At 73.8% G+C, this 56125-nt stretch carries 52 protein-coding genes, 2 tRNA genes and 5 pseudogenes (1 of these 59 cut by a window edge); 29 read left to right on the top strand and 30 right to left on the bottom strand.

Annotation, left to right across the window (positions count from 1 at the left end; genetic code table 11):
- The 3 genes from ACI79G_RS12995 to ACI79G_RS12985 form a co-directional block, all read right to left on the bottom strand.
- Positions 1 to 338, bottom strand: partial view of a MarR family winged helix-turn-helix transcriptional regulator gene (locus tag ACI79G_RS12995; RefSeq protein ID WP_456881542.1) — the 5' portion only. Its footprint begins 154 nt before the window's first position; the window shows 338 of its 492 coding nt (coding positions 1-338); the start codon lies at positions 336 to 338; its stop codon lies beyond the left edge, outside the window.
- A 45-nt stretch (positions 339 to 383) separates the two neighbouring features.
- Positions 384 to 1700, bottom strand: a complete 1317-nt coding sequence (locus tag ACI79G_RS12990; protein ID WP_456881541.1) for a PP2C family protein-serine/threonine phosphatase — start codon at positions 1698 to 1700, stop codon at positions 384 to 386.
- Between the two features lie 176 nt (positions 1701 to 1876).
- Entirely contained in the window at positions 1877 to 2509 is a 633-nt protein-coding gene (locus ACI79G_RS12985; RefSeq protein WP_456881540.1) for a LysE family translocator, read from the bottom strand.
- A gap of 223 nt (positions 2510 to 2732) precedes the next feature.
- Between ACI79G_RS12985 and ACI79G_RS12980 the strand changes: the two genes are divergently transcribed.
- Positions 2733 to 3233, top strand: coding sequence for an Hsp20/alpha crystallin family protein (locus tag ACI79G_RS12980; protein ID WP_456881539.1), 501 nt, complete (start codon positions 2733 to 2735; stop codon positions 3231 to 3233).
- Positions 3234 to 3420: 187 nt separating this feature from the next.
- Positions 3421 to 4305, top strand: a complete 885-nt coding sequence (locus tag ACI79G_RS12975) for an ornithine cyclodeaminase family protein (RefSeq protein ID WP_456881538.1) — start codon at positions 3421 to 3423, stop codon at positions 4303 to 4305.
- Positions 4306 to 4345: 40 nt separating this feature from the next.
- On the opposite strand, the gene ACI79G_RS12970 is transcribed toward ACI79G_RS12975, so the two are convergent.
- From ACI79G_RS12970 to ACI79G_RS12960, 3 genes are all read right to left on the bottom strand, one after another.
- Entirely contained in the window at positions 4346 to 5308 is a 963-nt protein-coding gene (locus tag ACI79G_RS12970) for a DMT family transporter (protein WP_456881537.1), read from the bottom strand.
- Entirely contained in the window at positions 5305 to 5946 is a 642-nt protein-coding gene (locus tag ACI79G_RS12965) for a TetR/AcrR family transcriptional regulator (RefSeq protein ID WP_456881536.1), read from the bottom strand. The genes ACI79G_RS12970 and ACI79G_RS12965 overlap by 4 nt, the downstream gene beginning before the upstream one ends.
- A gap of 263 nt (positions 5947 to 6209) precedes the next feature.
- Positions 6210 to 7532 (bottom strand): alpha/beta fold hydrolase, encoded by a 1323-nt coding sequence (locus ACI79G_RS12960; protein ID WP_456881535.1) that lies wholly within the window; start codon positions 7530 to 7532, stop codon positions 6210 to 6212.
- A gap of 592 nt (positions 7533 to 8124) precedes the next feature.
- Here ACI79G_RS12960 and ACI79G_RS12955 point away from each other — a divergent pair.
- The 3 genes from ACI79G_RS12955 to ACI79G_RS12945 all read left to right on the top strand — a co-directional run bounded on the left by ACI79G_RS12955 (position 8125) and on the right by ACI79G_RS12945 (position 9297).
- A complete protein-coding gene (locus ACI79G_RS12955) occupies positions 8125 to 8451 on the top strand; it encodes an FmdB family zinc ribbon protein (RefSeq protein ID WP_456881534.1) in 327 nt (108 codons plus the stop codon).
- A gap of 82 nt (positions 8452 to 8533) precedes the next feature.
- Positions 8534 to 9181 carry a Flp pilus assembly protein CpaB gene (gene cpaB, locus ACI79G_RS12950; protein WP_456881533.1) on the top strand — a complete coding sequence of 216 codons (648 nt, stop codon included), beginning with the start codon at positions 8534 to 8536 and terminating at the stop codon, positions 9179 to 9181.
- On the top strand, positions 9178 to 9297 hold the full coding sequence (locus ACI79G_RS12945) for an MscL family protein (protein ID WP_456881532.1): 120 nt from the start codon (positions 9178 to 9180) through the stop codon (positions 9295 to 9297). Before cpaB ends, ACI79G_RS12945 begins: the two co-directional genes overlap by 4 nt.
- Before the next feature lie 160 nt (positions 9298 to 9457).
- Here the strand turns inward: ACI79G_RS12945 and ACI79G_RS12940 are convergent, their stop codons facing one another.
- Positions 9458 to 10153: a YbaK/EbsC family protein gene (locus tag ACI79G_RS12940; RefSeq protein ID WP_456881531.1), complete on the bottom strand. Its 696-nt coding sequence runs from the start codon at positions 10151 to 10153 to the stop codon at positions 9458 to 9460.
- Between the two features lie 88 nt (positions 10154 to 10241).
- Between ACI79G_RS12940 and ACI79G_RS12935 the strand changes: the two genes are divergently transcribed.
- Genes ACI79G_RS12935 through ACI79G_RS12925 form a run of 3 tightly spaced genes read left to right on the top strand, consistent with a single transcriptional unit; the run spans position 10242 to position 11901 of the window.
- Positions 10242 to 10604 carry a VOC family protein gene (locus ACI79G_RS12935; protein WP_456881530.1) on the top strand — a complete coding sequence of 121 codons (363 nt, stop codon included), beginning with the start codon at positions 10242 to 10244 and terminating at the stop codon, positions 10602 to 10604.
- Complete coding sequence (locus ACI79G_RS12930; RefSeq protein ID WP_217636245.1) at positions 10601 to 11020, top strand: PaaI family thioesterase; 420 nt, start codon at positions 10601 to 10603, stop codon at positions 11018 to 11020. The genes ACI79G_RS12935 and ACI79G_RS12930 overlap by 4 nt, the downstream gene beginning before the upstream one ends.
- Positions 11017 to 11901 carry a phosphotransferase family protein gene (locus ACI79G_RS12925; RefSeq protein ID WP_456881529.1) on the top strand — a complete coding sequence of 295 codons (885 nt, stop codon included), beginning with the start codon at positions 11017 to 11019 and terminating at the stop codon, positions 11899 to 11901. The genes ACI79G_RS12930 and ACI79G_RS12925 overlap by 4 nt, the downstream gene beginning before the upstream one ends.
- Here ACI79G_RS12925 and ACI79G_RS12920 read toward each other — a convergent pair.
- From ACI79G_RS12920 to ACI79G_RS12905, 4 genes are read right to left on the bottom strand one after another with little or no spacing between them, the layout of a single operon-like run.
- The gene (locus ACI79G_RS12920) at positions 11871 to 12833 is read right to left on the bottom strand and encodes an MSMEG_6728 family protein (RefSeq protein ID WP_456881528.1); all 963 of its coding nucleotides are present in this window, start codon (positions 12831 to 12833) and stop codon (positions 11871 to 11873) included. The two genes, ACI79G_RS12925 and ACI79G_RS12920, sit on opposite strands and share 31 nt — an antisense overlap.
- A 31-nt stretch (positions 12834 to 12864) precedes the next feature.
- Complete coding sequence (locus tag ACI79G_RS12915) at positions 12865 to 13179, bottom strand: biopolymer transporter Tol (RefSeq protein ID WP_456881527.1); 315 nt, start codon at positions 13177 to 13179, stop codon at positions 12865 to 12867.
- Positions 13176 to 14042 (bottom strand): NAD-dependent protein deacetylase, encoded by an 867-nt coding sequence (locus ACI79G_RS12910; protein ID WP_456881526.1) that lies wholly within the window; start codon positions 14040 to 14042, stop codon positions 13176 to 13178. The genes ACI79G_RS12915 and ACI79G_RS12910 overlap by 4 nt, the downstream gene beginning before the upstream one ends.
- A 40-nt stretch (positions 14043 to 14082) precedes the next feature.
- Complete coding sequence (locus ACI79G_RS12905; protein ID WP_456881525.1) at positions 14083 to 14529, bottom strand: SRPBCC family protein; 447 nt, start codon at positions 14527 to 14529, stop codon at positions 14083 to 14085.
- 220 nt (positions 14530 to 14749) lie between these two features.
- On the opposite strand from ACI79G_RS12905, the gene ACI79G_RS12900 reads away from it, so the two are divergent.
- The 3 genes from ACI79G_RS12900 to ACI79G_RS12890 are packed head-to-tail and all read left to right on the top strand — an operon-like array spanning position 14750 to position 17481.
- On the top strand, positions 14750 to 15247 hold the full coding sequence (locus tag ACI79G_RS12900; RefSeq protein ID WP_456881524.1) for a nucleoside deaminase: 498 nt from the start codon (positions 14750 to 14752) through the stop codon (positions 15245 to 15247).
- Positions 15244 to 16539 carry a cytosine permease gene (gene codB, locus ACI79G_RS12895; protein WP_456881523.1) on the top strand — a complete coding sequence of 432 codons (1296 nt, stop codon included), beginning with the start codon at positions 15244 to 15246 and terminating at the stop codon, positions 16537 to 16539. Before ACI79G_RS12900 ends, codB begins: the two co-directional genes overlap by 4 nt.
- Before the next feature lie 45 nt (positions 16540 to 16584).
- The gene (locus ACI79G_RS12890) at positions 16585 to 17481 is read left to right on the top strand and encodes an alpha/beta fold hydrolase (protein ID WP_456881522.1); all 897 of its coding nucleotides are present in this window, start codon (positions 16585 to 16587) and stop codon (positions 17479 to 17481) included.
- On the opposite strand, the gene ACI79G_RS12885 is transcribed toward ACI79G_RS12890, so the two are convergent.
- Positions 17370 to 17750, bottom strand: a complete 381-nt coding sequence (locus ACI79G_RS12885; protein ID WP_456881521.1) for a hypothetical protein — start codon at positions 17748 to 17750, stop codon at positions 17370 to 17372. The two genes, ACI79G_RS12890 and ACI79G_RS12885, sit on opposite strands and share 112 nt — an antisense overlap.
- Positions 17751 to 17847: 97 nt before the next feature.
- Here ACI79G_RS12885 and ACI79G_RS12880 point away from each other — a divergent pair.
- Positions 17848 to 17920: transfer RNA gene (locus tag ACI79G_RS12880), tRNA-Arg, on the top strand.
- A 22-nt stretch (positions 17921 to 17942) separates the two neighbouring features.
- Here ACI79G_RS12880 and ACI79G_RS12875 read toward each other — a convergent pair.
- The 4 genes and pseudogenes from ACI79G_RS12875 to ACI79G_RS12860 all read right to left on the bottom strand — a co-directional run bounded on the left by ACI79G_RS12875 (position 17943) and on the right by ACI79G_RS12860 (position 24940).
- Entirely contained in the window at positions 17943 to 19049 is a 1107-nt protein-coding gene (locus tag ACI79G_RS12875; protein ID WP_456881520.1) for a tyrosine-type recombinase/integrase, read from the bottom strand.
- A gap of 153 nt (positions 19050 to 19202) precedes the next feature.
- Positions 19203 to 19418, bottom strand: a pseudogene (locus ACI79G_RS12870) (helix-turn-helix domain-containing protein); the annotation flags it as partial.
- A gap of 165 nt (positions 19419 to 19583) precedes the next feature.
- Positions 19584 to 23192 carry a MobF family relaxase gene (gene mobF, locus ACI79G_RS12865; RefSeq protein ID WP_456881519.1) on the bottom strand — a complete coding sequence of 1203 codons (3609 nt, stop codon included), beginning with the start codon at positions 23190 to 23192 and terminating at the stop codon, positions 19584 to 19586.
- A gap of 608 nt (positions 23193 to 23800) precedes the next feature.
- Positions 23801 to 24940, bottom strand: coding sequence for an IS701 family transposase (locus tag ACI79G_RS12860; protein WP_456881518.1), 1140 nt, complete (start codon positions 24938 to 24940; stop codon positions 23801 to 23803).
- Between the two features lie 698 nt (positions 24941 to 25638).
- On the opposite strand from ACI79G_RS12860, the gene ACI79G_RS12855 reads away from it, so the two are divergent.
- Both ACI79G_RS12855 and ACI79G_RS12850 read left to right on the top strand, forming a co-directional pair.
- Positions 25639 to 25947 carry a hypothetical protein gene (locus ACI79G_RS12855; protein WP_456881517.1) on the top strand — a complete coding sequence of 103 codons (309 nt, stop codon included), beginning with the start codon at positions 25639 to 25641 and terminating at the stop codon, positions 25945 to 25947.
- Positions 25948 to 26210: 263 nt separating this feature from the next.
- The gene (locus tag ACI79G_RS12850) at positions 26211 to 27956 is read left to right on the top strand and encodes a GMC oxidoreductase (protein WP_456881516.1); all 1746 of its coding nucleotides are present in this window, start codon (positions 26211 to 26213) and stop codon (positions 27954 to 27956) included.
- A gap of 132 nt (positions 27957 to 28088) precedes the next feature.
- On the opposite strand, the pseudogene ACI79G_RS12845 reads toward ACI79G_RS12850, so the two are convergent.
- From ACI79G_RS12845 to ACI79G_RS12820, 6 genes and pseudogenes are all read right to left on the bottom strand, one after another.
- Positions 28089 to 28541 (bottom strand): annotated as a pseudogene (locus tag ACI79G_RS12845) (leucine zipper domain-containing protein); the annotation flags it as partial.
- A gap of 350 nt (positions 28542 to 28891) precedes the next feature.
- Positions 28892 to 30283, bottom strand: a pseudogene (locus ACI79G_RS12840) (IS30 family transposase).
- 49 nt (positions 30284 to 30332) lie between these two features.
- Positions 30333 to 30587, bottom strand: a pseudogene (locus ACI79G_RS12835) (DDE-type integrase/transposase/recombinase); the annotation flags it as partial.
- A 116-nt stretch (positions 30588 to 30703) separates the two neighbouring features.
- Positions 30704 to 30868, bottom strand: a complete 165-nt coding sequence (locus tag ACI79G_RS12830; RefSeq protein ID WP_456881515.1) for a hypothetical protein — start codon at positions 30866 to 30868, stop codon at positions 30704 to 30706.
- 660 nt (positions 30869 to 31528) lie between these two features.
- Positions 31529 to 31990 carry a hypothetical protein gene (locus tag ACI79G_RS12825; RefSeq protein WP_456881514.1) on the bottom strand — a complete coding sequence of 154 codons (462 nt, stop codon included), beginning with the start codon at positions 31988 to 31990 and terminating at the stop codon, positions 31529 to 31531.
- A 41-nt stretch (positions 31991 to 32031) separates the two neighbouring features.
- A complete protein-coding gene (locus tag ACI79G_RS12820) occupies positions 32032 to 32313 on the bottom strand; it encodes a hypothetical protein (RefSeq protein WP_456881513.1) in 282 nt (93 codons plus the stop codon).
- 1135 nt (positions 32314 to 33448) lie between these two features.
- Between ACI79G_RS12820 and ACI79G_RS12815 the strand changes: the two are divergent.
- From ACI79G_RS12815 to ACI79G_RS12790, 6 genes and pseudogenes are all read left to right on the top strand, one after another.
- Positions 33449 to 33864 (top strand): annotated as a pseudogene (locus ACI79G_RS12815) (transposase); the annotation flags it as partial.
- Between the two features lie 482 nt (positions 33865 to 34346).
- Positions 34347 to 34420, top strand: a tRNA-Arg gene (locus ACI79G_RS12810).
- A 128-nt stretch (positions 34421 to 34548) separates the two neighbouring features.
- Positions 34549 to 34755 (top strand): hypothetical protein, encoded by a 207-nt coding sequence (locus ACI79G_RS12805; RefSeq protein WP_456881512.1) that lies wholly within the window; start codon positions 34549 to 34551, stop codon positions 34753 to 34755.
- A gap of 32 nt (positions 34756 to 34787) precedes the next feature.
- Positions 34788 to 35084 (top strand): hypothetical protein, encoded by a 297-nt coding sequence (locus ACI79G_RS12800; RefSeq protein ID WP_091223675.1) that lies wholly within the window; start codon positions 34788 to 34790, stop codon positions 35082 to 35084.
- A 203-nt stretch (positions 35085 to 35287) separates the two neighbouring features.
- Positions 35288 to 35608, top strand: coding sequence for a GNAT family N-acetyltransferase (locus ACI79G_RS12795; RefSeq protein WP_091223673.1), 321 nt, complete (start codon positions 35288 to 35290; stop codon positions 35606 to 35608).
- Between the two features lie 54 nt (positions 35609 to 35662).
- A complete protein-coding gene (locus tag ACI79G_RS12790; RefSeq protein ID WP_456881511.1) occupies positions 35663 to 37027 on the top strand; it encodes a cryptochrome/photolyase family protein in 1365 nt (454 codons plus the stop codon).
- On the opposite strand, the gene ACI79G_RS12785 is transcribed toward ACI79G_RS12790, so the two are convergent.
- Complete coding sequence (locus ACI79G_RS12785; protein WP_456881510.1) at positions 37028 to 37867, bottom strand: SCO6745 family protein; 840 nt, start codon at positions 37865 to 37867, stop codon at positions 37028 to 37030.
- A 64-nt stretch (positions 37868 to 37931) separates the two neighbouring features.
- Between ACI79G_RS12785 and ACI79G_RS12780 the strand changes: the two genes are divergently transcribed.
- The 3 genes from ACI79G_RS12780 (at position 37932) to ACI79G_RS12770 (ending at position 41237) form a co-directional block, all read left to right on the top strand.
- Positions 37932 to 38741, top strand: a complete 810-nt coding sequence (locus tag ACI79G_RS12780) for an Fpg/Nei family DNA glycosylase (RefSeq protein ID WP_456881509.1) — start codon at positions 37932 to 37934, stop codon at positions 38739 to 38741.
- A gap of 65 nt (positions 38742 to 38806) precedes the next feature.
- Complete coding sequence (locus ACI79G_RS12775) at positions 38807 to 39604, top strand: hypothetical protein (protein WP_456881508.1); 798 nt, start codon at positions 38807 to 38809, stop codon at positions 39602 to 39604.
- A 223-nt stretch (positions 39605 to 39827) separates the two neighbouring features.
- The gene (locus ACI79G_RS12770) at positions 39828 to 41237 is read left to right on the top strand and encodes an FAD-dependent oxidoreductase (protein WP_456881507.1); all 1410 of its coding nucleotides are present in this window, start codon (positions 39828 to 39830) and stop codon (positions 41235 to 41237) included.
- Positions 41238 to 41323: 86 nt separating this feature from the next.
- On the opposite strand, the gene ACI79G_RS12765 is transcribed toward ACI79G_RS12770, so the two are convergent.
- The gene (locus ACI79G_RS12765; protein WP_456881506.1) at positions 41324 to 42439 is read right to left on the bottom strand and encodes an inositol monophosphatase family protein; all 1116 of its coding nucleotides are present in this window, start codon (positions 42437 to 42439) and stop codon (positions 41324 to 41326) included.
- Entirely contained in the window at positions 42432 to 45254 is a 2823-nt protein-coding gene (gene ppc, locus ACI79G_RS12760) for a phosphoenolpyruvate carboxylase (RefSeq protein ID WP_456881505.1), read from the bottom strand. Before ppc ends, ACI79G_RS12765 begins: the two co-directional genes overlap by 8 nt.
- A gap of 212 nt (positions 45255 to 45466) precedes the next feature.
- On the opposite strand from ppc, the gene ACI79G_RS12755 reads away from it, so the two are divergent.
- From ACI79G_RS12755 to ACI79G_RS12745, 3 genes are all read left to right on the top strand, one after another.
- Entirely contained in the window at positions 45467 to 46402 is a 936-nt protein-coding gene (locus ACI79G_RS12755; protein WP_456881504.1) for an SMP-30/gluconolactonase/LRE family protein, read from the top strand.
- Between the two features lie 91 nt (positions 46403 to 46493).
- Entirely contained in the window at positions 46494 to 47201 is a 708-nt protein-coding gene (locus tag ACI79G_RS12750; RefSeq protein ID WP_456881503.1) for a class E sortase, read from the top strand.
- A gap of 9 nt (positions 47202 to 47210) precedes the next feature.
- A complete protein-coding gene (locus ACI79G_RS12745; RefSeq protein ID WP_456881502.1) occupies positions 47211 to 47369 on the top strand; it encodes a hypothetical protein in 159 nt (52 codons plus the stop codon).
- A 90-nt stretch (positions 47370 to 47459) separates the two neighbouring features.
- On the opposite strand, the gene ACI79G_RS12740 is transcribed toward ACI79G_RS12745, so the two are convergent.
- The 3 genes from ACI79G_RS12740 to ACI79G_RS12730 form a co-directional block, all read right to left on the bottom strand.
- On the bottom strand, positions 47460 to 48317 hold the full coding sequence (locus tag ACI79G_RS12740) for a tetratricopeptide repeat protein (RefSeq protein WP_456881501.1): 858 nt from the start codon (positions 48315 to 48317) through the stop codon (positions 47460 to 47462).
- A 194-nt stretch (positions 48318 to 48511) separates the two neighbouring features.
- A complete protein-coding gene (locus ACI79G_RS12735; protein WP_456881500.1) occupies positions 48512 to 49705 on the bottom strand; it encodes an ABC transporter permease in 1194 nt (397 codons plus the stop codon).
- Positions 49702 to 50613 carry an ABC transporter ATP-binding protein gene (locus tag ACI79G_RS12730; protein WP_456881499.1) on the bottom strand — a complete coding sequence of 304 codons (912 nt, stop codon included), beginning with the start codon at positions 50611 to 50613 and terminating at the stop codon, positions 49702 to 49704. Before ACI79G_RS12730 ends, ACI79G_RS12735 begins: the two co-directional genes overlap by 4 nt.
- 87 nt (positions 50614 to 50700) lie before the next feature.
- On the opposite strand from ACI79G_RS12730, the gene ACI79G_RS12725 reads away from it, so the two are divergent.
- Positions 50701 to 51387, top strand: coding sequence for a UdgX family uracil-DNA binding protein (locus ACI79G_RS12725; protein WP_456881498.1), 687 nt, complete (start codon positions 50701 to 50703; stop codon positions 51385 to 51387).
- Between the two features lie 94 nt (positions 51388 to 51481).
- Here ACI79G_RS12725 and ACI79G_RS12720 read toward each other — a convergent pair whose 3' ends face one another.
- A complete protein-coding gene (locus ACI79G_RS12720) occupies positions 51482 to 52843 on the bottom strand; it encodes an MFS transporter (RefSeq protein WP_456881497.1) in 1362 nt (453 codons plus the stop codon).
- 70 nt (positions 52844 to 52913) lie between these two features.
- Entirely contained in the window at positions 52914 to 53570 is a 657-nt protein-coding gene (gene pdxH / locus ACI79G_RS12715) for a pyridoxamine 5'-phosphate oxidase (RefSeq protein WP_456881496.1), read from the bottom strand.
- Positions 53571 to 53774: 204 nt separating this feature from the next.
- Here pdxH and ACI79G_RS12710 point away from each other — a divergent pair, with 204 nt between their 5' ends.
- A complete protein-coding gene (locus tag ACI79G_RS12710; RefSeq protein WP_456881495.1) occupies positions 53775 to 54899 on the top strand; it encodes a citrate synthase 2 in 1125 nt (374 codons plus the stop codon).
- Positions 54900 to 54979: 80 nt separating this feature from the next.
- Positions 54980 to 56092, top strand: coding sequence for a phosphoserine transaminase (gene serC, locus ACI79G_RS12705; RefSeq protein ID WP_456881494.1), 1113 nt, complete (start codon positions 54980 to 54982; stop codon positions 56090 to 56092).
- The last annotated feature ends 33 nt before the right edge of the window (positions 56093 to 56125 follow it).

Here is a 56125-nt window from a genome sequence, read left to right as displayed (position 1 = left end):
ACCGAGCGGACGACGTCCCACCCGGCGTCGGTGAGGACGGCGACGTTCCCCCGGCCGTCCTCGGGAGAGCGCTCGCGGCGCACCCAGCCGCGTTCCTCCAGCCGCGCGACGGTGTGCGAGAGCCGGCTCTGCGACTGGTTGGCGCGGCGGGCCAGGTCGCTCATCCGCCGGCTGCGCCCGGGCGCCTCCGAGAGCATGGCCAGGACGACGTAGGCGGCGTGGCTGAGGCCGGCGTCGCGCTGGAGCTGGGCGTCGAGGACCCGCGGGAGCAGCTCGGCGACGCTCAACCACGTCCGCCAGGTCCGCTGCTGCTCCTCGTCGAGCCACCGCTGCGCCACGCCCGGAACCGTACTGGTGCGCGACACGCCGCGACACGCCGGAGGTCAGCCCTCGACGCGGATGGCGAGGGCGGCGATGTCGTCCTCGCGGTCGTAGCGGACCGGGGCCAGCACGCGGTCGAGGATCGCGTGGACCGGCAGCTCCTCCAGCCCGCCGAGCGTGGCGGCGAGGGCGGCGGTGCCGGCGTCGATGTCCTGGCCGGTGCTGCGGCGCTCGATCAGGCCGTCGGTGTAGAGCAGCAGCGTGCTGCCCGCGGGCAGGTCCGTCACGTGGTCCCGGCGCGGCCGGGTGGGGTCGATGCCGACGAGCATGTCCGGCGGGGTGCGCAGCACGTCGACCGTGCCGCCGGGGCGCAGCAGCAGCGGCGGCGGGTGACCGGCGTTGGTCCAGAGCAGCTGCCGCGACCCGTCGGGCTGCACGGGCTCGATGCGGGCCAGGACGATCGAGGCGATGGCGCCCACCGGCAGCCGGACCATCGCCCGGTCCAGGCGCTGCATCGTGTCGGAAGGGACCTCGCCGCGGTCGACGGCGTAACCGCGCAGCAGGGTGCGCAGCTGGCTCATGTCCGCGGCGGCGGCGATGTCGTGGCCGACGGTGTCGCCGATCGCCAGCACCGTGACGTCGTCCGCGGTGCAGAAGCCGTCGAACCAGTCACCGCCCACCCGGTGGTTGCCGTGCGCAGGCAGGTAGCGGCCGGCCATCTGCAGCCCGTCGGGCTCCGGGAGCTGCGGCAGCATCGCCCGCTGCAGCGTCTCCGCGACGCTGCTGCGCTCCTCCAGCAGCTGCTGGGTGCGCCGCCACTCGCGGGCGGCGACGTCGGCGGCCTGCGCGGCGCGCGCGGTCATGATCCGCAGCTGCAGCTCCGAGGAGCAGGCGCCGGCCAGGTCGGTGAGCACCGCCAGGTCGGTGTCGGTCCAGTGCCGCGGCCGGGAGTCGATGGCGCACAGCGAGCCGATCACCCGGCCGTCGGCGTCCACCAGCGGCATCCCCGCGTAGGCGACGACGTGCAGGTCGGGGATGGCGAGGTTGTGCCGGACCAGGGGGTGGCGCCGCGCGTCCTCGATGACCAGCGGCTCGGACGAGGCGACCACGTGCTGGCAGAACGAGTGGCTCAGCGGGGTGCGCCGCTCGCTCTGGTACGGCTCGGGCAGCCCGGCGGCGCCGGGGAAGACCTGCTCCTCGGCGCTCACCAGCGTCACGAGCGCCACCGGCACCGACAGCTGGTGGCGGACCAGCCGGGCGAACCGCTCGAAGGCCTCGTCGGACGCGGCCGGGAGCAGCGTCCCGGCGGGCAGCGGGACCGAGGCCGACGACTCCCCCGGGGACGACGCGGCGCGGGGACGGGGCGACGGGAGGACCACAGTGCCTCCCGACTGCGCCTGCGCTCGGCCACGATCGGTGGGTCGCGACTCGATCGAGCAGCTCCACCGTAGCGGAGACGACCCCTCCCGCGCTGTGACGCACGCCCCTGAGCAGCGAGGATGCCCGCAGCACCGGCTCACCGGAGCGGGCGCCGCCCCGGGCGGCGCCGTCCCGGTCAGCCGCCGGGCAGCGCGAGCCGCAGGCCGAGACCGAGCAGGGCGACCCCGGTGACGCCCTCGACGGTTCGGCTGACCCCCGGGCGCTGCAGCCACCGGCGGGCGGCTCCTGCACCGAGGACGAGGACGGCGAACCAGACGAGGCTCAGCGCCACGTGGACGAGGGCCAGCAGCACGCCCATCCCGAGGGCCGGCGTGTCGGGCGGGAGGAACTGCGGCAGCACGGACACGTAGAAGGCGCCGACCTTCGGGTTGAGCAGGTTGGTCAGCAGACCGGTGCGGGCCGACCGCCAGGCTCCTCCCGGCGACGGGGACGAGCCGGCGGCCGCCTCGGCAGGATGCCGGGCCAGGCGCCACAGGATCCGCCCGCCGAGCCAGACCAGGTAACCGGCACCGACGAGCCGGAGGACGTCGTAGGCGACGGTGGACGCGGTCAGGAGGGCGGACACCCCGACCGCGGCGGCGGCGCCCCACGCCAGGACGCCGGCGACCACCCCGAGCGCCGTGGCCACCGCATCCCGTCGTCCCCGCGTGATGGCGGCGCGGAGGACCAGGGCGGTGTCGAGGCCAGGGGTGATGGTCAGCGGCAGGGCGACGAGGCCGAAGCCGAGCACGGCTCCCTGGACGCTCACGCCTCGGTCCCCGCGGCGGTGGTCACGGTCCGAGCCTAGGGAGGCGGCGCCTCCGCACCGGCCGTCCCGACCACGTGCGCGGCGAACCCGGATCCGGAACGACGTCGTGCATGACGCCGCGCTCACCGGGAACGACGTGGGGTGGACACGGCCGGCCGCGGCCGGCAGCTGCCACGCAGGTGGACGACCGCTCGAAGAACCGAGGACCGCTCAGGAGGTCGCGATGAGCGTCATGCGTTTCGACCCGTTCGGGGACCCGTTCCGGAGCCTGGACCGGCTGACCAGCCAGATGATGTCCGGCACGCGGACCCCGATGGGCATGCCGATGGACGTGTGGCAGGCCGAGGACGGCTACCACGTGGCACTGGACCTGCCCGGGGTGGACCCGGACAGCGTGGAGATCACCACCGAGCGCAACATGCTCACCATCCGCGCGGAACGCCGCGCCGAGTACGGGCAGGGCGCCAACGTGCTCCTGGCCGAGCGTCCGCAGGGACGGTTCACCCGCCAGCTGCAGGTCGGTGACGCTCTCGACACCGGCCGGGTGTCCGCCACCTACCAGGACGGCGTGCTCCTGCTGACCATCCCGCTGTCGGAGCAGGCCCAGCCGCGGCGGATCGAGGTCCAGCACGGCGGCCGGCAGCAGCAGCTCTCGGTCGGCGGCGAGCAGGGTGGGCAGCAGTCCGAGCAGACCACGAACAGGGGCGAGGAGCAGAACAGCTGAGCTCTGGGCCGGGGCGAGACCGGATCGGCCGGGACCGGCTGACGTGGAGGAAGGGCCGCTGCGCCCGGGTGTGGCAGGGTGCCGCCGTGGTGCCCTCGACGACCGCGACCACCGACCACCACACCGGCGGGGAACCGTTCACGGGCCGGGCGCTCGGGACCGTGGACGTCGCCGGGTTCGTGCTGCGGTGAGGTTCCTCGACGCGGCCGCCGTCGCCGCGCTCGGCCCGGCCGGTGCGGTCCGGGCGATCACCGACGCGCTCCGCGGCGGTCTCGACCCCGCCACCGACACACCCCGCTCGGCGGTCGGCCTCGCACACGGCCAGTTCCTGCTCATGCCGTCCGAGGCCCCGGACGCGGCCGGGGTCAAGGTCGTCACCGTCGCCCCGGGCAACCCGGCCCGCGGCCTGCCCCGCATCCAGGCCGTCTACCTGCTCTTCGACGAGGAGACCCTCGCGCTGCGCGCGGTGCTCGACGGCACGGCGCTGACCACGCTGCGCACCCCGGCCGTGTCGGTCGCCGCCGTCCTCCCGGCCCTGCCCGACCGGCCGCTGCGGGTGGCGGTGGTCGGAGCCGGGCCGCAGGCCACCGGGCACGTCGCCACGCTGGCCGCCGTCCGCCCGTTGGCCCGCGCCACCCACCTGGTCCGCGACCCGTCCCGGACCCCGCTGGACGCGGTGCGGCTCGGCTCCGCGGACGCCGACGAGGCGTTGCGCGCCGCGGACGTCGTCGTCTGCGCGACCTCGGCCCGATCGCCGCTGTTCGACTCGAGCCTGCTGCGCGACGACGCCGTGGTGGTCGCGGTCGGCTCGCACGAGCCCGACGCCCGCGAACTGGACGCGCCGCTCCTGGGCCGGGCCACCGTGGTGGTCGAGGACGTCGCCACCGCGCTGCGCGAGGCCGGGGACGTGGTGCTGGCGATCGCCGAGGGCACGCTGGTCGCCGCCGACCTCGTGCCCGTGCGCGACCTCGTGACCGGCGCGGTGCCCCCGCCGGCCGATCGGCCGCTGGTCTTCAAGAGCGTCGGCATGTCCTGGCAGGACCTGGTCGTCGCAGCAGCGGTGGTCGGCTGACTGCCCGCCCCGCTGGACGTCGATCGCTCCGACGACGGGCCTACGGGACGGGGTCGACCGCGCGTGGCGGCACCGGGGACGGAGTCCTCCCCGTGTCCGGGTGCTGCCGGCTCGGCGCCGCGGTCAGCACCACGAGGCTGGCGAGCAGGACCCCCATGCCCACCCAGCCCAGGGCCGGCAGCCGTTCGTGCAGGACGAGGACGGCGATGACCGCGGCGACGGCCGGCTCGAGCAGGGTGAGCGAGGTGGCGGTGCTCGCGGGGACGGCGGCCAGGCCCCGGCCGAACAGCACGTAGCCGACGAACATCGGCACGAGGGCCAGGTAGGCCACGGCCGCGAAGTCGGGCCAGGACGCGAGGATGGGAGCGCCGGTGAGCAGCAGGACCGGCAGCAGCAGGACGCCGCCGAGCCCGAAGACGGCGCCCATGACGGGGCGGGAGGGCAGTCCGCGGCGCATCGCCCGCGCGGCGCCCCAGGAGTACAGGGCATAGGTCAGGCCGGCCAGCAGGCCCAGCGCGATGCCCAGCACGGGTTGCGCACCGGGAGCGCCGGTCGCCGCCTCCTCCTCCCCTGCGCGGGCGATGGCCAGCGCCAGCACGCCGAGCACCCCCACGGTCGCGCCGAGCGCCCAGCGGCGGGACAGCGGCCGGCGGTCGACGACGCGTTCGATGAGGGCGGCCGCCATCGGCGCCGAGCCGATGGACACGACCGTGCCGACCGCGACCCCGGCCAGGCGCATCGAGGTGTAGAAGGCCAGCGGGTACACCGCCACCGCGCCGGCGGACACCGCCAGGGTCGGCCACTGCGCGGCCAGGCCGGCGCGGTGGGCACGGATCACCCGCAGCGCGGCCGCCGCCTGCAGCAGGCCGCCCACCCCCATCGCCGCCGCGCCGACCGCCAGCGACCCGACGCCGGTTGCCAGCGCCGCCGCGGTGCCCGTCGTGCCCCACAGCAGGGCCGCGGCCAGCACGCACGCGCTGCCGTACGCCTCCCCGCGTCTCACCTCGCGTCCCCGCCGGCGGCGGCGTCCACCAGCTGCAGGGCCAGGTCACGGACCCGGTGCAGCCGACGGGAGTCGCCCTCCAGCCCGGCCCGCGCCATCGCGCCCTCGAGCAGGAACGACAGCTGCTCCGCCAGGTCGGCGACCCGCTCGGCCGGCACCCCGTCCAGCTCGGCGAGGTGGGCGGCCAGCAGCGCCTCGACCTCCTCCTTGTGCCGGCGCACCAGCTGCCGCCCGGGCGCACCGGCGGGCAACTCGGCCGCCGCGTTGAGCAACCCGCACCCGCGGAACCCGTGCTGGTAGGCCAGCTCGGCGTGGTCGACGTAGGCGTCGAGGACCGCGGCGACCCGCTGGCGGGCGTCGGTCGCGCCGGCCAGCCGGCGGCGGTAGAGGTCCAGCCACTCCTCGTGCCGCGCCTCGAGGTAGGCCAGGACCAGGTCGTCCTTGCTGGCGAAGTTGTTGTACAGGCTCATCTTCGCCACGCCCGCCGCGGCGGTGATGGTGTCGATCCCGGTGCCGTTCACCCCGTGGTCGTAGAAGCACTCCGCGGCTGCTGCCAGCAACCGGGCTCGAGCCGAACCGCGGGCCGACTCCGCCGGCCGGCCGATCCCGGCGCCCTCTCGGCGTCCACGTCCGGACACGAGCGACCCCTCCTCCATGTTGGGTAGACCAGTCTACCCAATCGAGAGGGCGGGCGCTTCTCCGCGCTCGGGGCGCCACCCGACCGCTCGCCGACGGCGACCTGTCCTGGCGGGACCTGACGGTCGGGTTCGTCATCGCCTGGCTGTGGTCCGGCAGGCGGTCGGACTGCTCGGCCGGATCCGAGCCGCTCCGCGCCAGGGGCGGAACACGCGTACTCCTGCGCGGCACCTGGCGCGGTGCTCGATGGGTCGTCCGGGGAGGGTCAGGCTCCCGCCAGCGGCGAACCGGTGCGCGCGGCGTCGATGACGTCGGCGATCGCACGCGCCGACTCCTCGGCGCCTCGCTCCTCCTCCAGCAGTCCAGCGTGCGTGGCGTCGGCGACGCGGTGGCTGTTGTTGGTCGACAGCGCGGCCATCCGGTCCTGAGCAGCCGACCAGCTCGGATCCGGGTCTGCGGCGGTGAGGACGACCAGTGGCGTGCTCCCGAGAGCGGTCAGCGCCCGGGCCTGGTAGAGCAGTGCCGGCATGGTGGCGATCTCGTCGCAGGTGTTGCGCCAGCCGCGGGCGCTGGCGACGAACGCCCGGACCTGTCCAGCGGCCGGCTCGGGCAGCGCTGACCAGGAGGACGTGGGCAGCAGCCGGCCGACGCCCAGCCGAGCCAGGCTGGGCGCCAGCGCGACCGCGCCGGGCGGGCCGGCGTGAGCCGAGCCGGTGCCCGCCGACCGGTAGGGGTCGGTCGCGTCGAGCAGGACCATGCCGGCGACCTGCTCGGGGTAGCGGGCGGCGTAGGTCATCGCATGGTTCCCGCCGATGGAGTGCCCGACCAGCACGTACGGTCCGTTCTCGCCGGCCCGGCGCAGCAGCGTGTGCAGATCGGCGGCGGCCTGCACCCCGTCCTGGCGGTGGGGGGCGTCCTCGCTCCAGCCCTGCCCGGCGCGGTCGTAGGCGCACACCCGGGTCGTGCGGCTGACCTCGGGGACGATGCGCGCCCAGTTCGCCGACATCTCACCGAGCCCGCTCTGCAGCACGACGGTGGGACCGCCCGAGCCGGTGCAGGTCAGGTGCAGCCGGTAGCCGCCGACGTCGTAGGACTGCCCCGGCATGGCATGGCTGCGCTGGTCGAGGGCCAGCCCGACGGTCTCGACCATGCCGCCGACGCCGGCCCCGGCCACGATCGCGGCCACGGGGTACAGCAGCCAGCGGCCCCCGCCGGCTGCCAGCGAGCGGCGGACGCGGACGCCCATCCAGATGGCGAGCGACAGGAGCAGCGGAGGCCACACCCAGCCGCTGAGGGTGATGGCGCGGTCGTGGGGGGTGAGGGCCAGGAGCCCGAGCCCCGTCGTGCCCAGCCCTGCGGCCGGGACCCACGCCCAGCTCTGGGGCTGATCGGTCAGCCGGGCCGACAGCACCGCCAGGATCGCCCAGCCGAGGGCGAAACCGAGCAGCGCCGCCCCCGTGATGACGGGCTCGGGTGCTCCGCCGAAGACCACCAGGGTGAGGACGGCGGCGGTGGCCGCGCCGGTCGCCAGCGACCCGGCGATGATCCCGCGGATCGGGCCGGTACGGGCGCGGTCGGTGGTGGACACGGCTACTGCGGCGGCACGGTCGGTGCGGTGGTGCTCATCGTGAGTCCTTCTGCCTGGTGGGTGCCGGCCACGCCCGATGGGGCCAGGGCTGGTGGTCGGTGGCGGCCGCGCCGCCCGGGCCGGTGATCTTGCCAGGCCCGCTGACGACGGAGGGGGAGCCAGCCGGAAGCGCGAGGGCGGTGCGACCGGCGGTGCCGGCTCCCGTCAGGACGTGGAGGTCGCCGTCGGTGCGCCCGCGCCCAGGCACTCGTCCGGGACCTCGCCGGGTGGCGGCACCTCACGCACGCCGCCGGTCATGCATCCAGGACCGACACGATCAGCCAGGTCCCCTGCCCACCCTGAGCACCGGGCCGAACCGTCGAGCACTCCACCACCGCGAGGTCCCGTCGCGGCCGCGGAGCCGCCCTCGGATGACCGCGACCGGGCCCTCGCGCCCGCACCCGGGCACTCGCGCAGCCTGCGTTCACCCTCGCACGCACGCGGAGGTGACACTCGCCGGCAGCACGTGGACGGATGCCGTGGCGACGCGCATCATTGGCAGTCGCCGGGTGAGAGTGCCAACCCGACCCGTCCGACGAGGAGTACCACCACCGTGCCCACGTACCAGTACGCATGCACCAACCCCGACGGGAAGCACCAGTTCGAGGTGGTGCAGAGCTTCACCGACGCCCCGGTGAGCGAGTGCCCCGAGTGCGGCAGCGCGGTGCGCAAGGTCTACGGCTCGGTCGGCGTGGTCTTCAAGGGCTCGGGCTTCTACCGCACCGACAGCCGGTCCGGCTCCTCGTCCGGCGAGTCGAGTTCGTCGTCCAACGGCAACGGCAAGAAGGACGCCGCCCCCGCCGCGTCCACCTCGTCGTCCTCGGGAGCCTCCTCGTCGAGCGGTTCCAGCTCCTCCTCGAGCAGCGCCGCCGCCAGCTGACCCGCGGTCCACAGGCGGACGCCGCGTCCACAACCCGGCGTCTGCCGTCCCCCCGCCGGTCGCGGGCGGCCAGCGTGGGCGCATGGTCCGCTTCCGCCGCCCGCGCCGACCGCTGCACACCACCCGTCAGGTCCTCGCCGCGCTCCTCGCCGCCACCGCCCTCGTCCTGGCCCTGCGCCCTGCCGCGGCACCGGCCAGCGCCCCGGCCGCCGTCCCGGTCGTCGTCGCCGCGGCCGACCTCGCGGCCGGCGCCGTCCTGGCCGCCGGGGACGTCGCCGTCACGCTCTACCCGCCCGAGCTGCGCCCCGCCGGCACGGTCGAGGACCCGACCGCGGTCGTGGGCCAGGTGCTCGCCGGCGGCGTCCGGTCCGGCGAGCCGCTCACCGACGCCGCCCTGGTCGGGGCCGGTCCGACCGCCCGGCTCGGTCCCGGCCAGGTCGCCGCGCCGGTGCGCCCCGCCGACCTCGCGGTCAGCGCGCTGGTGCAGCCCGGTGACCGGGTCGACGTCCTGGCCACGCCACCGGGCGCCGCCCGTGCCGAGGTGGTCGCCGCCGGGGCGCCGGTCCTAGCCACCCCCGGGCCGGAGGACGACGGCCTGCTGCTGCTCGCCGTCGACGCCGACACCGCGGCCCGGCTCGCCGCCGCGGCCACCACCGCGACGCTCACCCTCAGCCTCCCGCCACGCTCGACGCCGGGTGCCGGACCGGTCGCGCCGGGGGTGGGTGGATGACGCCCGAGGGCTTCGGGGACCCTCTGCTGCGCGGCGACCTCGTCGAGCTCGCCGTCGCCGTGGTCATCGGTACCGCCTCCACCGCGGTCGTCGACCGGTTCACCGAGTCGTGGTGACCCCGCTGGTCGACCTGGTGGGCGGCGGTCGTCCACTCCCTCGTCGTGCCGGCGATGGAGGCGCCCGTCGAGCGGCGCGCCCGCGGCGAGGAGCCCAGCCCCGGTCATGCCCCGGCCGGAGGCTCGCCGTGAGCTCGCGAATGGTGAGGAGGGCCCTCGTTCAGTCGCTGCCCCAGTGCGGCGGGCGGTCTTCGAGGTAACGCCGGTCGGCGGCCGACAGCTCCTCGGGGCGCTCGCCCCAGCCGACGTCCCGGTCGTCGGCAGCCCGCTCGGCCGGCGCCGCCGGAGCCGGCCGCGGCGGCTCGGCCACCGGGCGGCCGAGTCCCTCGAGGACCTCCGCGGCGGGCAGCGCGGACAGCGCGGCCCCGGACACCGCCAGCTTGCTGCCCCGGGTGCCCGACCCGACCACGACGAGGTCGGCGGCCGCGACGGTGGGGTCGACCAGCACCGGCCAGGACGGCGGCAGCCCGAGCGGGGTGATGCCCCCGTACTCCATGCCGCTCTCGGCGACGGCGACGTCCTGGGGCGCGAAGGAGACCTTGCGGGCGCCGAGGTGGCGGCGCACCAGGCCGTTGACGTCCGCGCGGGTGGTCGCCGGGACCAGGCACGCGGCCAGCTCGGTCTGCCCGGCACGGCGGGCGGCGACGACCACGCAGTTCACCGAGACCTCCAGCGGCACCCCGTACGCCTCGGTGAAGGCGGCGGTGTCGGCGAGGTCGGGGTCGATCTCGGCGACCCAGGCGGGAGCCGTCAGCGCGTCCAGCGCCGCGGCCACCGGGGCGGCGAGCAGCTCCGGCCGCTCGGGGGCGGGGACCCAGGTCAGCGAGCCGAGCCTGGGGGCGGTCGAGGAGTCCACGGGGCGATCCTGCCCGGTGGCCGGATCGTCGCGGCGAGCGGCCGGATCACCGCTGGTCGGACACTCCCCCGGCCCGCAGGATGGGCCCATGATCGGCCAGTTGCACTCCGTCGTCATCGACGCCCCCGACGCGTACGCCCTCGCGACGTTCTACGCCGACCTGCTGGGGATGGAGGTCAGCAAGGGCTCCCCGGGCGACGACTGGGTCGTCGTCACCGGCCAGGGGTACCGGCTGGCCTTCCAGCAGGCGCCGGACCTCACGCCCCCGGACTGGCCCGATCCGCAGCGCCCGCAGCAGTTCCACCTCGACGTCCGGGTGGCCGACATCGAGGAGGCCGAGCCGAGGGTGCTCGCGCTCGGCGCGTGCCCGCTGCCCGGCGGAGGGGGCGACTTCCGCGTCTACGCCGACCCGGTGGGCCACCCCTTCTGCCTCGTGTGGGACGCCGCGTGAGCGCCGACCTGCCCGCGGTCGACCTCGCCTCGGCCAGCCCGTTCGTCGCCGCCACCGCCTTCGAGGTCGGCGAGGTCAGCGGCACGCGCGTGACCGGGACGGTCCAGGTGGGGCCCGAGCAGCACACCCCGTGGGGCGTCGTCCACGGTGGGCTCTACTGCGCCGTCATCGAGTCCGCGGCCAGCATCGGAGCGAGCGTGGCGGTGGCCGACGGCGGGCAGTTCGCCGTCGGCGTCAACAACAACACCGACTTCATCCGCTCGATGACCGAGGGGCGGCTGCAGGTCGTCGCCGAGCCGGTGCAGCAGGGCCGCACCCAGCAGCTCTGGCAGGTGCTGCTCACCCGGGCCGACGACGGCAAGCTGGTCGCCCGCGGCCAGGTGCGGCTGCAGAACGTGCGCCGGCCCGGCGCGTGACGGCGCCCGCCCGGGCGGTGCGGGCCCTGCTCGCCGCCCGGGCGGTGGCCGCCGAGCACGGGGTCCGCTCGACCGAGCCACGGGTGCTGCAGGACGGCGTCAACGCCGTCGTCCACCTGGCGCCGGCGCCGGTCGTCGCGCGGGTGGCGACCCTGACGCCGCTGCTGCGCCCCAGCCCGCTGCGCTCGTTCGCCCGCGAGGTGGCCGTCGCCGGTGCCCTCGCGGCGGCGGGCGCGCCGGTCGTCCCGCCCAGCGACCTGCTGCCTCCGGGGCCGCACCGGTACGCGGGCCTCGAGCTCTCCTTCTGGCAGCACGTCGAGGTGCTGCCCTCGGTGCCGTCGCCGGGTGAGGCGGCCCGCGCCCTGGTCGAGCTGCACGGCTCCCTCGCGGCGCTGCCGGTGGACGGCACGCCGCTGGACACCCCGCTCGACGACCTCGCCCGCTTCGTCTCGGTGGGCGGGGCGTGGGGAGCCGCTCCGGCGCAGCTGGACCGTCTGCGCGACCGGCTGGCGGAGCTCCGTCCGAGGCTGGACGGCGAGGTGGTGCGGCTGCACGGCGACGCGCACCCGGGCAACCTGCTGGCCACCCCCGGCGGCTGGCGGTGGACCGACCTCGAGGACACCTGCGCCGGCCCCCGCGCCTGGGACCTCGCCTGCCTGCGCAGCACCTCCCGGCTCGACGGCCGGGCCGCGCTGGACGCGGTCGGCGGCCCCTCCGACGCCGAGCTGGCGCCGTGGCTGGAACTGCGCCGGCTGCACGCCGCCGCGTGGACGCTGGTCGTCGCGGCCGGCCGGCCCCGTCCCGGGCCCCGCCCCGAGCCTGCGAGGGGTGGGGAGGACGGGGTCCTCTCTCACGCCAGTGGCAGCGCCGGCTCGCGGTAGGTGGTGCCGGCCAGCGCCGGCGGCAGCACGTCGGGGTCGATGACGACGGAGAACAGCGCGCGCGGGTCCTGCAGGGTGGCCGGCGGGCGGGCCGCGGCGCGCGGCACGACGCGGTCCCAGCGGGCGGGACGGCGGTGCGGCAGCAGCTCACGGCCCTCGAACAGGTAGTCCCCGAGCACCTCGCCCACGAGCAGCCCCGCGCCGTGCTCGATGGGCAGCGCGACCGGGTCGCCGGGGCGCACCTCGTCGAGGAAGGCCGAGAGCTGCCGCAGGTCCTTGGCCGGGCGGCGGCCGGAGATCTCCTTGGACAACGCGCGCAGCTCGGCCGGGGACAGCCCGGTGGCGTCCACGTCGATGCCGGACTGGGTGCCCAGCCCGACGACGCCCGCGGCCAGGCAGGCGCCGAGCTCGTTGTGCGCGCGGGGGCGCACCACCCACACCCGCGTGCCCTCGGGCTCGGGTGCCGGCGGGAGGTCGTCGGGCTCGGGCCAGACGTAGGGCAGGTCCTCGGGCTCGGCGCCGAAGAGGGGACCGAACAGCGGCCGGTAGAAGTCCGGCTCCTTGGCCAGCAGGTTCGACCGGTGCGACAGGTGCAGCGCCTCGTCCCCGACCCAGGTGGGCAGCATCCCGGCGCGCGCCAGCTCCTCCTGCGGGACGCCGACCACGTCGGGCGCGAACTCGGCGATCAGCGTGTGCGTGGTGTCGGCGAACCCACGTTCCCGCCACACCCGGACCATGGCCAGCCCGTACGCCACCAGCGCCGGCGTCCGACCGCGCCACATCCGGACCACCGGGTGCGACGTCCAGCCGTAGTCGGGCAGTTCGAGGGCCCGCAGCACCTGGAGCGTCTCCACCCGCTGCTTGCCCAGGCGGGGCGAGTCCAGGAGCCGGGCGCTCTCCTCGAAGTCGGCGACGGGCAGGAAGGTCTGCATCGCGGCTCCTCCTTCCCGGACCGACGCGGGGTCAACCGCCCGGCGGGTCCAACGCGGCGAGGGCGGCCTCCCAGCGGGCCCGGCGCGCGGCGTCGTCCTGCTCCCACCACGCGGTGCCGCGCTCCCCCAGCCCGGTCTTGGCCAGCTGCACGCGGGCGCGGGCGGCGGCCAGCGCGGCGTCGTCCCCGGTGCGGCCGGCAGACCGCACCGCCGAGCGCGCCACCCCGAGGTGGTGCAGCAGGCGGGCGCGGACGTCGTCGGGCAGCGCGGGGTCGGCCGCCCGCCAGCGCCGGCCGTCGACGACCAGCCACCGGCCGTCCTCGGTGCGGCCGACCTCGCGCGTCACGCAGCGACGCGGCGGACCAGGTCGGGCAGCACCGTGCCGAGCGGGGCGTCCACCCGGACGTCGACCTTCGCGTCACCCCGGGTCGGGCCGAGGTTGACCAGCCCGACGGGGATGCCGAGCTTCTCGGCGCGCAGCACGAACCGGTAGCCGCTCATGACCGTCAGGGAGGAGCCCAGCACCAGCAGGGAGCCGGCCTGCTCGACCATCGCGAAGCAGGTGTCCACCCGGTCGCGCGGCACCGTCTCGCCGAAGAAGACGACGTCGGGCTTGAGCGGACCGCGCCCGCAGGCCAGGCAGTCGACCATGACGAACCCGTCGAGCAGCTCGTCGGGCAGCTCGGCGTCGCCGTCGGGGTTGACCTCGTCGACGTGCGGCCCGAAGTGCGGGTTGACCGCGTGCAGCCGCTCGTGCAGCTCGCCGCGGTCGGCGACGTCCCCGCAGGCCAGGCAGATGGTGCGGTCCAGCCCGCCGTGCAGCTCGACGACGTCCCGCGCGCCGGCGGCCTGGTGCAGCCCGTCGACGTTCTGCGTGACCACCCCGGTCACCAGCCCGGCCCGCTGCAGGTCGGCGACCGCGGCGTGCCCGGCGTTGGGCCGGGCCTCGCGGATCTGCGGCCAGCCCACGAAGCTGCGCGCCCAGTAGCGGTGCCGGCCGCGCGGGTCGCGCAGGAACGTCTGGTACGTCATGGGCGTGTGCCGGCGCAGCGACCCGGTGGCCCCGCGGTAGTCGGGGATGCCGGAGTCGGTGGACAGGCCGGCTCCCGAGAGCACGACGACGTCGCCGTCCGCCACGAGCGCGGCCAGGTCCTCGAGGGTGCCGGGGTCTGCGGCGGCCGGGTCGACGGCGGCGGGGACTGCGGTCACGCCGCCATGGTCCCCCTCGCCGGCAACCCGCGCCGCGACCTCAGGAGGGAGCGACCTCGCGGTCGAGCCGGCCCAGCAGCTCCTCGTACACCCGGCGCAGCCCCTTGGGCGCGAAGGTGCGCTCGAAGAAGCCGCCGATGCCGCCGGCGCCGTTCCAGGTGGTGCGGACCCGGACGGTGGTCAGCCCGGCGTCGGCCGGGTGCAGCGTCCAGGTGGTCACCATCGACGAGCGGGTGTCGGTCTCGACCAGGGTGTCGGGGTCGGGCTGGCCGACCTCGACCAGCTGGTCGCGGACCCGCTTGGAGGTGGCGGCGAAGCGCCAGGCGACGCGGGTGCCCGCGCCCTGGCCGCCGGACTCGACCCGGTAGCCGCTGAACTGCTCGGGGAGCACGCGGGGGCGCGTCCCCTCGTAGTCGGCGAGAGCGGACCGCACCCGGTCCACCGGCGCTCGGACGACCCGTTCCGCGGTGGCGACGACCTGACCCATGGCCCCCATCCTGCCGTCGCCCCCACCGGGGACGTCGTCAGGGCTGCCGGACGGCGCACGGCGGCCGCTCCGCGGGCGGCCGGACCGGGTTCGCCGTCGGCAGCGGGGACGACGGTCCGCGAGGTGCGGCCGCACCGGGCACCGCCGTCCACGCCCCGCGGGTGCGGGGACCCGGGCCCGCCTGCACGATCACACCGCCGTCGTCCTGCGAGGAGGAGCCGTGACCACACCGCCGCTGCCCACCGTCCCGACCGGCCTGACCCCGGAGGAGCGCGACCGGTTCTTCCTCGGTCTGGCCGTGGAACAGGCGCGCATCGGCTGGGAGGAGGGCGGGGTCCCCATCGGTGCGGCGCTGGTCGACGGCGACCGGGTGCTGGCCGTCGGCCGCAACCGCCGCGTGCAGATGGCCAGCGCCATCCGCCACGGGGAGACCGACTGCATCGAGCGGGCCGGCCGGCTGCCGGCGTCGGTGTACCGCCGCAGCGTCCTCTACACGACCCTCTCCCCCTGCCTCATGTGCGCGGGGACGGCGCTGCTCTACGACATCCCGCGCGTCGTCGTCGGCGAGAACCGCAGCTTCCAGGTCTCCGAGGAGCTGCTGCGGTCCCGCGGCGTGCAGGTCGACGTGCTGGACGACCCGGACTGCCTCGCCCTCATGGAGCGGATGCTCGCCGAGCGGCCGGAGCTGTGGCTCGAGGACATCGGGGAGGAGTCGTGACCGCGTCCGGGGCCGCGACGACGGAGGTCGTCGACCCGGACTACCCGGTCACGCCGGTCCCGGCGCACGCGCGGAAGTCGTTCTTCTCGATCGCGGTCGTGCTGCTGGGCTTCACCGTGTTCACCCCGACGATGCTGGCCGGCGCCACGCTGGGGCCGGCGTTCGCCTTCGACGACCTCGTGCTCGTCATCCTCGCCGGCTCGCTCATCCTCGGTGCGTACGTGGCCGTGATGGGCTGGGTCGGCGCGCGGACCGGCCTCACCACCGTCGTCATGGCCCGCTACACGCTGGGCACCCGGGGCGCCAAGCTGGCCTCGATCCTGCTGGGCGGCACGCAGATCGGCTGGTACGGGGTCGTCGTCGGCACCATCGGCGACCTGACCGCCGAGGCGCTGGAGTGGCGCTCCTACGGCGCCCGGGCCGCGGTCATGGTCCTCACCAGCGTGCTGATGTGCGCCACGGCCTACTGGGGCTACCGCGGCATGTACTGGGTCTCGCTGGTCTCCACCCCCCTGATCCTCGTCCTGGCGTTCTGGGTGGTCGGCCGGTCGTTGCAGGAGGTCGGCGGCCTCGAGGGGCTGACGAGCGTCCGGCCGACGGCGTCGATGGCCGTCGCGGTCGCCATCACCACCGTCGTCGGCACGTTCGTGTCCGCCGGCACCCAGGCGCCCAACTGGACCCGGTTCGCCCGGCGCGGCTCGCACGCGGTGTGGGCCTGCGTCATCGGCTTCCTCGTCGGCAACGGGCTCATGGTGTTCTTCGGCGCGATCGGGGCGCTGACCTTCGGTGAGGGCGACTTCGTCCTCGTCCTCTACCAGCTGGGGCTGGTCGGCTGGGGTCTGGTGCTGCTGTTCGGGAACCTCTGGAAGAGCAACGCCGACACCGCCTACGCCTTCGGGGTGGCCGGCGCCGAGCTGTTCGACCGTCCCAGCAAGGGCCCGTTCGTGATCGGCGGCGCGGTGGTCGGCACCGTGCTCGCGCTCACCGGGGTGCAGAACCACCTCGTCGAGTACCTGGGACTGCTCGGCACGTTCATCCCCCCGCTGGGCGGCGTCATCATCGGCGACTTCCTCGCCCGCTGGCGGCGGCGCGGCATCCCCACCGGCACGATCCCGCCCGCGGTGCGGTGGCCGAACCTGCTCGCCTACGCGGTGGCCGCCGCCCTCGCGTGGCTCAGCGGTGAGCTCGGCATCGGCATCCCGCCGGTCATCGGCATCGTGGTCGCCATCGCGCTGTCGACGGGGCTGTCCCGGGTGGGCTCCCGGCCCGCTGCCTCGGTCGACGCGGCGTGAGGAGACTCACCCCGGCCCGGAGTCCGCCCCGGGTACCCAGGGAGGGTGACCGCACCGCTCTCCCTCACCCGCACCGGCACCGGCGAACCGCTGCTGCTGCTCCACGGCATGGGCAGCTCGCAGCGCGACTTCACCGCCGTCGTCGGGTCCCTGGCCGAGCGCTTCGACGTCCTGGACGTCGACCTGCCCGGGGTCGGCCGCTCGCCGGCCCTCGACGAGCGGCCCACGGTCGCCGCGCTCACCGACGCGGTCGAGCGGACCCTCGACGACCAGGGCGTCGGCCGGGTGCACGTGCTCGGCAACTCGCTGGGCGCCCGGGTCGCCCTCGAGCTGGCCGTCCGCGGCCGCGCGCGGTCCGTCGTGGCGATCGCGCCGTCCGGGCTCAACATGCCGCCCGAGCGGGCCCTCCAGGGCGGCGGGATGACCCTGGCTCGGGTGGCCCTGCGCACGATCGCGCCGCTGGTCGACCCGCTGTCCCGCTCCGCACTCGGCCGGGCTGCGCTGCTGGCCCCGCTCAAGGCGCGCCCGTGGAGCACCTCCCCCGCGGAGGCTGTCGGGGCGCGCGAGGGCTTCGCCGACTCCCGCGACTTCTGGCGCACCCTGCTGTGGGGGCTGCTGCTCGACGTCCCGCGGGGTCTGGACCGCATCGACTGCCCGGTCACCCTCGTGCAGGGCGTGGCCGACTGGGTCGCCTCGGGACAGACGGTGCGCTACCTGCCGCTGGTCCCCGGGTCCCGCTTCGTCCCGCTGCTGTGGGCCGGGCACGCACCCCAGTCGGACCGACCGCGGACCATCGTGCGGCTCGTCGAGGAGGCCGCCCGCCGGGCCGGTCAGCCGGCGGACTCCTCCGCGTTCAGGAACGAGCACCGGAACCGGGCGGCTGACATCGCCTCGGTGAACAGCGACTCCCAGGCCGGGTCGGCCGACGAGAAGGCCGTGTAGATCCGCTCCTCGAGCACGACCGGCAGCCCGTCGGGGCCGGGGTAGGACCGCCGCAGCAGCACCCGCGTCTCGCCGTCCACCTCGTCGTGCGCCGGCGTCCAGCGGGCACGGGCCACCGCGTCGGCGAGCCGGACCTGCTGCCGGCCGGACAGGCGCTGCCGGCCGGCGGCAGGTGGGACGGCCGGACGCGCGGACCAGACGCCCAGGGCGTAGAGCAGCAGGCCGACGAGGGCCAGCAGCACCACCAGCTCGAGGAGCAGGACGACCACGGGGACGACGGTAGCCACCTCAGGGCGCCGCGGACGGGGTCCGCCGCACGGCCCGCTAACCTCGACGGGTACGCCCCGGTCGGCCCCGCGCCGACGAGCCCCCGTAGCTCAGGGGATAGAGCATCGGTTTCCTAAACCGTGTGTCGCAGGTTCGAATCCTGCCGGGGGCACCGCAAAGGTGCTGGTCAGCGGCTAGTCCGCGCGCCGGATGCGGGCCACAGGGGCGTCAGACTGGGGTTCGGTCAGCACCTGGTCAGCACGAGCGGCGTCCAAGCGGTCGGCGACCGCGTCCAGCTCGTCGGGAAACAGGTGGCCGTACCGGTCCAGCGTCATCTGCGCCGAGGCGTGGCCCAGCATCGATTGCACGCCCTTCACCGACGCGCCGGAGGCGATGGCGAGGGATGCGGCGGTGTGCCGGAGCTCGTGCGGAGTGAGGCCCGAGAGGCCGGCGTCATCGGCCGCCCGGTCGAACCAGTCGCGGCGAAAGTTCTGGACCCGCAGCGGGGTGCCGGCCCGGGAGGCGAAGACCAGGTCGGTCGGCGCCTTCCCGGTGAGCTGGCGGCCGAGGTCCTCCCGAAGGAAGCGGGGCACCACCACCGACCGGTGCTGATGTGTCTTCGGCGTACCGAAGACCATCTCTCCGTCGACCTCGGTGACCGCCTCGACCACGTCGATGCGCCCTCTGAGCGGCTGCACGCGGCGCACGCGCAGGCCGGTCAGCTCTCCCCAACGCAGACCGGTGTAACCGGCCACCAGGACCATCAGGCGATGCGGGCCGCAGCCGTCGGCGAGGTCGGCGAGCTGCTGGTGGGTGAGGTAGCGGCGATCGGACCTCGGCAGGCGGGGCAGGCCGACACCGGTGGCCGGGTTCCGCGCCAGCCGGTTGTCCTTCACCGCGTCGTCCAGCATCGAGGACAGCAGGTGGTAGGCCTGCCGGGTCCTGGACGCCGACAGTTCCGCGCGCATCGCGGCCACCCAGGCGACGACGTCGGAATGCCTGATCTTGGTCAGCGGGACCGTGTTCCAGGTCGGGAGCACACGGGTGGCCAGCAGTGACCGGTAGGACGACAACGTCTTGGGCTTGAGGTGAACTCGGCCGGCCATCCAGGTCTCGGACCACTGCCCCACCGTCATCTTCGACCGACCGGGGTCGACCCAGGTGTCGTTCCTGATCGCCGACTTCTGCTCCTGCTCCCAGAGGTCGGCATCCCGCTTGCGGTGGAAGTTCCCGTTCGTGTGCTGCTTGCCGGCGGCGTCGCGATAGAAGCCAACCCACTTGTCCCCACGCTTGTATGCCATCGCTCACCCCTCCGGTCTGGTCGCACGCCGGTAGGACGCCTCGGTCCCCGCAGAAGCGCGCCCAGCCTTGCGCGGTCGAGGACGTGGCACGAGAGTCCGCGGCTCGGCACCGACGTCGACCTGCGCCTCTGGAGCCGGATTCCGCTCAGCCGTGCCCTGATCGCGCCGTGCATCGATCCAGGCGCGCAGGTCGTCGCGGCGGTAGAGGACGCGGCGGCCGAGGCGGAAGCTGTGCGGGCCGGTGCCCAGATGGCGCCAGTACCGCAGGGTGGCGACGGGGGCGCGCAGCAGCTGGGCTGCTTCGGCGATGGTGAGCAGCTCGGCCGCGGGCTCGGCGGTGTGATCACGGTCGGGGATCTGGTCGGGCATGGCTGTCTCCGGGGCTCGACGGGTGTGGGCGGGAGTCCACCTGCAGAAGGCGTCATTTCGCGGCCATCGGTGACAGCCCACAGCCAACGTCTCCGGTTGTTCTCCTGTTTTCCTCCGGCACGCGAGCCCAGGTGCTCGAGGCTCTGGGGCTGACAGCGCCCGAGGTCAGCGCCCGATGCCGGGACGGGCGCCGGGTGACGGCGTCCGGTGGAGGGCCGGCTCCGGCGGTCGGACGCTGCGGGTTGGTCGCGGCGAGGACGCCGCGGGAGCCAGCGCTCGACGGGTAGCCCGTTCGGCGTCGCGGTGGAGGCGCCAGGCGTTGCGCTCCTGGGCGAGCCGGTCGGGTGGTTGGGCGACCATGGCCGGGTCGCCCGTCAGCTCGGCGAGGCGCGTGCGGGCGGCGGCCAACGCGTCCTCGGCGGCGCTGACGTCACCGTGGACGCCGGCCAGCTCCACGGCCGGGTCCACACGTTGGCCGTGCGCAGTGAGGCGGGTGAGCCTGTCCTCCTGCCGGCGGCGAGCCTGGTCCAGGGCACGGGACACGCGGACGTGCGCTGCCTGGGCGGCATCGGCCGCCGCGCACAGCCGGGCGCGCTCGGGATGGGCCGCTTCAGACCGGCGGTAGGCGAGCTCGCCTAACGCGGCCTGCAGCCGCGGCGGGTCGTCGGCCGAGGAGGCGACGGCGGCGAGCTGTCGGGTCTCGGTGGGCAGTGTCGGCAGGTACGGCCGCCAGCGGTCCGCCCAGTCGACCAGCTGGTCCTCCGCCCGGTGGACCGCGCCGCGGCGCAACCCGAGCCGGCCCGGGCCGGCGAGGACGACCTGGGCGGCCTGGCGGGCGGGGTCCCGCTGGGCGGCCCACCGGTCGAGCAGCGTGTCGCGGAGGCGGTCGGCCTCGGCGGTGACCAGCGCGCCGATGGCCTGGGCTCGCTGCGTGGCCTGCTGCGCGGCGGTCGCCGCCTGCCGCTGCTGGTCCTGCAGCGCGGCCATCTGGTGGGCGTGGTCGGCGTCGACCGCGGCGATCGAGTGCAGCACCTCGCGGCGCCGCTGCAGGACCTCCAGCTGGTCCTGACAGCGCTGCTCGGCCGTCCAGGCCGCGCGCAGCTCGGTGAGCACGTGGTCCAGCGGTCGGGGCTGGGCGTATCGGGCGGCTTCGCGGGCGGCCAGGTCGGCGGCGTGAGCCGGTCCGAGGTCGGCCCGGTCGCGGGCGAACACCGTCATCCACTGCTGACGGGCATCGGCGAGGTCCGCAGCGACGAGGTGGGCGGTGTTGACGGTGCGGCCGCGGGTCATGCCCACGTAGGCGGCCGCTGCGCCGGTGTGCTCGCCGACCACCACGTGAGACGCGGCGACGGTGTCGCCCTGCACGCCGTGCGCGGTGGCGACGTAGGCCAGCTCGACATGGTGGGCGACGTAGTCCGCAGGGAGCACCCGCTCCTCGCCCCGGGACGGGATGGCACCGGCCGGGGTGACGTCACCGAGGGTGGGGTGCGTGGGGGTGACGGTGAGGGTCCCGTGCAGGTCGACCGCGGTGACCGTCCAGGTGTCGCGATTTGCCACACCCAGGGTCCGGTCGTTGCGGCGGGTGGCGATCCGATCGCCGGCGCCGATCCGCTGTCCGGCCCTGGTGGTGACCACTCGGGCGTCATCGACCCGACCGCCGGCAATCAGTCGGTCCCGGATGGCAGCGCCCAGCTCGGCAGCCTGCTCACGGGTGTCGACCACCACGGCCACCGCTCCCTCGCCGGGAGACGAGGCGGTGGCGAGCGCGGTCAGCGCCTCGAGCCGGGCGGCGGGATCGGAGTGGATCCGGATCCGGCCGCAGGCGTGCAGCGCGTCGAACACCGCCCTCGGGTCGTCACCGCGGCGCATGGCCAGGGTCAGGTCGGCGTACTCGGTGTCGGGCACGGTGCGGCCCGCCTCGCCCGTGCGGACGAACCGGTGCACTACGTCCAGGGTCAGGCAGGCGGCCGGGTCGGCGGCGCGGACGGCGAGGTCGAGCACGCCGCCGCGGCCGACCGCCGCGAGCTGGTGGCGGTCGCCGAGCAGCGCGACTCGAGCCTGGGCCTCGTCGGCGATGGCGAGCAGCGCGCGGGCGGTGTCCTGGTCGAGCATGCCGGCCTCGTCGACGACCAGCAGATCCGCCGGCCGCAGCGCTGCGGCAACCTCCGGCCCGGCGTAGAGCGCGCCGGTGGCCGGATCGACTTGCCCGACGGTGAGCCGGGTCCAGGCGCCATCGGCCCAGCGCCAGCCGTGCTGGAAGGCCAGCCATGCGGCCGACCCGGCGGCCGCGCCGACCTCCGTGGCGGCGGCCCGGGCAGCCTTCAGCGTCGGGGTCACAACCAGCAACCCACGCCCCTGTAGAGCGAGGAGGTGACGGGTCGCGGCGAGGGTGGTGGTCTTGCCGGCGCCGGCCGCGCCCTCCACCACGACCAGCGGCCGCTCCCCCGACAGCGCGGCGGCGACGGCGTCCTGCCCGACATCCAGCCCTTGCAGCCCGGCCGGCAGGTCCGCGGCGGGGCCTTGGTGGGTGCCGCGGGCGGCGAGCCGGGCGGCCAGGTCGGCCTCGGCGTCGAGCACCGCCCGAGAGGTCCACGTCCGGATGTGCTCGGGGATCCCCTCGCGCTCCAACAGCGGGACGCAGCGGGCCAGGGCGCGGGCGGTGAGGTCCTCGGCCAGCTCCTGGCGGACAGCGGCCTCGGCCACGATCCCCGCCCCGGCGATGAGACGTTCGGCTTCGCCACGGAGGTCGGCGGCGTTCCACGCCGAACGCCCCGCGGTCAGCCGGACGAGTAACCGTTCCACCGCGCGGTCACGATCCATCGCGCCGACCGGGGCGGGCATCAACTCGACCGGTTGATCCGGGTCGCGGTAGCCGAGGGCGGCCAGCTCGCGCCGCCACCGCCCGGTGAGATCGGCGCCAGGCTGCGGGGCGACCTTGTCCGGGCGGCCGTCGGCCCACGCCCGGGCATCCCAGGCCCGTCTCAGCGCGGGGCCGGGCTGTTCGCCGGAGTGTGCCATCATCCATTCGCGTTCGTAACGGTCCAGATTGCGCCCGATCTGCGCCGCCCGCGCGCTGAACGGACCGACATAGTCGGCGAGCTCCGGTATCTCTCCAGTCGCATCCAACGTATAGCCGTGGGCGGCGAGCGCGGCCCGGAACGGCGGGTCGCAGGCCACCGCGGCGTGCCCCATGCCGTTGATCGCCGCAAGAGAATCGCGGACGCCGACAGTGTGCAGTCCGCGCCATTTTCCGGCGGCGAGCACGCGTGCGTTGAGCTGCAGGTGTAGGTGCCGGTGTGGGTCGCCGGCGCGGGAGGTGTGGTGCCGCACGGTCACCGCCTCCAGCACCTCGATGGGCACCTGCACCTGCCCGCCGCGCGGCCCGACGCGGGTGGTCGCGTGCCGGGCCAGCCAGCCGATGATCTGGGTGGCGGCGCGGTCCTGGGCCGCGTCGTAGGCGGCGGCGACATCGGGGTGCACTGCGGCGGCCAGCGACCAGGACTTCGGGCCGTTGACCACCACCTCGACGAAGCGCACCGCGCGTTCGTCGGTGCGCAGCCGACCCCTCGGCTCGCCGGTGTCGGGATCTCGGCCGGCGACCCAAGTCTCGTAGACCTCGCCGGTCAGCCACGCGAGCTCCGCCACGCGACCGTCGCGGGCCACGAAGCGGCGGGCGACGCCGGTTCCCTCGGCCAGGTAGTAGTCGTCGGCCCGGCCGCGGTCGACTTCCAGGTACTGCCGGGCAGCGGCTGGCGGACCAGCGTAGACCTTCATCCCACCGTGCAATTTCAACGCCACCCAACAATGACCAACAGGTCACCCCTAGCAACGGCGATGGGCCCCGCGAAGCGAGGCCCGGACTACCACCATTGGTAGCATGCGTGCCGTTCTTGAGTAAACACTTGGGCGATAGTGGTACGCGTTGATGGTCATCTGTTATTCGAGGGTCGAGGCAGAGTGCTGGGCAACGACGGAGAATAGTGGCGACCGTTAACTATCCTGGCGACGATTAGGCCGGTGCCCATGTACCTCCGAGGGTGCACGCTGTATCTTTTACACTGACTCAAGCCACAATTGAGCCCGCGGCCCGAGACGGAGCGCCCGTGCGGAAGCAGGCCAGAGCGGACCTAAGAGCGTCCGGGGAGGGGTTGACAAGCAGCTCCCATCAATGTCGACGGTGCGCTGGACGACGACTCGGACGCCGCTCCGGCGTCCTTGAAGGCGGTCTAGTAGTACTTCGTTAGTGGGTCTCGGGGTGGGGTCGATCCGGAGAGCAGACGATGCAGGTGCCGGTCCAGGTCACCAGCGGGCCCTGCAGCTGGTGCAGGACCGCATACAGGCTCAGGCCGACGCAGCCGCGTTTCGGTCGGTGCCCGGTCCGGTTAGGATCCGCTGGGCGGCGGTGATCGGAGTGACGTGCCGATTCCAGCCTGCCCGGATGCGGCCTTGAAGTGGTCCAGGCCCAGGTCGGTCCTCAGCTCGCGAAAGTCGTGCTCGATCCGCCAGCGGATCTCTGCCAGCCGGACCAGCTCGGCCAGCGGCGTGTCCTCGGGCAGGTCGGAGAGCCGGTAGTCGGTGGGCTCGGCGGCCTCGGCCGGCCATTCGGCCAGCAGCCACGCGAGAGGCAGCGAGCCGTCGGCGGCCAGCCGGGCGGTGGGATTGCGCCCGGCCGGACGGACCCGCAGCGCCAAAAGGTTGAGGTCAACGCCGCGCGGGAGTCTTCCCGCCAGGTGGCCGACACGGTGGCGTGCGGGCCGGCGGCGAGCGCGTGAGCGCGCAGGCCGACCGGGCGGGTGCGGTAACGCGGCCGAGGCCGGCGGCCCCGGCCGGAGTACGGCCGCAGCTGCGGCACCGCGGCCTCGGCGTACGCGGTCAGGTCCCCGTCGACGGCGACCACGTAGCAGCTGCCGCGCGCGGTGATGCCGGCGCGGAAGTCGCCGTTGTTGCTGTAGCCGGCGTCGGCGACCCTCACCGGCGGGGGCAGCCCCCAGCCGGCCAGCTCGTCGAGCATCTCCAGCGCCAGCCGCCATTTCACATGATGCCGGGTGCTGTCGGGAATGCCGGCGCGGGCCCGCCGCCCGGATCACCGCTGCCGCTTCGGGCGTGGTCGCGGCGTCATCGTCCCAGCTCTCGGGCAGAAACAGCTGCCAGGAAAGCGGGCAGGAGGCGGCATCGGTGACCGCGGAGACCGAGACGCCGATCTGGCAGTTGCCGACCTTGCCCAGCGTGCCGGAGTACTGCCGGGCCACACCCGGCCAGGCGTTGCCGTCCTTGATGAAGCCAGTGTCGTCAACCACCCACGCCTTGGGCGCAATTACCTCGACCGCCCGGCGGGCCAGCCGCTCGCACACTGGCTGCACCGCCCACTTCGACGACGAGACGACCTGCTGCAATCCCTGATAACCGACACCCCACTGTTCGACCATCGGCGGCATTGAATTGGGCCGCCTGCCGAGCAGCAACCCCGGCACATGCGTCGCGCCCTTGTCCCGCTGGTAACGGCGAGTCAGCGGCGCGGACACCTCCGCCGCGGACTCCTCCAACCACCCCGCACGGCGGCCAGCTCCCCCGGAGACATTCCACCATCGCACCGCGCCGAAGCAGGTCAGACAGGACCTAACGAAGCACTATTACGTGTCGGCCTGCCGGTCCGGGGTCTCGCGTTCGACGATCAACCGCGCGGTCGGTCACATTAGCCCGGAGGGCCGCCTCAAAGATGGCGCAGACGGGTAGCAGAGGCCAGCCCGTCGAGGATGACCGAGGAGTGGGGACTCTTCTCGGCGTGTCGCCCGCGACACTCCGTTCGCTGACACGCCATGGCACCGAGGGTCTTGAAAGCCTTCCGGTCTTTGAGGATTCTCCCACGGCATATCGGCTCACCCGCGCAACGACTGCCAGGAGGAACGTAGTGATGCTCAAGGAACAACCTCAAAATTGACGGACCGAGGCACCTGCGGTCACACCAGAACGTGTATTTCAGGGGCCGCCAGGAGTGAAGTCACCACGCAGCTTTCAGGCCTTCGCAAAATGAGGCCTTCAGCCAAGTACTCCCTCGACGTCCGGGAAGGACGCACCAATGCCCAGCATAACCTTTGACATCGAAAGCTATACCGTCACAACAATGCAGTCGGGCAAGGCAGCCACTGGCGCTTCGCGGAGCTTGCACTTGACAAGTACAGCCGCAGTCCACGGGATTCGGACTCGAGCGATGATCCACTTCATGAGCACTGAAGCTTCCAAACTGGGCATTGTTGTCAATGTGGACCAGCCCAACTTTGATGGCCTCACTGCCCATGCTTTCTGCCACAAGGCAGACTTCGGCGAGTGGTATGACATCGCTCGCAACGAGCATCCTTTGACGTGCACTTTCTCCTACGCTGGACCTGAGTACGACCCCAATCAGCCAACCCGCGACCTGTATACGATTCAGGTGCACACCGGAACTCAGGAGCCTCCGGGAGAGGGTCCAGAGGAGGTTCAATCGAAGCTTTTTCCGGAAGCGGTGCTAAAGGTCCTGCGCGACGCTTGAAGCAATACCGAAGTTGAGCGATCGTTAGCGGCCGACGCCTGGCCTTGCGATTGGTCGATGCAACATTTGCTGTATCAAAATCCGTCCCCCCGCAGACTCCCGCGAAGTAATCAAGCGGTCTCACCGCATCACGCGCAACCAGCCGAATCGCGGCATTGAATACTCCACCAGATCACCGACCTGTTACGTGTGCTGAATGGTCCTACCGTCGTCCGGTCATGGCCTGACTATGCTTCGACGGCATCGGCTCGAAGGGGGAACTCGTGGCGGAAGTCAGTCTTAAGACGGTGCGTTGGGCGCCCGGCTCTGCGCACATGGTGACCATCCGGAGTTCGGCGACGGAACCGGCCTGGACCGATGTGATCGGGGTCTACGCCGCCGGCCGTTGGCGCTTCACGGTTCCGGACGGCCGCCAGGACCTTAAGTTCGTGCTCGACGGCGAACTTTGGGAGACCGGACCGAATCGCGACGTTGACGCATCTCAAATCTTCGAGGAGGCGCAGGTTGCGTTCCCCCGTCCGCGAATCGTGACGGAGTCGGGCCGACTCGCGGCTGAGCTCGTCCCCACCACGCAGGGGCACCGACCCCGTGTCGTCGTCATCGGCTCCGGCATGGGAGGCGGTGTGCTGGCTGATGAGCTCTCCGACCTCGGGATCGACGTCCTCATCCTTGAGGCAGGCTCGTATCTGCTGCCCTGCCACGCCGGCAACATCCCCCGGAGGCACCGCATCGGAGCGTTCAGCAAGCACATATGGGAGCTGTTCGAGGTCCTCAAGTCAATCAACTACACCAATGATCCGGCTTCCCAGTATTTCGGCGGGCAGAGCTACAACCTCGGCGGCCGCTCGATCTTCTGGGGAGGCTTGATCCCACGGATGGGTAGGTGGGAGCTCAGCACCTGGCCGGCAGCAGTGCGCGACGACCTCGGTGCCGGCCGCTACACCCAGGCAGAGGACCTGATGAATGCCACCGCCCCGCAGACTGAGCGCCAGGACGACGTACTGACCGAACTCCAGCAGCGCCTGCCAGACCATAGGCATCGCAACGCGCCGGTGGCGGTGCAGTACCGCGGAGCACGGGGCCTTGCCGTCCCTGCGGGTCTGTTCTCTACGGCCGACCTGATGCTTGAATCGCTGCAGGTCGTCGGACCGGACGAGCGGAAGCTACGCGTAAATCTGCATCACGAGGTGCTCCGTCTGGAGACCACGGGGGACCGCGTCACGCGGGTGCACTATCGCGATCACCTCGCCCGAGTCGAGGGTGCGATCGAGGCCGACGTCGTCGTCCTCGCTGCGGGGACGGTGGAGAGTGCAACGCTGGCATTACGATCTGGGCTGGCCGACCCCAGCGGTCTTGTCGGTGTGGGAATGACCGACCATCCCATCTACTTCACCCACTTCGCGCTTCCGTCAGCGTCCCCGTTCGCCGGTGGCTCGGCGAAGACCTGGACCTGGCCGCTCGACGCTGGCAGCACCTCCGGGCAGTACAACCTCGTACTCGAGATCGGGTCGGACTTCAACCAGAACCGCTTCGTCGACGACGACACCCTGCGCCGGCACGAGGAATTGCGTGGCGGTGTCGGCCTTGGCGAGGTCGTGGCGCTCTTTAATACGCCATTGGTCGAGGAGAACTGGCTCCGGCTCGACGACGCGGGCAGGCCGGTGATCCGCATGGTCTCGGCGCCGGTCGCCCCTGAGGCAATGGCACGGGCCCAGGTCAACGCAACGGAGGTACTCAAGATGGTCGGGGCCGAGGCGCTGCCCGATAAGGAGCTCGACCTCCAGCCCGCGTTGCTCGGCGGGGTCGCCCACGAGGTCGGCACCCTGCGGATGGGCGGCGACGGTGCGCCCGACGGCGTCGTGACGTCCGACCTGCAGTACCGCGGCTACGACAACCTCTACGTCTGCGATCTGTCGGTTTTCCCAAGCTCCCCCGCGGCAAATCCGTCACTGACTCTCGTCGCGCTCGCCCATCGGTTGGCGCGCCACCTAGCAGGGGTTCTCGCATGAACGGCAGCCGCCCAATTACGGACCAGATGTGCGGAAGTCGTTAGCTAACGTTCCCGACGGGGTAGTGGTCACCGTGCTGTAGGCATGTACGAATGCGCTGGACCTCCGGTTCGGGTCAAACTACGTCGAATTCACCTTCTTCACGTCCATGTGCATCAGCTCGCCGGGCCGGGATCGCTCGTAGCGGGTCGCGGTCGCCTTCGAGGCACGGATGACCTCTACGGTCATCGGATCCAAAACAGACAGCCGAGGCTGCCCGCGCGAACCAGGACTCGGGACACAGTGCGGGCCGGCACTTCGAGTTCGGCGCCGATCCACGCCGGGCCGCGGCGCTCACGGCTGCGCAGCTCGACGATGCGGTCCTCCATCTCGGCGGAGATCCGCTTCGGGCTGGTGTGTGGTCGGCTGGACCGGTCGACCAGCCCGGCCTCTCCCTCGGGCGTCTAATCGGGTGATCCCAGGTCCGCACACACTTGCGTAAGATTCCCATCGCTGCGGTGATGTGGGCCTGCGGCCAGCCGGCCGGTACCGGGCGACGATCAGCTTGCGGCCGTGGACGGTGGTGCGGGCGTTACCGTGGGACACGGAACCTCCGAGCGGTGCGGGCCCTTCGAAAAGCCACACCCCACTCGGAAGTTCTCCTGCGTTGAAGCCGGACCCGCTGGCACCAACGTCCTGGCCGGGTGAAGTGACCCCCGTCGGCTGAACACCTCCAGACTTGGCAGCAGCCAAGGAGGAAGGGCCCGGGTGGGCCGACGGAGCAAGTACCCCGAAGAGTTCCGGCAGCGGGCGCGCAGCTGGTCCTCGACAGCCGGCGCAGCGTCCGCGACTCGGCCATCGCGTTGTCGAAGGCCGAGCCGACCCGGCCCATCGAGCCCAGCAGGCCGGAGGTGCGCAGCGTCTTGCCGAACTCGTAGGAGGTGTACTGCCTGGGCTCAACCGGTCGTTGCAACACCTGCTTGGTGGAGCAACCGTAGTTGCTCGTCTAGGACCTCGGCCGGGGTTTTTCAGTCGAGGACCTTGCGGGGCCTGCTGTTGACCGCGGCCTGGACGGCGAGCAGGTCCTCGAGGTGCCAGCGGGAGAGGTCGGTGCCTTGGGGAAGTACTGGCGCAGCAGGCCGTTGGTGTTCTCGTTCGTGCCGCGCTGCCAGGGTGAGTGCGGGTCGGCGAAGTAGACGGCGATGCCGGTGTCGACCTTGAATTGTGCGTGCGCGGAGAGCTCTTTGCCGCGGTCCCAGGTCAGTGAGCGGAGCAGCTCGGCGGGCATCGTGGCCATCGTGGCCTGCAACGCGTCCTTCATCGCGACGGCGCCGTAGCCGCCGAGGGCAGGTCCGTTTTTGACCGGTGGGACGGTGCCGTAGCCCTCCAGGCGCGGCAGGTGAACGAGCAGCGTGTAGCGGCTGGTGCGCTCGACCACAGTGCCGATGGCGGACCGGTTCAGCCCGATGATCAGGTCGCCTTCCCAGTGCCCGGGGATCGCGCGGTCGGCGGCCTCGGCCGGCCGCTGGCTGAGCACGACCTCGGCGGTGACGTGGCCCTGCGGCCTGTTGCGCGAGCGCTCGCGGGGCTTGCGCAACAGGCCGCCCGGTCCGCAGGCAGGCCACCAGCTCACGCTTGAGCGTTCCGCGTCCTTTGATGTAGAGCGCCTGGTAGATCGCCTCGTGGCTGATGCGCATGTCCGCATCGTTGGGGAAGTCGATGACGAGTCGTCGGCTGATCTGCTCCGGGCTCCAGGCCGTCGCCCAGCGACGGTCGGCACGATGGGGCTTGTTCAAGCCCTTCCAGGTCGTCGGCGGCCCCGCGGCGACCGTCCCGTCGGGGCGCTGCAGCTGGCCACTGAGCCGCGTCTGGGCGTACTTCTGCAGCCGCGGATCGCTGGCGAGCTTCGCCGTTTTGGGGCGCCGGGCGGCGGTCTGCGCCTTCCACTGCGCGACCGTCGCCCGGTACTTGATTCTGCCGCTGCGGGTCGCGGCGTTGCGTCGCAGCTCGCGCGAGATCGTGCCGGGATCGCGCTTGAGCTCACGAGCGATCGCCCGGACTCCGAGACCCTTGGCCTTCAGCAGCGCGAGGTCCTCGCGCTCGTGGAACGACAGGTAGCGGCCGGTGGGCTCGGCCAGGCTCAGCGGCGGCATGCCGCCAGCGTGGCGAAACCAGCGCGACGCGACTGGCGTGGACACGCCTACTTCGAGCGCGGCGTCCTCGGTGCGCTTGCCCTGCGCGATCAGCCGCCAGAAGTTGCGCTCGACATGCCGGGCCGGCATCGGCCGCCCCGGCGAGCGCATGGCCGGCCGCAGCGCCCGATCCGCTTGCTGCTGACGTCGCACCATCGAACACCTCCGTGATCACGGGGTGTTGCGACGACCGATGGAGTCCGCCCTGGCTGCCGCGGTCAGTGTGGTGCACCGTCCCGGCCGCGGGCTTGCGGGTGGTGATGGCCATGCCGACGGCGTCGAGGACGAGCTCGGTGTGCAGGTGGTCGGCCATCGCCCAGCCGACCACCTTGCGGCTGAAGGCGTCGACCACGACGGCGAGGTAGACGAAGCCCTGCCAGGTCCGCAGGTAGCTGATGTCGGCGACCCACAGCTGGTTCGGCGCGGTCGCGGTGAAGTCGCGTTCGACCCGGTCCGGCGCGGTCGCCGTGGAGCTTGAGCGGAGGCGTCCGCCTGACGGGGTCACTTCAGGGAGAAACCAGGCGGGCAGAACACCAGCCGGCACCGGCGGCCTCGACCAGGGCGCCGACGGTCGGGCTAGTGCGCGCCGACGTTGTCGACCACCGCCACCTGCCCGGGCCGCAACGCGGTAATGAGCACCGGCTGCAAATAGGCGGCGAACACCGCCGCGGTGGTGCCACCCTCCACCGTCATCGCCGTGACCATGCTGGCCGGCCTCAACCCGGCGATTAGGCTGGTCACCGGCCGCGGTTGCGCCGCATTGCTCCGACCCCGCGCGGGCGACGCGGGCGCGGCGGCGAGTCATCGAGGTGTGCGTGCCGCACTCGTCGACGAGCACCAGCGCGGTCGGATCGGTCTGCCGCAGGTCGGTGCGCCACTATGCGCGCGGTCTCGTCGCGCTCGGTGGCGCTCAAAATTTTCGCTTGAGCGAGTGTTCCGGCCGCCGCCGACGCCCTGACGGGGGTCCGTGCCTGGGCGGGTCGTCGGTCGGCAGGGTGGGTGATCGGCCGCGACATCGTCGCGGCCGATACCACCACGCCGTGCTCGGCGGTGAAGGCCGCGGCGTGCTCGGCCAAGGCGCGTCCGCGGCCTGGGCCAGGCGGGCCGGCAGCCAGGTTGCAGCCGCCGCTTCTTCTCCGGCACCGGCCGGTGCCGGTGTGCCATTGGTGCCAGGCTGCCGGTGTCTCGTCGGCGGGTCAGATACCGGCCGACGGTGTTGACCGATACCCCGACGATTGTCGCCGCCTGCTCCTGCGTCATCCCGCATGCCATCAGCGGTATCCATCAAGCAATCAGCCCACCGCTGTGAGTCCTCAAGTCTGCCGGCGAGTCAGGCTGCTACCGCAAGCTGATTAGTGACGAGCGAATCACATGGCTGAACGTCTTTGGCAATGCTCATGATCACGGGTGGACTACTGTGAGTCCCACTTCGACCCAACCACTGTACAAGTCGTCGAAGTGGCCTGACGCATCCCGGAGGCCGAATGTCACCGTGAGGGTGACCTCGTTGCCCTGGATGCTGTCAATGTGAGCGTCCACCGTCATCCTGTACAACTCGTGATCGGCAGCCAAGTATCCGATGTCGAACCCATTGATTGAGGCGAGCGCCTGATGGACGGGAGATGAAAAGCGGTACTGACGCTGGATTTTTGAGATGGATCCGCGTTGCGACCTGAAATCGAAACGATCCAAACTCAAGTCGACCCACATGTGCATCGTCCCCCTCTCGGTAATTGCCTGGGTCGCTACCTTACCGGGCTTGACCCTGGGTCGTCCCGTCGTCCTTGGCGTATCACCAGCGTCACAGCTACTTAAAAAGCTCAGAGCTGGCGAGGGCGTCATGGGTATGAGAACGGGGTCCACGGGGCTAGCTTCTCTCCCAGGTGAGCCGCCAGGCTCCCCAATCAGTGGCGCGGGACAAGCGCCCGGGAGGAGATGTTGACGCGGATGGGACCCTCAGTTGGGATGTCGGAATCCTCCACGTCGAGAACCTTCAGCTCGGCTCCGTGCTGCAATCTGAGCCACTCATCGAAGGCGTCGATTGCGACTTGGAGTTCGAAGTCCACCTCCTGGCCAGGGCCGACGGCGACCCGGTGGATGTGCACAACCTCCCCAGAAGCAGTGTCGTAGTAGATGCGCGTTGCCGCTGTCCGCAGCCCCGGCACCGATGTACCGCCCAGTTCCATTTCCGCTCCCGTGTCAATCGACTCGATGGCTTACTCGAAGGCGGTGAGCTTCGCGACGGCCGACGCCCAGCCTCCGTTCCGGACGGTAAGCGTGAACGTCGCGGCCCGGAGGCCCTCGATCCAGGCGCAACCGTAGTTGGCGCCTTGGACGTTATGTCCCTGACCTCCGAGCTCGTACCGGTAAGACGTGCACAGCGCTTCGAACGGGCCCCCGTCTCCACTCACTCCGATCAGCTGGACTTCTAGCAGCGTCCACGGGGGTCGACCAGGTGGCGCGAGGGTCACCGATGAGCTCGGCTGCCCTCTCCGGACCACGATTAAAGCGGGCTGAACATTGGTGAGCGGCAACGTTGACCTCCACGAGCCAAGGTGGCGATACGGGGCGTCAGGAGCTCCTCTTCCAGAGGTCTTTTCAGCGCATCGGCCAGATCTACGAAAACATCCGAGGTTGCCAAGAGCGGTCATTGAACAGATTGCGACATGTCGCCGGAAGCCACCAAAACCTTAGCCGTGAATCGTTGCGACGGCGTCATGATTGCGTCACTTAAGTTCAGGCAATGTCCGCCGGTCCCTCGCCAACCGGTTCGGGATGAGTTGAGACCTGGAACGAGATCAACTGATTGCTATCGTCAGCGTAGAATGAGGCGTATACGGGCCTCTCTGTCTGTAGGAGGTGATAGAGGTCTGAATAGTCTCGGAGTGGAAGTTTGCAGACTACGGTTCCGTTACTTGGGTTTACGTACCCAGCGTCTGTAGGCGCCTCGAGGAACCAGAGCACAATGTTCCTGAACGCCGCAGACGCCGTTGCATCTACCTCAAGACGGACGGTGCGCGCAAATCCCGTGCCATCCTTATGACGGTGGATCCAGACAAGATAGGATGCCACTAACGTTGTCTCGCTGTGAGCCATCGCCTCAGCCTCTGTGCTCCCCGCCGCCCGGATGATTGGGGCAGTGCCAGGAAGTTATGGTGCCAGGAAGGCGTCGCCACCGCATCACGACTGCCCTGCTGCTCGCGTCTAGACACTCCCGGCTCCTCCCACAACCGGCTCCGATCCGGCTGGGTGACGTCTCCGCTGGTGGTGTAAGTCCAGGTCGCCGCTTGCGTGGGTGATCACGTAAAGGGGCCATCGCGTGTCTTCGCCCAACCCGACGCCGAGCACCTGCGCTCCCAGCTCGACGTCATTGCTGGCATGCTCAGCCGCCAGTCCCCGGCCGTCGAGCAGATGCTGCGGAACGCCACTGAGGACCTGCTGGCCTTCACCGCCTGCCCGCTCGGGCACTGGAAGAGGATCTGGTCGACCAATCCGCTAGAACGGCTGAGCGTGGAGATCAAGCGGCGCACCGACGTCGTCGGCTGGGGGCACCTCCCGCTTGCGGGGGACTCTCCCAACCCCGTCGCCCTGCTCCGGCTGGCCGGTGCGGTGCTGGTCGAGGCGCACGATGAGTGGGAGCTCTCTGACCGCCGCTACCTCTCTGAAGGATTCATGGCCCTGCTCAATCGCCCGCTCCGGCCGAGGGGGTGGCGCAGCCGGCCCTGATCGCGTCATAGTCCGACCCGCAGAACCTCCGCACGGCCGCGAGGTACACCACCAGCCGGGAGGTACACCACCAGCCGGGACGTCACCCCGCCTTAGGTGCGGGGGGCCGCCGGACACCGGAACCAACTGTGCGTCGGAACGCGTCAGTGGTCGCGTCCTGAGTCTCGGCGATCGGGCGCCTCCACACCGCTGCCTGCTTCCCTACAACCGGCGCCCCTCCGGCTGTCGCAGGGCGGGGGAAGGGTGAGCCGTAGGCCCATCCCGAAGGGACGCGAAGCGCCCTTCCGGCGACCGAGACAGGCGGAAGACTTCCGCCGGGTGGGAGGCGGCACCTCCAGCATCGACACGGCGTCCCAAGGCGGAGGGGTCTGACGCACGGCTACTCGCGCTTGCGGACACCTGGTCAGCACTCGGTCAGCAGAATGTCCGTCAAGAGCCGTCGACAGCACTCATCAGCCCGGCACAACACCGCAGGTCAGAGCCCCAATGAGCGACCGGAGCCCAGGTCAGGACCACGCCTGGGTCGGTTTCCTAAACCGTGTGTCGCAGGTTCGAATCCTGCCGGGGGCACCTCGGCCCTGGTTACGCAGCGACGCCGTGGGTACCGTCCGCCGTGTTCCGGGGAGACCGTGGGTCGAATCCTGGCCACCGGCCCCCCATCCGGTCGCGGGGTCCGCGGCCCGGAGGTGACCGGTATGAGCACCGGCGAGCGCCTCACCTGGGAGACCTGTCCGACCTGCGGCCGGTGCGCGGCCGTGGGCTGGCGGGACGGGGTCCCCGTCGCGATCGACTGTCCCGGCGGCTGCCGACCGAGCGCCGACGAGTTCGCCCGGCGCGCCCCGTCCGCCGCCGCCCCCTCCCCCACGTCGCGCTGGACCGCCGCGGCCCGCACCTGGACCTGAGCACACCTGGCCCCTGCGGGTACCGGCCTCCCATGGCACTCCGCAACGCGGCCGTCGCGGCCGGCGGCCAGTGGGTCGACCCCGACGACGGCATCCGCTACCCCTCCGGCGAGGTCCACGCGTGGGAGCGCGGCCGCAACGAGACGGTCTGCGGCCTGTCGCTGAGCCGGTCGCGGCTGGCCCGCTTCCCGCACGTCAGCTGGGCCGACGTGCAGCCGGAGTCCGGCCGCCACGCCGAGGAGGTGCAGGAGGTCTGCCGGCGCTGCCGGGCCGCACTCGGCGGACGGCGGGACGAGCGCGGCTGGACGCGGACGAACCCACGGCCCTGAGCGTCAGCGGCGCCGTGAGGACACGTTCCGGAACGGCAGGTGCAGCGGCGCGGACACGCCCGATCCGGCCACGGCGTGTCCCCCACCAGGGCGACACGTCCCCGGCGGGGCGGCACTCCCCGGCGTTCCGAGGCGTTACCGTCTCTGCACGCATGTCGAGTCCCGGCAACGGCGCCGGGGACGAGCGGAGGGGGAGGCCCAGCATGGAGACGAGCGTGGTCGACGTCCCGGACCGGGGACGGTTCGAGGTCCGGCTCGGTGACCGTGTCGTCGGTCTGGCCAGCTACCACGTCGAGAACGGCACGATGGCGCTGCCGCACACCGAGGTCGACCCGTCGGTCGGCGGCCGCGGCATCGGCTCGGCGCTCGTCGCCGGCGTGCTCGCCGCCGCCCGTGAGCGCGGGCTGACCGTGCTGCCCTACTGCTCGTTCGTGCGCCACTACATCCAGCAGCACCCCGAGGAGCTCGACCTCGTCGCCGACGACGACCGGCCGCACTTCGGCCTGGCCACCGCCGACCGCTGACCCGCTCGGTCGTCCGGCCTGCGCGACCACCGAGGGCTGCCTACGCTCCCCCGGGTGCCCATCGCGCTGCTCTGGTTCCGCCGCGACCTGAGGCTGGCCGACCACCCGGCCCTGCTCGACGCCCGCGAGGCGGCCGGGCCGGGTGGCGCCGTCCTGCCGCTGTTCGTCTTCGACCCCCGGCTGTGGGGGCCCTCCGGGCTGCCGCGGCGGCAGTTCCTCCTCGACTGCCTCGCCGACCTCGGCGGGCAGGTGGACGGCGCGCTGGTGCTGCGCTCCGGCGACCCGGCGCGGGTCGTGCCCGACCTGGCCCGCGAGGTGGACGCGGTCAGCGTGCACGTCTCGGCCGACACCGGCGTCTACGGCCGGCAGCGCGACGCGGCGGTCGAGCGCGCCCTCGGCGACGTCCCCCTCGTGCGTACCGGCTCGCCGTACGCGGTGACGCCGGGCCGGGTCACCAAGTCCGACGGGACGCCGTTCCGCGTCTTCTCCCCCTTCGCCCGGGCCTGGCGCGAGCACGGCTGGCGGGGCCCGGCGCCGCGACCGGGGTCGGTGCCGTGGGGCACCGGCGTCCGCTCCGAGGACCCGCCCGAGGTGCCGGACCTGGACGGCGTCCGGCTGCCCCCGGCCGGCGAGGCCGCGGCTCAGGACGCCTGGCGCCGCTTCCGCGCCGAGCGGCTGGAGGGCTACAAGAGCACCCGCAACACCCCGGGCACCGACGGCACCAGCCGGCTGTCGGCCTACCTGAAGTACGGCTGCGTGCACCCGCGCACGCTGCTGGCCGACCTCGGCGACCTCGACACCGACTCCGCCGACAGCTTCCGCAACGAGCTGTGCTGGCGGGACTTCTACGCCGACGTCCTGTGGCACCGCCCGGAGTCCGCCCGCGAGCCGCTGGACGAGCGGATGCGCGCGATGACCTACGACACCGGCCCGGACGCCGACGCGCGGTTCGAGGCGTGGGCGCGGGGCCGCACCGGCTACCCGATCGTCGACGCCGGGATGCGCCAGCTGCTCGGCGAGGCCTACGTGCACAACCGCGTCCGGATGATCGTCGCGTCGTTCCTGGTCAAGGACCTGCACGTCGACTGGCGGCGCGGTGCCCGGTACTTCATGCAGCACCTCGTCGACGGCGACCTGGCCAGCAACAACCACGGCTGGCAGTGGGTCGCCGGGACCGGCACCGACGCCTCGCCGTACCACCGCGTCTTCAACCCCACCCGGCAGGGCAAGGAGTTCGACCCGGACGGCGACTACGTGCGCCGCTGGGTGCCCGAGCTGCGCGACGTCCCGGTGAGGTACGTGCACGAGCCCTGGCTGGCGCCGGACGGCGTCCCCGACGGCTACCCGCTGCCGGTCGTCGACCACGCCGAGGAGCGCCGGGTGGCCCTGGAGCGCTACGAGCAGGTGCGCGAGCGCTGATCAGCCGCGGGAGCGGATCCAGTCGGGCAGCAGGCCGGAGTCGAACAACCTCTCGCGCAGCGGTGCCACCAGCTCGACCAGCCGCTGCGTGCCGTCGGCCCCGAGGTGCGCCCAGCCGGCCACCGCCAGCCGGTCGGTGGTCGCCTCGACGTCCGCCCGCAGGGCACGCCCCGCGCCGGTGAGGCCGCCGTCGTCGACCAGTCCGCGGTCGCGGCAGCGCCGCTCCCCCGCCGTCCACTCCGCGTCGCTCCAGCCCCGGGTGGTGCGCACGAAATCGGTGCTGCCCGAGGCCAGCCCGCCGGTGACCAGGGCCTCCACGGGGTCCAGCCCGGCGGCCATGAGCGCGGTGACGTGGCCGTCGCCGCGGTGCTCGCGCACCAGCAGGCCGGCGTGCCACAGCTGCAGCAGCGGGTCCTCGGGCCACTCGGCGCCGCTCCAGGCCGCGTAGAGGGGCCGCCCGGCCGCACCCAGCCCGGCACACGCCCCACGGGCCAGCTCCAGCACCTCCGCGACGTCGGGCTCGCCGAGCACCCGGTGCAGGGCCGCGCCGACGGCGTCCCTGCGCGCGGTGGCCCACTCCTCCGGCGTCCCGGCCGCCCAGACGGCGGGCACCGCACGGGCGACGAGGTCGGGCGAGAAGACGTAGAAGGTGGCGACCACGAGCGCCGGGTCGGCCGCGCCGAACGCCGACGCCCGGGCGGCGAAGTAGCCGGCCCGGGTCGCCGGCACGCCGAAGCGGTCGTAGGCCCGCTGCACCTCGGGGGCGAAGAAGGCGACGACGTGCAGGGTCTCCAGCGACCCCCAGGCGCTGCGGGCCAGCTGCGGTGCCACCCGGGTCACCGCCCCATCGTGGCGGAGCTGCTGGCCAGGGGTGAAGCTGGGGGCATGACCTGCCGAGCCGCCCGTGCCTGAGGGACACACGCTGCACCGGCTGGCCCGGGACCAGTCGCTGGCCTTCGCCGGCCGTCCGGTGCACGTGACCAGCCCGCAGGGCCGCTTCGCCGCCGGCGCGGCGCTGCTCGACGGCCGGGTGCTCGACGAGGTGACCTCCTACGGCAAGCACCTGTTCGCCTGCTTCGGCGCCGACACCCTGCACGTGCACCTGGGCCTGTACGGCACCTACACCTCCGGCGAGGGCACCCCGCCGCCTCCGCGCGGTGCGCTGCGGATGCGCTGGGAGGGCGAGGGGCCCGACGGCCTGGGCGTGTGGACCGACCTGCGTGGCGCCACCGCCTGCGAGGTGCTCACCGCGCCGGAGGTCGACCGCATCCTCGACCGCCTCGGCCCCGACCCGCTGCGGCCGCGCAGCGACGGCACGGGAGCCCACCGGCGGATCGCCGGCAGCCGCACCGCGATCGGCGCGCTGCTCATGGACCAGTCGGTGCTCGCCGGGGTCGGCAACGTGTACCGCGCCGAGATCCTCTTCCGGCACGGCGTCTCGCCCTTCCGCCCGGGCCGGGACGTGGACGCCGACACCTGGGCGGCGATGTGGGCCGACCTGGTCGTGCTCATGCGCTCCGGCGTCCGGATGGGCCGGATCGTCACCACCCGGCCGGAGCACCGCGACCGCCGCAGCGGCGCGGTCCGGCGGGAGGACGCGCACTACGTGTACCGGCGCACCGGGCTGCCCTGCCGGGTCTGCGGGACGCCGGTGCAGACCCAGGTGATGGTCGGCCGCAACCTCTACTGGTGCCCGGTCTGCCAGGCCCTCTGACCCGGTGACCGGAGGCTCCTCCCGGCCTATCGTGGAGCATGGTCGGCGGGGGACGTGCTCTCGGGGTGGCCGCGCTCGCCGCGGCGTGCCTGGCCCTCGGTGTGCCGGTCGCGGCGGCCGATCCGGGCGGGGACGCCGAGGTCGGCCACGACGTCTCCTTCCCGCAGTGCGGCGAACAGCTGCCCGACGACCCGGCGTTCGCCGTCGTCGGCGTGAACGGCGGGCTGGCGACCCGGCCCAACCCCTGCCTGGCCGAGCAGCTGGCGTGGGCGGCGGAGGAGACCACCGGCGCGGTGGCGGCCCAGCCGCGGCTGCAGCTCTACGTCAACACCGCCAACCCCGGCCAGGTCCGCCACCAGGTGACCACCTGGCCCACCCGCGGCCGCACCCCGTACGGCCGCTGCGAGGGGACCAACAGCCGGGCCTGCTCGTGGCAGTACGGCTGGGAGCGCGCCGCGGTCACGGTGACGGAGTTCTTCGCCCCCGCCGCCGAGGCCGCCGACGTCGACCCCGACCCGGGGGAGCACACCTGGTGGCTCGACGTCGAGACGACGAACACCTGGCAGACCGGCTCGGCACCCGCCCGCGCCCGCAACCGCGCGGCGCTCGAGGGGATGGTCGCCCGGCTCGCGGCCACCGGCGCGGAGGTCGGCCTGTACTCCACCGGCCGCCAGTGGCGGCGGATCGTCGGCGTGGTCTCCGAGGACAGCCCGCTGCACCACCTCGACAGCTGGCTGGCCGGGGCGACCTCCCTCGCCGGCGCCCGCGTCACGTGCCGGTGCGACCCGCTCGTGGACGGCGGGGACGTGGTCCTCGCCCAGTACGTCGTCGGCGGGCTGGACCACGACCACAGCTGCGTCTGAGCGGACCCCCTGCAGGGAGCCGTCGCGCGCCTCGTGGTGCGTCGCGCTCGCACCCCTCCTCCGCGTGCACCCGGGGGACGGCGGCCGGCCCGGCCTCCCGGACGGCCTCGGCGTGCTCGGACTGCGGGTGGCGGTGGCGACGACGACGGACACGGGCGGCCTCCTGGACTCGGGCTTCCCGGAGCCTGGTGCTCGCCCACCCGGGCGGGACAGGATGCGTGACGTGTCGGCCGACCAGGACCCCGGTCCCCCGTCCCCTCCCCCGCGGCTGCGGGTGGCCGTCGTCGGCGCCGGTCCGGCGGGCATCTACGCCGCCGAGGCGCTCACCCGGCAGCAGGAGGTCCCGGTCGCCGTCGACCTGATCGACCGGCTGCCCACCCCGTTCGGCCTGGTGCGCCACGGCATCGCCCCCGACCACCCGAAGATGCGGGCGATCCGCGACACGCTGCACCGGGCCCTGGACCACCCGGCGGTGCGCTTCGTCGGCAACGTGGAGATCGGCCGCGACCTCTCCTGCCCCGAGCTGCACGCCGCGGTGGACGCCGTCGTCTACACCTACGGCGCCGCGCTGGACCGGCAGCTGGCCATCCCCGGCGAGGAGCTGCCCGGCAGCCTGGCCGCCACCGCGCTGGTCGCGTGGTACACCGGCCACCCCGACGCCGACCGGGCGGCGGTGGAGGCGGCACTGGCGCGGGCGCGGTCGGTCGTCGTCGTGGGGGTCGGCAACGTCGCGCTCGACGTGGCCCGCGTGCTGGCCCGCACGCCGGCCGAGCTCGAGCCCACGGACATGCCGCAGCACGTGCTCGACGCCCTCGCCGCCGCCCCGGTCGAGCGGGTCACCGTGCTGGGCCGCCGCGGCCCGGCGCAGGCCACCTTCACCACCCAGGAGCTGCGCGAGCTCGGCGAGCTGGCCGAGGCCGACGTGCTGGTCGACCCGGCCGACCTGGAGCTCGACCCGGCCGCCGAGGAGCGCGTGGCGGCCGACCGGGTGGCGTCGCGGAACCTGGCGGTGCTGCACGAGTGGGCGCAGCACACGGCGCAGCCGGGCCGGACGACGGTGACGCTGCGCTTCTTCTCCCGCCCGGTGCGCCTGCTCGGCGAGGAGCGGGTGACCGGCGTCGAGGTCGAGCGCACCGTCGTCGACGCCGAGGGCCGGGCCTCGGGCACCGGCGAGACGACCGTGCTGCCGGCCGACCTGGTGGTCCGCTCGGTCGGCTACCGCGGCGGCGAGCTGCCCGAGCTGCCCCTCGACCCGCGCCGCGGCATCGTCCCCAACGACCTGGGCCGGGTGCTGCGCGGCGGGCAGCCCTCCCCCGGCGAGTACGTCGCCGGCTGGATCAAGCGCGGGCCGACCGGGGTCGTGGGCACCAACAAGCACGACGCCCGCGAGACGGTGGCCGCCCTGCTGGCCGACGTCGCGACCGGCGTCGTCCGCCCCGGCAGCAGCGGGGACGACGACCTGGTGGCGACCCTGCGCGCCAACGGCGCCGACCCGGTGCTGCTCGAGGACTGGCGGGCCATCGACGCCGCCGAGGTCGCGCTCGGTGCCACCCGCGGCCGGGCCCGGACGACGCTGCACGAGTGGGAGTCGCTGCTGGCCGCCGTGAAGGAGGCGGCCGCCCGCACCCGCTGAGCGAGGACCCCCTCGCCCCCCACTGCTCGCAAGCTCGCAGCGGGCCCCTGCAAGGGGGCCGTGGGCGTGTGCACAGCCTCCTGTGCCTAACCTCGGGTCAGCTCGCGCAGCAGCTCCCGCGCCCGCTCCTCGGTGCCCGCGGCGACGAAGCGGAACAGCGTCTCGGTGTCCGGCCGCAGCCGCAGCGGCGCGCCGTCCGGGCCCAGCGCCACCCCGCCGGCGGCGGCGACCAGCGCCAGCCCGCCGGCGACGTCGTGCACGTGGGTGCCGGTGCGGTCGAGGTTCTGCCACGCCCCGGCGGCGCCGTCGGCGACCAGGCAGACGTCCACCGCGGTGCAGCCGGTCACCCGCACCCGGCGGGCGCTGGCCGGCACGACGACGGCCGACCCCGACGGCGCGGTGGGCGCGACGACCGTACCGGCGTCCCGCGGCCGGACCGGCACGCCGTCGCGCCGCGCGCCGTCCCCGACCGCACCGGACCAGCGGCGACCCGACGACAGGTCGGCGACCAGGCCCGCGACCGGGCGGCCGTCCTGCACGAGCGCGGCGGAGAAGGCCCACGGGGCCAGCCCGGCGCGGAAGTTGCCCGTGCCGTCGAGGGGGTCGAGCACCACCCACGGCTCGTCGCCGGGGACCGGGCGGTCGGAGCGCTCCTCGCTCAGCACGGTCACCCCGAGCGGGCGCAGCGCGTGCGCGGCGGCCAGGTGCGCGGCCTCGTCGGCGCCCAGCGACGGGCTGCCGTCAGCCTTGGTCGACTCCTGGCCGGCGTCCCGGGCCAGCGCGACGGCGACCTCCACCCGGGTCGCGGCCAGGGCGGCGAGGTGCAGGAAGCGGACGGGCAGCGGGGCGTCGTCCGGCGGCGTGGGGACCGCGACGACGTCGTCGGTGGCCGCGTCGCGCACCCGCTCGCAGCCCCAGGCCGACGCGACGGCGAGGACGGCGGGCTGCGTGACCCGGGCACCGCGCCGGCGGACCAGCACCGCCTCGGCGCGCCCGTCGTCGGCCCACGCACGGCGCAGCAGGGCGACGCCGCCCCGGTCGTCGACGAGCAGGCGGAGGTCGGGGTCGGTGAGCGTGGTCGCCAGGGCGGGTGGCGCGACGTCGAGGGCCCGGGCCGCGGCCTGCACCTCGGCGGAGCCGGTGGCCACGCGGAGGTCCAGCGGCGCGGATCCGGCCAGCTCCTCCAGCTGCGGCTCAGCCACTGTTGCGCAGGGCCGTGGCGATGCCGTTGATGGTCAGCTGGATGTTGCGGCGGACCAGCTCGTCGTCGTCCCCACCACGACGCCGGCGCAGCATCTCCACCTGCAGGTGGTGCAGCGGCTCCAGGTAGGGGAAGCGGTTGCGGATCGACCGCGCCAGCGAGGGGTTGTCGGCCAGCAGCCGGTCGTCGCCGGTGACCGCCAGCAGCATCCGGCAGCTGCGCTCGTGCTCGGCGGTGAGCTGGTCGAACACCCGGTGCCGCAGGTGCTCGTCGGGCACCAGCTCGGCGTAGCGGGCGGCCAGGTCGAGGTCGGTCTTGGCCAGCACCATCCCCATGTTGGACAGCATCGTGCGCAACCACGGCCAGCGCCTGTGGAGCTCCTGCAGCCGGCCGAGCCGATCGGGGTCGCCGGAGGCCTCGCCTTCGCGGACGTAGGACTCCAGCGCGCTGCCGGTGCCGTACCAGCCGGGCAGCATGATCCGCGCCTGGGACCAGCTGAACACCCACGGGATGGCGCGCAGGTCGGCGATCGAGTCGCCGGCCTTGCGCGACGGCGGCCGGCTGCCGATGTTCAGCTCGGCCAGCTCGCCGATGGGCGTGGCCGCCCGGAACCAGTCGACGAAGCCCGGCGTCTCGTGCACCAGCGCGCGGTAGGCCTGCTGGGCGCGGGCGGCGAGGTCGTCGAGCAGCGCGTAGGCGGGCTCGGCGTCGTCCCCCAGGCCCTCGGTGTCGAGCAGGGTGGCCTCCAGCGTGGCCGCGACCATCGCCTCGAGGTTGCGCCGGGCGCGGTCGGGCTCGCCGTACTTGGCGGCGATGACCTCGCCCTGCTCGGTGATCCGCAGCGCACCGGCGACCGCGCCGGGCGGCTGGGCCCGGATCGCGTCGTAGCTCGGGCCGCCGCCGCGCCCGACGGTGCCGCCGCGGCCGTGGAACAGCCGCAGCCGCACGCCCTCGCGCCGGGCGACCTCCACCAGCGCCAGCTCGGCCCGGTACAGCGCCCAGTTAGCCGCCAGGTAGCCGCCGTCCTTGTTGCTGTCGGAGTAGCCGAGCATGACCTCCTGCAGGTCCCCGCGGTTGCGCAGCAGGGCCCGGTAGAGGGGCAGGCCGAGGACGGCGGTCATGGTCTCCGCGGCGCGCTGCAGGTCGCCGATCGTCTCGAACAGCGGCGAGATGCCGACCGAGCAGCGGGGGCCCGGGTGGGCGGGGGACGGGTCGCCGGGGTCGAGCAGGCCGACCTCCTTGAGCAGGACGGCGACCTCGAGGACGTCGCTGACCGACTCGCACATGCTGATCACGTAGTTCGGGACCGCCTGCGGACCGAGCGCCCGCACCTGGTCGGCCGCGGCGCACAGCACGTCGAGCTCGCCGCGGGCAAGGTCGGAGAGCTCGGCGTCCGGGCGGACCAGGGGACGGCGCAGCCGCAGCTCGCCGACCAGCAGCTCGACCCGCTGCTCCTCGTCGAGGGCGGCGTAGTCGGGGCAGACGCCGGCCCAGGCCAGCAGCTCGGCGAGGACCTCCTCGTGCACGGCGGAGTTCTGCCGCATGTCCAGGCCGGCCAGGTGGAAGCCGAAGTCCTCCACGGCCTCCCGCAGCCGGGCCAGCCGGTCGTCGGCCAGCGCGCCGGCGCCGTGCGTGCGCAGCGAGGCGTCGACCGTGGCGAGGTCGGCCAGCAGCTCGTCGGGGACCGCGTAGGGCTCGAGCGCGGTGTGCGGCGGCGGGCCGGGCACCGACCCCAGCACCCGCCGCGCGGTGGCGGCCAGCCGGGCGTGGATGCCGTACAGCGCGCGGCGGTAGGGCTCGTCGGCGCGGAACGGCGAGCTGTCCCGCGAGGCCTCGGCCAGGTGCGCCAGCTCCGGCGTCGGCGTGATCAGCCGGTCGGACATCGACAGCTCGTCGTGCAGCGCCAGCAGCTCGGCGAGGTGGTGGCCCAGCGCCGTCTCGGCCTGCCGGGTGCTGGCCAGGCGGACGGCGTCGGCGGTGACGAACGGGTTGCCGTCGCGGTCGCCGCCGATCCACGAGCCGGGCCGGAGCACCGGCCGGTCCAGCCGTGCCGAGGGCCAGCGCTCGCGGAGCGCCCGGCGCAGCTCGGCGTTGATCGCCGGGACCACCTCGAACAGCGACAGCTCGTAGTAGCGCAGCGCCTCGTCGATCTCGTCGGCCAGCCGCAGCCGCGACAGCCGGAGCAGCGCCGTCTGCCAGAGCGTGAGCACCGCGCGCTCCAGCGCCGCCGACCACGCCGGGTCGTCGGCCTCGCCCGGCGCGGACCGGTCGCGCCGGCGGATCAGCTCGGTGATCTGCCGCTGCACCCGCGAGACGGTGCGCCGGCGCACCTCCGTGGGGTGCGCGGTGACCACCGGGCTGACCAGGGCCCCGGCCAGCTCGCGGGCGACGACGTCGGCGTCGAGGTGCGCGGCGTCGAGCAGCTCGAAGGTGGCCGCCAGGCTGCCCTGCTGCGGCGGCGAGCCCTCGATGCGGTGGAACCGGCGGCGGCGCTCGTGGTGCAGGTCCTCGGCGAGGTTGGCCAGCAGCGAGAAGTGGCTGAACGCGCGGATGACGTGGTTCGCCGAGCGGACGTCGAGGCCGCCGAGCCGGGCGGCGACGTCGGCGCGGTCGACCTCCGAGCGGCGCAGCCGGAAGGTCTCCACGCGGGTGGACTCGACGAGCGCGAGGACGTCGTCGCCCGACTGCTCGCGGATCACCTCGCCGAGGACCCGGCCGAGCAGCCGGATGTCCTCGCGCAGCGGGGCGTCGGCGACGTCCTCCTCGACTCCTCCGTGGTGGCGCAGGTCGGCGACGTCGACGGTGGCTTCGGACACCCGGTGAGTATCGACCGCCCGTGTGACGCGTGGGTGTCGTGGCGGGGCCCCGCGGCGTCCGTGGGCGCCCCACCCCCTGTCCCCGGTGGTCATCAGGTCGTCGCAGGGCGAGGCTCCGGGCCACGGCGTGTCCGGCGGTGAGGAGCCCGTGGTCACCGCGGGAGGGCGGCGCTCGGCGCGCACCGGGCCCGCCGCGCCGGGACGATGCAGGGGTGCAGCGACTCACCGCCTCACCCGTCCCCGGCCTGTCCCCCGCCCAGCACGGCGAGGGACCGACCTGGGACGCCGGCCGCGGTGAACTGCTGTGGGTCGACATCTCCGGCGGGCTGGTGCGCCGGGCCGCGGTCGACGCCGAGGGCACGTTCACCGAGACCGGGGTGCACCGCGGCGGGGGCACCGTCGGCGCCGTCGTCCCGGCGGCGGACGGCGGGTGGCTGCTCGCCGCGGACGGCGGCTTCACCCACCTCGCGGGCGACGGCACCGCCCGCGTGCTGGTCACGCTGACCGGCGAGGGCGGCACCGAGGCCGACGGCGGCACGCGCATGAACGACGCGGCCTGCGACCCGGCCGGCCGCTTCCTCGCCGGGACGATGGCCTTCGACCAGCGCCCCGGTGCCGGGACGCTGTACCGGCTGGACCTCGACGGCACCGTCACCACCGTGCTGGACGAGCTGACGGTGTCGAACGGCATCGACTGGTCACCGGACGGCCGCACCGTCTACCTCGCCGACTCCGGCCCCGGCCTGGTGCACGCCTTCCGGTACGACGTCGACACGGGTGCGTTCACCGACGGCCGGGTGCTCCTGGAGTTCGACCCCGACGACGGTGTCGCCGACGGGCTCACCGTCGACGACGAGGGCTGCCTCTGGACCGCGCTGTGGGGTGGCGGGCAGGTGCGCCGCTGGTCGCCGGAGGGCGAGCTGCTCGCCGTCGTCGAGGTGCCCGGGGTGGCCCAGACGTCGAGCTGCGCGTTCGCCGGACCCGCGCGCGACCTGCTGGTGGTGAGCACCTCGGCCGAGGGGCTGGACGACGACGCGCGAGCCGCCCAGCCCGACGCCGGCCGGCTGTTCACCGCCCGGCCGGGGGTGACCGGTCCGCCGGCGGGGGTCTACCGCGGCCCGCTGGAGGGGCTGCGCCAGCAGGGCTGAGACCGCCGTCCGCTGGGACGGGAGGGGCTGCTGGGGTGCTGCCGCGCGGCGCTCCCGGCCGGGGGCGGCGGCCGACCTAGCATCGGTCGCCGTGTCGAGGACCCGGGCGGACGCCCTGCGCACCGCGGCCCGCGGCACCGGGCAGCTGCTGCTCACGGTCGGCTACGTGCTGCTGCTGTTCGTCGTCTACGAGCTGTGGGTGACCGACCTGCTGAGCAACGCCCGCCAGGACGAGCTGACCGCGGAGCTGCACGAGGAGTGGTCGACGCCGACGGCCGCCGTCCCGGCCGAGCTGCAGGGCGGCGAGGCGTTCGCGATGCTGCACATCCCGCGGCTGGGTGCCGACTACGCCCGGGCGATCGTCGAGGGCACCGGCACCGAGGAGCTCGAGCAGGGGCCGGGCCACTACACCGGCACCGCGATGCCCGGGGAGCTGGGCAACTTCGCCGTCGCCGGGCACCGGGTGGGCCGCGGGTCGCCGTTCCTGGAGATCGACGAGCTGCGCGAGGGTGACCCGGTCGTCGTCGAGACCGCCGACAGCTGGTTCGTCTACCGGGTCCTCGGCCCGGCCGAGCAGGTGCCCGGCCAGCAGGTCGTCTCCCCCTCGGACGTGTCGGTCATCGCGCCGACCCCCAACGGCCCGGCCGACGGCCCGCCGACGGGCGCCTACCTGACCCTGACCACCTGCCACCCCGAGTACTCCGCGCGCCAGCGCCTGGTCGTGCACGCCGTGCTCGACGGCCCCCCGCTGAGCCGCGCCGAGGCACCCGACGGGCCCCCGGCCCTCCGGGGAGTGTGAGGAGCGACCGTGTACTCCTGGATCTGGCGCCACCTGCCCGGCGGGACGGCGGTGCGGGCGCTGCTCGCACTGGTGCTCGTGGCGGCGGTCAGCGCGCTGCTGCTGTTCGTCGTCTTCCCGTACGTCGAGCCGTGGGTGCCCTTCGCCGACGTCACCGTCGACCAGTAGCAGGGGGATCAGCGGCCTTCCTGCCGGGCCGCCGGCCCCGTCCCGAGGCCACCGCGAGCCTGCGAGCGGTCGGGAGGACGGGGTCCCTCGTCAGCCGCCGAGCTCGCGCAGCGCCTGCGCGGCGAGGTCGTCGCCGTCCGCGGCGCCGAGCCGGAAGTGCTCCACCGCGCCGTCGAGGTCGCCGCGGTCGGCGAGCAGCACGGCCAGGTTGTGGTGGCAGTAGCCGTCGCCGGCGGCGATGCCCGCGCGGTAGGCCTCCTCGGCCGCCTCCACGTCGGCCAGGTCCTCGACGTAGAAGTTGCCCAGCGGCAGCCACGCCTGGACCTCGCCGAGCTTGGCGCCGCGCTCGAGGGTGAAGCGGGCCTCCGCCACCCGGCCGGTGACCCGCAGCAGTGCGGCCAGCGCCACCCGCGCGCCGGGGAAGCGGTCGGCCCCGCTGCGCAGGTCGACCTCCAGCGCGACGTCGTGCGAGGCGGCCCACCGCCAGCAGGCGACCACCGCGGCGGCGACGTCGTCCCCCGAGGCGGCGAGCTCGGCCGCCACGGCGATGGCCTGCTCGTGCTCGCCCTGCTCGTGCAGCAGGAACGCCAGCTGCAGGCCGCCCTGGGTGTCCCCGGCGGCGCCGGCGCCCCGGTAGGCGCGCATCGCGCCGGCCAGGTCGCCGAGCTGCTCGAGCACCAGCCCGAGGTTCACCCAGGCGTCGCGCTCGCCGCCGGCCAGCGCCTTCTCGTAGGCGTCGACGGCCTCCTCGACCTGGCCGCGCGCGGCCAGCGAGTTGCCCAGGTTGAACCAGCCGAGCGCGTCCCCCAGCTCGGCGGCCCGGCGGAAGCAGCGCTCGGCGTCCTGGGGACGTCCGGCGTCGGCCAGGTCGCAGCCCAGCTCGATGACGGTGTCGGCGTCCCGGCAGGCGCGCAGCCTCCGGAGGCGCCCGTCGAGGTCCTCCCGCATGCGGCGATCATGGCGAGGCCCGGGCGCCCCGTCCTCCCCCGGCCGGGCGGTCTCACCCGTCGGAGGAAGTGCAGGTCACCCGGCAGGAGTCAGCCGCTGCCGCGGCCCGGTTGCGCCGCCTGCTCCGCGGCGAGATCGGCGATCTCGCACGGCTGCGCGCCCGGATCCGGCCGAGTCCGCCGATCCCGCCGCCGTCAGGCGCGCTCGGCCCGCAGCGCCTCGCACACCTTCGTCCGGCCGCTGGTGCGCAGCAGGGCGCCGGCGTAGACCCGCCCGCCGAGGCGGACGGCCAGGCCGACGGCTCCGAGCATGAGGACGACGGCCAGCGCCACCTCCCAGCCCGCTGCCTCCCCGGCCGCCTGGCGCACCGGCATGACCAGCGGGGAGAGGCCGGGCACGAAGGAGGTGACCGTGGCCAGCGTGCCGCCGGGGTCGCCGGCCGCCTGGACCGCCACGAAGAACCCGACCACCAGGAGCATCGACGCCGGGACGAGCACGCTGCCGAGGTCCTCCTGCCGGCTGACCAGCGACGCCGCCACGGCGAAGACGCAGGCGTAGAACGCGTAGCCGAGCACGAACCAGGCGACGACGGTGGCCACGGTCCCGATCAGCTCCCCCGGGACGTCGACCAGGTCGAACACCAGCGCGCCGGTCACCCCCACCGCGCCGATGACGACGATCTGCCCCAGCCCCAGCAGGCCGAGCCCGAGGATCTTGCCGGCCAGCAGCTGCCACGGCCGCATGGTCGCGAGCAGCAGCTCCACCACCCGGCTGGCCTTCTCCTCCACCACGCCCTGGGCGACGAACTGCCCGAACAGGATCAGCAGGCCGTAGAGGACGACGACGCCCATGATCGCCACGACCACCCGCTGGCCGTCGTCCTCCCCCTCGTCGCCGACCGGGGTCACCGCCACCTCCGGCAGGGACTGCAGGTCGACGCCGGCCTCGAGCAGCCGGTCGGAGACGGCCAGCCCGCTGACCGCGCCGCCGACGACCGCCTCCAGCGCGGGGTCCCGGTCGACGAGCAGCAGCTCGGGGGCCGGCCCGGTCCCGTCGACCAGGGCCGCGTCGACCTCCTCGGCCTCGACGGCGTCGCGCGCCGCGGCCGCGTCGGGGACGTCGACGACCTCGACGTCCACGCCGACCGCCCCGCCCTGCGCCTCGACCGCGGGTCCGATCCGGCCGTCGTCCGCGACGACGGCGACGCGGCTGGTCCCCTCCCCGCTGCTGACCACCACCTGGAAGGCCATCGTGCCCAGCAGCAGCAGGAGGATGACCACCGAGCTGATGACGAAGTTCTTGTCGCGGATGCGGCTGGAGACCTCCCGCGCCGCGACCACCCGGACCAGCTCGGCGCTGCCCGGCGTGCGGGGCCCGGACGACGTCACGCGGCGACCTCCCCGGCCGGCTCGGCGACCGCCTCGCGGAACAGCTCGACCAGGCTCGGCTCGCGCCAGGCGAAGTGCGCGACCCGGCCGGTGCGCAGCGCCGCGGCCAGCACCGCCTGGTCGTCGGCGCCCGGCGCGAGCTGCAGCAGGGTGTCGCCGGCCAGCTCGGACTCCACCCGCACGCCGGGCAGCGCGGCCGCCCACCCCGGCGGCGCGTCCGGGACGACGACCCGCAGCAGCCGGCCGGACTCACGGCGGCGCAGCTCGGGAACCGGCCCGGCGGCCACCATCGACCCGCGGGCCAGGATGCCCACGGAGTCGCAGAGCCGCTCGACCAGGTCGAGCTGGTGGCTGGAGAAGACGACCGGGACGCCGCCGCGCACCTGCTCGAGCAACGCCTCGGCCAGCGCGTCGACGCCCACCGGGTCCAGGCCGGAGAACGGCTCGTCGAGGATGAGCACCTCGGGCCGGCTGACCAGGGCCGCGGCCAGCTGCACCCGCTGCTGGTTGCCCAACGACAGCTCCTCCACCCGGGAACGGCGGCGCTCCGCGAGGCCCAGCCGGTCGGCCCAGTGCTCCGCGGCGCGGGCGGCGGCCGCGCCGTCCAGCCCGTGCAGCCGGGCGAAGTAGGCCAGCTGCTCGCCGACCCGCATCTTCGGGTAGAGGCCGCGCTCCTCCGGCATGTACCCGATCCGGCGGCGCAGCGCCTGGTCCAGCGGCCGGCCCTGCCAGCGCACCTCGCCGGCGTCGGCGCGGACCAGCCCCATCGCGATGCGCATCGTCGTCGTCTTCCCGGCGCCGTTGGAGCCGCAGAAGCCGAACATCGAGCCCGGGGCGACCGCGAACGAGACCCCGTCGAGCACCCGGTTGGCGCCGTAGCTCTTGTGCAGACCGTCGAACTCCAGCACGCGTTCCCCCTGTCACCCTCCGTTGCCAGGCCAACGTATCGGTCGGCTGCTCTCGCGCCGGGACGCCTGGTGGGGTGTCATCGGCCCATGAGCCAGGAGAACGTGCCGGCGCAGCCGCCGACCGGGGTCGGGCTGGAGGGGCTGCGCACGGCGGCCGCCGGGTGCAGGGCGTGCGAGCTGTGGCAGGGCACCACCCAGACCGTGTTCGGCGAGGGGCCGGAGACCGCCCGCATCGTCTTCGTGGGCGAGCAGCCCGGCGACCAGGAGGACCGCAAGGGCGAGCCGTTCGTCGGCCCGGCCGGCCGGCTGCTCGACCGGGCGCTGGGTGACGCCGGCATCGACCGCCGCGACGCCTACGTCACCAACGCGGTCAAGCACTTCCGGTTCACGCAGAAGGGCAAGCGGCGGATCCACCAGACCCCCGGGCCCGAGCACCTGCGGGCCTGCCGGCCGTGGCTGGAGGCGGAGTTCGCCGTCCTGCAGCCGGAGGTGGTCGTCTGCCTGGGCGCCACGGCGGCCAAGGCGCTGATCTCGCCGTCCTTCCGGATCACCAAGGACCGCGGCCAGCTGCTCCCGTGGACCCCGCCGGGCGTGGCCCGCGCCGAGGCCGGCGACGAACGCCCCGCGGACGACGACGAGGACGCGCCGCACCAGACCTGGATGCTGGCCACCACGCACCCCTCGGCGATCCTGCGCACGCCGGACGAGGCCCGCGAGGCCGCCTACGAAGCCCTCGTCGCCGACCTCAGGGTGGTCGCGCACGCCCTGGCCTGAGGCCGCTGGCCGGGTGAGCGGTCGCGGTCGGCGACGCGCGAGGACGCGCAGTGGGCGGCAGCCGCAACTGCTCACCCGGCCCCTGCGGGCCCCCTCAGCCGAGGGCCGAGGGCTGGGCCGAGCGGGAGGCGCGGAAGAGCCAGAACGAGGGCACGACCAGCGCCACGACCACCATCGCGACGACGACCACCACACCGCCGGACACCATCGCCGCGGTGACCCCCGCGGCGCTCGCGATCGCGCCGGCCCGCAGGTCCCCCAGCCGGGGCCCGCCGGCGACGACGACGAGGAACACGCCCTGCATGCGCCCGCGCATCCCCTCCGGCGCGGCCAGCTGCAGCATCGACGAGCGCAGCACCGCGCTGACCATGTCACCGGCGCCCGCCACCGCGAGGCAGAGCACGGCCAGCCACAGCGTCGAGGCGAACCCGAAGCCGATGATCGCGATGCCCCACACGACGATCGCGACGAGGACGACCGCGCCCTGCCGGTCCACCCGCGACACCCACCCCGACGTCAGCCCCATGAGCAGCGCGCCGATGGAGATGCCGGCGAACAGCCAGCCCAGGCTGTTCGGCGAGTCGGCGTAGCGGCCCTCCGACAGCTCCGGGAAGACCGCCTGCGGCCAGGCGAAGAGCATCGCGACGACGTCGACGACGAAGGTCATCAGCAGCACCGGCTGGGTGCGCAGGAAGGTGAAGCCCTCGGCCACGCCCCGCACGGCGGCGCCCAGCCGCAGCGGCCCGGCGTCCCGTCCCGGGGGCAGCGGCGGCAACCCGCGCAGCAGCAGGACGGCGACCAGGAAGCCGAGCGCGTCGACGGCGTAGGTGACCGGCAGGCTGCCGACGGCGATGAGCAGCCCGGCCAGCAGCGGGCCCGCGATGACCCCGACCTGGCGCACCGTCATCGCCAGGGCGTTCGCCGCCGGCACGCCCTCGGCGCCGACGAGCGCGGGGATGACGGCGCTGCGGGTGGGCTGGTTGACCGCCGTGAACCCGGAGACGCAGGCGGTGAGCGCCCACAGCAGCGCCAGGTTCCCGCCGCCGGGGAGCAGCGCCTGCACCGCCAGCAGCGCGCTGGTGACCGCCGAGCCGACGCCGGTGACCAGCATCAGCCGCCGGCGGTCCATCGAGTCGGCGATCGCGCCGCCGAGCAGGCCGAAGACGATCAGCGGCACCAGGGCCACCACCGAGGTGACGCCGACCAGCAGGGAGGAGCCGGTGAGCGCGTAGACCTGGTACGGGACGGCGACCAGCGTCATCTGCTGGCCGAGCATCGTGGCCGCCACGCCCCAGAACAGCCGCCGGTAGTGCGGGTTGCGCAGCGGGGTGGTGTCGATCGCCCAGGCGCGGCGCTGCCGGGGTGGCACCGGTACCGGTTCCTCGACCGGACCGCCGCCCTCGATGGGGTCGACCGGGTACGGCGCCTGACCCGGCGGGTCCGCGGGACCGCTCACCACGTCACCCGTCCGCTCCCGCGGAACGCTCCGCTGCTCGCTCGCCGGCGCTGCTCACGCTCCCGTCCGCTCACGGGGCCAGCCGCTGGACGACCCAGCCGCCACCCTCCTCGTCGTCGCGGACGAAGCGCAGCCGGTCGTGCAGCCGGTCGGCCCCGCCCTGCCAGAACTCGACGGAGTCGGGCACCACCCGGTAGCCGCCCCAGATCCCGGGCCGCGGCAGCTTCTCGCCCGCGGTCTCGGCGTCCAGCCGGCGCAGCCGCTCGACCAGCTCCTTGCGGGAGTCGACCGTCGTCGACTGGATCGACGCGGCGGCGGCCAGCTGCGCGCCGCGGGGGCGCGGGTCCCACAGGTCGTCGCTGGCGGCGTCGCCCACCCGCTCGACCCGGCCGGTCACGCGCACCTGCCGCTGCAGCGCGTGCCAGGGGAACACCAGGGCCGCGCGCGGGTTCACCGCCAGCTGGGCGCCCTTGGTCGAGGCGTAGCTGGTGACGAAGACGAAGCCGGCCTCGTCGTAGCCCTTCAGCAGCACGATGCGCGCGTCGGGGGCGCCGTCGGCGTCCGCGGTGGCGACCACCACGGCGTTGGGCTCGGGCAGCTCGGCGGCGACGGCGTCGGCGAACCAGCGGTCGAACTGCTCGACCCAGGTGGGGGCGAGGTCGTCCTCGCGCAGGCCCCGGGTCTCGTAGTCCCTGCGCATGCGGGAGAGGTCGGGCACGGCCTCCATGCTGTCACCCGCTGTCCCCGCGAGATCCGCACAGTGGCGGTCGTCGAGCGCCCGGTGACCACCGCCGTGCAGATCCCGCGGGAGGGAGCGCCGTCCACTGCGCCCCGGGTGTCCCGGGGCCGTCGGCACGGCCTAGGGTCGCAACCGCAGTCGTGCGCCGCCTCCCGTGCGGGCACGAGTCCCGCGCGCAGAGGAGCATGCGAGATGGCCGACGACTTCGTACCCGGCCTGGAGGGCGTGATCGCCTTCGAGACGGAGATCGCCGAACCGGACAAGGACGGCGGCTCCCTCCGGTACCGGGGCGTCGACATCGAGGACCTGGTCGGCAAGGTCACCTTCGGCAACGTCTGGGCGCTGCTGGTCGACGGCAAGTTCGGTCCGGGCCTGCCGCCGGCCGAGCCCTTCCCCATCCCCGTGCACACCGGCGACGTCCGCGTCGACGTCCAGGCCGCGCTGGCCATGCTGACCCCGATCTGGGGCTACAAGCCGCTGCTGGACATCTCCGCCGAGGAGGCCCGCGAGGAGCTCGCCCGGGCGGCGGTCATGGCGCTGTCCTACGTCGCCCAGTCCGCCCGCGGCATCGGCATCCCGGCCGTCCCGCAGAAGCGCATCGACGAGGCCTCCACCATCGTGGAGCGCTTCATGGTCCGCTGGCGCGGCGAGCCCGACCCGCGCCACGTCGCCGCCGTCGACGCGTACTGGACGTCGGCCGCCGAGCACGGCATGAACGCCTCCACCTTCACCGCCCGCGTGATCGCCTCCACCGGCGCCGACGTCGCCGCCTCGCTGTCCGGCGCCATCGGCGCGATGTCCGGCCCGCTGCACGGCGGTGCTCCCTCCCGGGTGCTGCACATGCTGGACGGCGTCGAGCAGACCGGGGACGCGGAGAAGTACGTCAAGGACCTCCTCGACCGGCACGAGCGGCTCATGGGCTTCGGCCACCGGGTCTACCGCGCCGAGGACCCGCGCGCCCGGACGCTGCGCAAGGCCGCCAAGGAACTCGGCGCCCCGCGCTTCGAGGCCGCGCTGGCCCTCGAGCAGGCCGCCCTCAAGGAGCTGCGCGAGCGGCGTCCCGACCGCCCGATCGAGACCAACGTGGAGTTCTGGGCGGCGATCGTGCTGGACTTCGCCGAGGTGCCCAGCCACATGTTCACCTCGATGTTCACCTGTGCCCGCACCGCCGGCTGGTGCGCGCACATCCTCGAGCAGAAGAACACCGGCCGCCTCGTGCGCCCGTCGGCCCGCTACGTCGGCCCGGCCCCGCGCAAGCCCGAGGAGGTCGAGGGCTTCGACACCATCAAGGTCAAGCCCATCGACCAGCCGGCCTAGCCGCGGCCCCGTCCCCGGTCCCGCCCCGAGCCTGCGAAGGGTGGGAGGACGGGGTCCTTACCGAGAGGCAGTCCCCACGGATGAGCATCACCATCCCCGCCGACCTCCTGCCCTCCGACGGCCGCTTCGGCTGCGGTCCGTCGAAGGTGCGTCCCGAGGCCCTCGAGGCGCTGGCCGGCAGCGGCGCCACCCTCATGGGGACCTCCCACCGCCAGGCGCCGGTCAAGGGCCTGGTCCGCCAGGTGCGCGAGGGGCTGACCGAGCTGTTCGACCTGCCCGACGGCTACGAGGTCGTCCTCGGCAACGGCGGGACGACGGCGTTCTGGGACGCCGCGATCATCGGGCTGATCCGCGAGCGCAGCGCCCACGGCACCTACGGCGAGTTCTCCAGCAAGTTCGCCTCCGGCGTGGCCGAGGCGCCCTTCCTCGCCGACCCGGTCATCGCCAAGGCCGAGCCCGGTTCGCTGGCCCTGCCGACCGCCACCGACGGCGTCGACGTCTACGCGTGGGCGCACAACGAGACCTCGACCGGCGTCATGGCCCCGGTGCAGCGGCCGCACGGCACCGACGACGCGCTCGTGCTCATCGACGCCACCAGCGCCGCCGGCGGGCTGCCGGTCGACGTCACGCAGACCGACGTCTACTACTTCGCCCCGCAGAAGAACTTCGGTGGGGACGGCGGGCTGTGGGTGGCGCTCATGTCGCGCGACGCCCTCGACCGCATCGCCGAGATCAAGGCGTCGGGCCGCTGGGTCCCCGGCTTCCTGGACCTGTCCATCGCCGTCGACAACTCGGCCAAGGACCAGACCTACAACACCCCCGCCGTCGCCACGCTGTTCCTGCTGGCCGACCAGATCCGCTGGCTGCTGTCCCTGGGCGGGCTCTCCGGCGCCGTCGCGCGCACCCAGGACTCCTCGAACCGGCTCTACGGCTGGGCCGAGCAGTCGCAGTTCGCGACGCCGTTCGTGGCCGACCGCGACCAGCGCTCCTGGGTCGTCGGCACCGTCGACTTCGACGAGTCGGTCGACGCCGCCGAGGTGGCGAAGGTGCTGCGCGCCAACGGCGTCGTGGACGTCGAGCCCTACCGCAAGCTGGGCCGCAACCAGCTGCGGGTGGGCATGTTCCCCTCCGTCGAGCCGGACGACGTCAGCGCGCTGACCGCCTGCATCGACTTCGTCGTCGGCAAGCTGTGACCCCCCGGGTGCGGGAGCGCGCGTCCGCGCTCC

The sequence above is a fragment of the Geodermatophilus sp. SYSU D00779 genome, from assembly GCF_054050595.1.
The sequence above is the reverse complement of the archived record's forward strand: the minus strand, read 5'-3'. Positions and strand labels throughout refer to the sequence as shown.

Bases quoted from the DNA above. Each gene is read 5' to 3' on its own strand.
- ACI79G_RS12980 (WP_456881539.1), top strand. From the start codon at position 2,733: ATGAGCGTCATGCGTTTCGACCCGTTCGGGGACCCGTTCCGGAGCCTG.
- cpaB (WP_456881533.1), top strand. From the start codon at position 8,534: ATGGTCCGCTTCCGCCGCCCGCGCCGACCGCTGCACACCACCCGTCAG.
- ACI79G_RS12945 (WP_456881532.1), top strand. From the start codon at position 9,178: ATGACGCCCGAGGGCTTCGGGGACCCTCTGCTGCGCGGCGACCTCGTC.
- ACI79G_RS12935 (WP_456881530.1), top strand. From the start codon at position 10,242: ATGATCGGCCAGTTGCACTCCGTCGTCATCGACGCCCCCGACGCGTAC.
- ACI79G_RS12920 (WP_456881528.1), bottom strand. From the start codon at position 12,833: ATGCAGACCTTCCTGCCCGTCGCCGACTTCGAGGAGAGCGCCCGGCTC.
- ACI79G_RS12905 (WP_456881525.1), bottom strand. From the start codon at position 14,529: ATGGGTCAGGTCGTCGCCACCGCGGAACGGGTCGTCCGAGCGCCGGTG.
- ACI79G_RS12875 (WP_456881520.1), bottom strand. From the start codon at position 19,049: ATGGCATACAAGCGTGGGGACAAGTGGGTTGGCTTCTATCGCGACGCC.
- mobF (WP_456881519.1), bottom strand. From the start codon at position 23,192: ATGAAGGTCTACGCTGGTCCGCCAGCCGCTGCCCGGCAGTACCTGGAA.
- ACI79G_RS12855 (WP_456881517.1), top strand. From the start codon at position 25,639: ATGAGCACTGAAGCTTCCAAACTGGGCATTGTTGTCAATGTGGACCAG.
- ACI79G_RS12820 (WP_456881513.1), bottom strand. From the start codon at position 32,313: ATGGAACTGGGCGGTACATCGGTGCCGGGGCTGCGGACAGCGGCAACG.
- ACI79G_RS12805 (WP_456881512.1), top strand. From the start codon at position 34,549: ATGAGCACCGGCGAGCGCCTCACCTGGGAGACCTGTCCGACCTGCGGC.
- ACI79G_RS12800 (WP_091223675.1), top strand. From the start codon at position 34,788: ATGGCACTCCGCAACGCGGCCGTCGCGGCCGGCGGCCAGTGGGTCGAC.
- ACI79G_RS12795 (WP_091223673.1), top strand. From the start codon at position 35,288: ATGGAGACGAGCGTGGTCGACGTCCCGGACCGGGGACGGTTCGAGGTC.
- ACI79G_RS12740 (WP_456881501.1), bottom strand. From the start codon at position 48,317: ATGCGGGAGGACCTCGACGGGCGCCTCCGGAGGCTGCGCGCCTGCCGG.
- ACI79G_RS12725 (WP_456881498.1), top strand. From the start codon at position 50,701: ATGAGCCAGGAGAACGTGCCGGCGCAGCCGCCGACCGGGGTCGGGCTG.
- pdxH (WP_456881496.1), bottom strand. From the start codon at position 53,570: ATGGAGGCCGTGCCCGACCTCTCCCGCATGCGCAGGGACTACGAGACC.
- ACI79G_RS12710 (WP_456881495.1), top strand. From the start codon at position 53,775: ATGGCCGACGACTTCGTACCCGGCCTGGAGGGCGTGATCGCCTTCGAG.
- serC (WP_456881494.1), top strand. From the start codon at position 54,980: ATGAGCATCACCATCCCCGCCGACCTCCTGCCCTCCGACGGCCGCTTC.